The sequence below is a fragment of the Bacillus nakamurai genome (assembly GCF_001584325.1).
Lineage (GTDB): Bacteria > Bacillota > Bacilli > Bacillales > Bacillaceae > Bacillus > Bacillus nakamurai.
Genome location: NZ_LSAZ01000005.1, coordinates 1 through 57671 on the forward strand (window position 1 = coordinate 1; position 57671 = coordinate 57671).

A 57671-nucleotide genomic window follows, 5' to 3' on the forward strand; every position below is an offset into this window, starting at 1 on the left:
TTTCAAAGAACTTTGTCCGTCACTCTTGAAGCGACCACTTAATCATAACATTTATAGTTCACTAGGTCAATACTTTTTTTAAAAAGTATTTTTTTAGTGTGCTGTCTTTATTAAAAGACAACAAAAAGAATTATAACAGCATCCATGCCTTGTGTCAAAGTTTTTTTCAACTTCCTTATATGTAAAAAGTGCAGCCTGTAACAGCTGCACTTTTTTATTACACTTCTTCTGTTTCTTCTGATTCTTCCGGTGTTTCTTCATTCTTTTCAACAAGCGCTACAGTCGCCACGTGTTCTTCATCGGACATGCGGATAAGGCGGACACCTTGCGTTACACGTCCGGTGACCGAAATATCATTTATATCCATTCTGATCAGCACTCCGCTTGCGGTGATAATCATTAAGTCCTCTTCGCCTCTTGTAGCTTTAACCGTTACTAACGGGCCGTTGCTTTCAGTAATTTTGCATGTTTTAAGGCCCTTTCCGCCGCGGCTTTGGACTCTGTAGTCAGCAGCCGGCGTACGTTTGCCGTAGCCGTTTTCTGTCACGATGAGGACATCAGAGTCTTCTTCAAGGATCTCCATCCCAACAACTACGTCATCATCAGTCAGGGTAATGCCTTTTACGCCTGCAGCAGTCCGTCCCATTTGTCTTACATCTTCTTCATGGAATCGGATCAGCAAACCGTTCTTAGTACCGATAATGATTTGCTTTGAGCCGTCAGTCAGACGGACAGCCATCAATTCATCATCTTCACGGAGGCCGAGAGCAATCAGGCCGTTATTGCGTATATTGGCGAACTGAGACAGCGCCGTACGTTTCGATACGCCGTGTTTTGTCGTAAAGAACAGGTAAAGATCCTCATCAAACGTGCTGACCGGAATGATGGCATTAATCCATTCGCCTTTTTCAACCTCTAACAGATTGATAATCGGGATGCCTTTTGCCGTCCGTCCGAATTCAGGGACCTCATAGCCTTTTGAACGATATACTTTCCCTTTATTAGAGAAGAAAAGGATCGTGTCATGAGTTGAAGTGGAAATTAAGTGCTCCACAAAGTCGTCTTCGTTCGTGCCCATTCCCTGTACGCCTTTTCCGCCGCGTTTTTGGCTGCGGTATGTTGACGCTGGAAGGCGTTTAATATAGCCGTTATGAGTGAGCGTGATGACGACGTTTTCTCTTTCTATGAGATCCTCGTCTTCAATCGTTTCAAGACCGGACGTAACAATTTCCGTGCGTCTCTCATCATTGAAGCGTTCTTTAATTTCAGTGAGCTCTTCGCGGATGATTTCGAGCACTTTTTCTTCATTGGCCAAAATGTCCTTAAGCTCGGCAATTAATGAAACGAGCGATTGATATTCTTCCTCAATCTTTTCACGCTCCAGACCAGTTAATCGCTGCAGACGCATATCCAAGATGGCTTGCGCCTGTTTTTCAGTCAGTGAAAACTGTTCGATTAAACCGGTTCTTGCAATCTCAGCCGTCTGAGAATTACGGATAAGAGAAATCACTGCGTCTAAATGATCGAGAGCGACTCTTAAACCTTCTAATATGTGGGCTCTCGCTTCCGCTTTACGAAGTTCGTAAGCCGTTCTGCGCCGTATGACAACTTTCTGGTGATCAAGGTAATGCTCTAGGCATTGTTTCAGGCTTAATACTTTCGGCTGCCCGTCAACAAGCGCCAGCAGATTGATCCCGAAAGATGTTTGCAGCGACGTTTGCTTATACAGGTTATTTAAGATAACATGCGCATTCGCATCACGACGGATTTCGATGACGATTCTCATTCCGTTACGGTCGGATTCGTCACGAAGATCTGTGATTCCTTCGATTTTTTTATCTCGGACAAGATCTGCGATTTTTTCGATTAATCTTGCTTTGTTCACCTGATAAGGAATTTCCGTGACGATGATTCTTTCTTTGCCTGAAGAGGTCTGTTCAATTTCAGCCTTGGCCCGAATGGTGATAGATCCCCGTCCTGATTCATATGCCTTGCGGATTCCGCTCCGGCCCAATATCTGACCGGCTGTCGGGAAATCAGGCCCAGGGATGAATTCCATCAGCTCCTGGTTTGTAATGTCAGGGTTTTCGCTTACGGCAAGCACCCCGTCAATGACTTCGCCCAGCTGGTGAGGCGGAATGTTTGTCGCCATTCCGACCGCGATGCCGGCAGCCCCGTTTACGAGCAGATTCGGAAATCTCGAAGGCATGACGACAGGCTCTCTTTCTGCACCGTCATAGTTGTCTTGATAATCAATCGTGTCTTTCGTAATGTCCCGGAGGATTTCCATTGCGATTTTTGACATTCTCGCTTCTGTATAACGCATCGCAGCCGCTGAATCGCCGTCTACCGAACCGAAGTTGCCGTGTCCGTCGACAAGCATGTAGCGATAGTTAAAATCCTGCGCCATTCTGACCATTGACTCGTAAACCGCTGAGTCTCCGTGCGGGTGGTATTTACCGATAACTTCACCGACGATACGGGCGGATTTTTTATACGGCTTGTCACTGGTCATGCCTAAATCATTCATCGCGTATAAAATCCGTCTGTGGACCGGCTTCAGACCGTCACGCACATCCGGAAGCGCCCGGGAGACGATAACGCTCATTGCATAGTCCAGAAAGGATGTCCGCATTTCCTGACTGATATTGACTTCACGTACTTGTGGTGTGTTTTGTTCACTCATTAAAAAAACCTCCCTGAAGTATCACATGAAATAATGTGGGAGTAGATTGTCCATTATGATCTTCAATACGATTTCACTATTCTCCATTATATCAATAAACTTGTGTTTATACACATTAATTTACTAGAATGTACGGGTTTTGCGGGTTTTGCGGGTTTTCTCAGTCTGATCGGAGCCACTTTGAGAAAAAAGCCTTATTTCTTAACGAAAATAAGGCTTTCATAGTTAAATATCTAGGTTTTTCACGTATCTCGCATTTGCTTCTATGAAGTTTCTGCGCGGTTCTACTTTGTCGCCCATCAGCATTTCGAACGTTTCGTCGGCATCCATCGCATCTTCAAGATTGACTTGTAAAAGCGTTCTTGTCGACGGATCCATTGTCGTTTCCCAAAGCTGAGTGGCGTTCATTTCTCCAAGTCCTTTATAACGCTGCAAGCCGGGCTTAGGTGATTGAGGAAGCTCCTTCAAGAGTTCATCAAGCTGCTTATCGTTATAAGCGTATTCCACCCGTTTACCCTGCTGCACTTTGTAAAGCGGCGGCTGAGCAATGTAGACATAGCCGTTTTCAATAATCTCACGCATGTATCTGTAAAAGAACGTCAATAAAAGCGTTCTGATGTGCGCGCCGTCTACATCGGCATCGGTCATGATGACAACTTTATGATAACGCGCTTTTTCGAGATTAAAGTCTTCTCCAATCCCTGTTCCGAGCGCCGTAATCATTGACCTGACCTCATTATTGGAGAGGATCTTATCAAGTCTGGCCTTTTCAACGTTCAGGATCTTACCCCGAAGCGGCAAAATGGCTTGGAAGTGACGGTCACGTCCCTGTTTCGCTGATCCTCCCGCAGAGTCACCCTCTACGATATACAGCTCTGAGATACTCGGATCTTTTGAGGAACAGTCTGCGAGCTTACCCGGCAGATTAGAAATCTCAAGGGCGCTTTTCCGGCGCGTTAATTCGCGGGCTTTTTTCGCAGCCATCCGCGCTCTCGCAGCCATTAAACCTTTTTCAACGATTTTGCGGGCTGAGTCCGGATTTTCAAGAAGGAACGTTTCCAGCGCTGAAGAAAACAGCGTATCAGTGATCGTTCTCGCTTCCGAGTTGCCGAGCTTCGTTTTCGTTTGTCCTTCGAACTGCGGATCAGGGTGCTTGATTGAAATAATGGCGGTTAACCCTTCTCTCACATCATCCCCGCTTAAATTCGGATCGCTTTCTTTGAAAATCCCTTTTCTTCTTGCATAATCGTTAATCACCCGGGTTAAACCGGTTTTAAAGCCGGCTTCGTGTGTTCCGCCTTCGTATGTGTTGATATTGTTTGTGAAAGAATAAATGTTGCTTGTATAGCTGTCGTTGTATTGTAATGCGACTTCAACCGTAATTCCGTCTTTTTCGCCTTCAATGTAGATCGGCTCTTCATGAATGACTTCTTTTGAACGGTTCAAGTATTCAACGTAGCTCTTAATTCCGCCTTCGTAATGGTACTCGTTTTTACGCTCTTGTCCTTCACGTTTATCTTCAATCGTGATGTTTACGCCTTTTGTCAGAAAGGCTAATTCGCGAACACGGTTAGAAAGCAGATCATAATCATATTCTGTTGTTTCTTTAAAGATTTCCGGATCGGGAACGAAGTGCGTAATCGTTCCGGTCTTATCTGTATCGCCGATGACTTCAAGATCAGCCACCGGTACGCCGCGTTCATACGCTTGATAATGAATTTTTCCGTCGCGGTGAACCGTAACGTCCAAAGTGGTCGATAGGGCGTTTACGACAGAGGCCCCTACACCGTGAAGACCGCCGGATACTTTATATCCGCTTCCGTCGAATTTTCCGCCGGCGTGGAGAACGGTCATAATGACTTCAACCGCAGGACGGCCCATTTTCTCCTGAATACCGACCGGAATTCCGCGCCCGTTATCCTTTACGGTAATGCTGTTATCTTTTTCAATCTCGATGTTAATATCTGTACAATAACCGGCCAGGGCTTCGTCAATACTGTTATCGACAATTTCCCATACCAAATGGTGAAGGCCTTTGCTGTTTGTTGATCCGATGTACATCCCCGGTCTCTTTCGAACAGCTTCCAATCCTTCTAATACCTGTATCTGATTTTCATCATAACTATTTTGCTGCTGTTCCATAGCCATGCACATTCACCTACACTTTTCTTAAACGATATATTCATTTTAAAGATCCGCTAAGAATCTATTTCTAACATAAATTGCGCACGTTTCTTTAATGTGCCGGAAGATAAGGGAGAGTAATATATATTCTCAGTCGTGACTACGATAGACTTTGGCGTGCCGTTTACGGACGGCACCACTTTTTGTTTCTGTCTGCTCAGAAATTCTTCAACAATCGGCGATACATTTACCTTGCAGTCAAAAATCCCGACAATATCGCGTGTTGAAACGACAAAGTCGTCACCTAAATGAATATACAATCGCTCACCTCATTTCTTCACTTCACTAACGCACCGTTTTCCACACGGAACATTCCTGCTTGATGTAAGGTTTCGTGGTCAATGCCATCCACACTCGTCGTGGTGACAAATGTTTGCACACGGCCTTGGATTGTATGAAGCAAATGGGACTGGCGGTAATCATCCAGTTCGCTTAGTACATCATCCAAAAGTAAAATGGGATATTCTCCGATTTCTTCATGAATCAAATCGATTTCGGCAAGCTTGAGAGATAAAGCCGTCGTCCTCTGCTGTCCCTGCGAACCATAAGTCTGCACATCGCGTCCGTTAACATAAAAAAGGACATCATCCCGATGCGGTCCGAACAGCGTGACACCTCGTTCTATTTCTTTTTCTTTTAATTTTGAAAAAGACTCCTGGTAGCTATTACCTATTTTCGACAAATCTTTGGGATCTGATACCTCAAGCGCCGTGTGGTACTTCAGTGTCAGCTCTTCAAGCCCTCGTGAAATGCCGGAATGGATCGGCTGCGCCCATTTTTCAAGCTGCGCCGTGAATTGCAGGCGTTTGACGACAACCTTTGCGGCAGCCTCAATCAGCTGGTCAGTCAGAACATCAAGCATGGTTCTGTCAGTCTGTTTCCTGCTTTGAAGCTGCTTTAAAAAATGATTCCGCTGCGATAGGATTTTTTGATAAAGGGACAAATCATACAGATATACGGCAGATACCTGCCCGATCTCCATATCAAGAAATCTCCGCCTCACCTGGGGGCTGCCCTTCACAAGGTTTAAGTCCTCAGGGGCAAACATAATGGTGTTCAGCGCTCCGACATACTGACTGAGTTTTTGCTGCTCTATATGATTGACCTTGCCCTTTTTACCTTTTTTGGAAATGACAAGCTGCATTGGGATGTCCCCGTTTCGCTTCATCACTCTTCCTTCTATTTTAGCATAGTCTTCGTCCCACCGTATAAGTTCTTTGTCATTTGAGGTGCGATGCGATTTTGCCATCGACAAAACATAGATTGCCTCCATCAGATTTGTCTTTCCTTGGGCATTCTCTCCGATGATCACATTCACCTTGTTTTCAAATTGAAGCTCAGCGTGCTCATAATTACGGTAGGATGTTAATTCTAAATTTTGGATATACAACCCTGTCACCCGCTTTAATTGACGACTTGAAATGAACCAAATCCTTCAATCGCGACCACGTCTCCAACATAAAGCTTTCTGCCGCGGCGATTGTCCGGTTCATTGTTGACAGTCACCTCATGCTCGCTCAGAAACCACTTCGCCATACCGCCGGACTGAATCACATCCGCTAATTTTAAAAACTGGCCAAGCGTAATCATTTCTGTATCAATCGAAATCGGATTTGCCATAATATCGACCTCTTTCAAATATCACTAATATCTAATTGTACTAAAAAATCCTGAAATAAGGAAAGGGAAAACTTGAGGGAGCGTCTGATGAATAGAAAAGCTGCCGAACCCAGTCGGCAGCAGATTCTTTTGATTAATACGTTCTGACCGGAAGGATGAGCTGAACGATGGTTTCATCATTCGGCGTACGGATAAGAAACGGTCTCATCGCTCCCGTGAAGCTGATACGAATGTCCGCTCCTTCAAGTACTTTCAATGCGTCCATCATATATTTTGGACTAAATGAAATATTTAATTCCTCACCATCAATCTGATCGGCAAGCACCGCTTCGACCACTTTCCCGATTTCAGGAGAGTTTGATGAAATCTCAAGCGATTCCGCCGGTTTAGCAGAAAGCTTAACGACGTTGTTACGGCCTTCTCTTGCCAATAAAGAGGCGCGGTCTATCGCCTGCAAAAATTCCTTTGTGTTCACGACGATTTCAGTTTTGCTTTCCTGCGGAATCAGGCTGGTCGTGTCAGGGTAGTTTCCGTCAAGCAATCGCGAGAAGAACAATACGTTTTTCGCTTTAAACAGAACTTGCGTTTCTGTAATGACGATATCGACGAGTTCTTGATTATCATCGAGAATTTTGCTCAGTTCAGTTAAGCTTTTTCCCGGAATCACGACGTTATATGAGCTGTCTTCAGAAATATCAAGCTTTGCTTTTCTTAAAGCGAGACGGTGGCTGTCCGTCGCAGTGCATAATAATTCACCGTTTTCCACTTTCCAGTTTACACCTGTCAAGATAGGGCGTGTTTCTGAGGCGGACACAGCGAACACGGTTTGACGAATTAAGTTTTTCAAAAGATCCGTCGGAATTTGAATGGCATGATGCTCTTCAATCTGCGGAAGATGAGGATATTCATCTGCATCAAGGCCGTTTAGGTTAAATTCGGCTTTTCCGGAGCGGATAATCGTTAAATATTGATTTTGGACTTCAATTTCTACAGTTGCCATCGGCAGCTTTTTAACGATTTCGCTGAAGAAGCGCGCTTGCAGCACAATGCTTCCCGGCTGATCAATCGTGACGATTTCTTTATCATCATCTTCTTTTGGAATGAATGACTCGATTGAAATATCAGAGTCGCTTCCTGTAAAAGAAACTCCTTCATCCGAAGCTACGATTTTGATACCGGTCAGAATGGGGATTGTTGTTCTGGATGAAACGGCTTTTAGAACGTCTTGGACACTTTCAACTAAACGATCTTTTTGAATCGTGAATTTCATTTTTATCCTCCTAACGGATAATTAATATAAATATATTTTAAAAATAGCAGTAGTAATAGTAGGGCCTGTGGATTTGTGGATAAGTTGTGAAAAAGACAGGAAACACAGCCTATCCACATGTGGACAGACTGTGCATGGCTATAGAAAAGTTATTCACACTTTCCCGGGTTCATCCGAGGGCTCTATTATTTAAGCAGTTCTTTTATTTCTTTCACATGCTGCTGAAGCTGTTCGTCATCAATCAGCAGTTTTGAAATCTTTTCATGAGCGTGAATGACGGTTGTATGGTCTCTTCCGCCGAATTCTTCACCGATTTTAGGCAAAGAGGAGTCCGTCATTTCTCTGGAAAGATACATGGCGATTTGTCTTGGGAACGCGACGGATTTCGTCCGTTTTTTCGCTTTAAAATCCTCAAGCTTAATGTTGAATTGCTGGCCTACGATCCGCTGAATTTCTTTTATGGTAATGACCTTCGGCTTGGAAGACGGAATGATATCTTTTAACGCTTCTGCAGCCAGATCGGCATTAATGTCTTTATTAATCAAGGATGAATAGGCGACAACCCGTATTAATGCCCCTTCCAGTTCCCTGATGTTGCTGTCGATCTGATTCGCGATGTAAAGCATAACCTCGTTTGGAATATCAAGGCCTTCCGCTTTCGCTTTTTTCCTCAGAATGGCGATCCTTGTTTCCAGATCAGGCGGCGTGATATCTGTAATCAGCCCCCATTCAAAACGCGAGCGCAGCCGGTCTTCAAGAGTCGGAATCTCTTTTGGCGGCCTGTCGCTTGAGATAACGATTTGTTTGCTTTCTTCATGAAGCGTGTTGAAGGTATGGAAAAACTCTTCCTGTGTTTGTTCTTTTCCGGCTAAAAATTGAATATCATCTATCAAAAGTACATCAACGTTGCGATAGCGGTTGCGGAAATCAACGGCTTTATTGTCGCGGATCGAGTTGATGAATTCATTTGTGAATTTTTCGGAAGACAGGTACACCACTTTGGCTGAAGGATTATGATCTATGACATAATGGCCGATTGCGTGCATTAAGTGGGTTTTTCCTAAGCCGACTCCCCCGTATATAAATAAGGGGTTGTACGCTTTAGCGGGTGCTTCCGCTACAGCCAGTGACGCCGCATGGGCGAATCGGTTTCCCGATCCGATGACAAACGTGTCGAATGTATATTTCGGGTTGAGCATGCTTTGGGGAAAATCAGACGGTTCCTCTTTTGCCGCCTTTTTTACTTGAGGTTTCGGCATAAAGTCTTCCGCATCCTGATTTTGAGGGATGACAAACTTAATACTCAATTCTTCCCCGGTTAATTCATATATAGTATCTGCAATGAGATGTAAGTATCTGGACTCCAGCCAGTCTCTGGCAAATTCATTAGGAGCGGTGATCGTTAAGGTATCCCCGTGCAGTGAATGGGCTTTTGTTGATTTCATCCAAGTTTCGAAGCTCGGTTTGCTTAACTTCTTCTCTATTTGAGCTAAAGCTTGATTCCAAAGATCCAATATATTCTCCATTATCCGGCACAGCCCTCCTTTTCTTTAAAATCAGCGTCTTTTTTCTGTTATAGAACACAAAAAAGAGCGTATGGCTCTGACCATTCGTACACACGTAATGTTGAAAACATATAGTATAGTAGAAAAATAGCTTTTCGACAAATTCCACAACTTGTGGACAACATTCTACACAAGCTGTGTGAAAACAATCCACAACTTATCCACACTTTGTGGATAAAGAGAATAGGCCGGATCAGTAATTAAGAGTTAAAACACAAATATAATATCAAATTAAGCGAGGACTTGCAATGGTTCTCATGATCTTATCCACAAACCTGACAACTTGTTGAAAAATCGTTGTCCACAGGAGTGGGCAATGTGAAAATGTTGTCGATAACGATTGTGGATATTAAAAAATGACTGAAAAGATATCCACATTCCGCTTTTTTTACGGAAAGGGCGGCTTTTTTTGCGTTAAAAAAAGGAATATGAAAAATAAGGTTTCTAAACTGGTGAAGGTATGTTATCCTATTATGGTTGTAAGAAATAAAAGCACTGTGAAGTTGACAATGAATAGGCAACACAAATATAATAAGTAAGACTGTCTTTAACAGCTATTCCTCGAGGGAGGTGTCATAAATGAAAAGAACATTCCAACCGAATAACCGTAAACGCAGTAAAGTTCATGGCTTCAGAAGCCGTATGAGTTCAAAAAACGGTCGTCTAGTATTAGCACGCCGTCGCCGCAAAGGCAGAAAAGTATTATCAGCTTAGGCCACTGAATAATGTCAGTGGTCTTTTTTCACATTAAGAGAAAAGATATGTCATGCGTCGCCCGGTATTGGAGAAATTTCTTCAGTATTCCGGCGGCCCGTTTTTTTTAGATAGAAATAAAAGTTTCTGCGAGTAAATATCGGAGTGAATCAGAGTGAAGAAGCGAAATCGGTTAAAGAAAAATGAAGATTTTCAAAAAGTGTTTAAACGCGGGACGTCTATGGCAAACCGCCAGTTCGTGCTGTATACGCTTGATCAGCCGCAGCAGAAAGAGCTTCGGGTAGGACTTTCTGTCAGTAAAAAAATCGGCAATGCCGTGATGCGCAATCGGGTAAAGCGTTTAATCAGGCAGGCGATTCAGGAGGAAAGAGAGCTGCTGAAGCCGAAAGATTTTATTATTATTGCAAGAAAACCCGCAAGCGAACTCAGTTTTGAGGAAACGAAAAAAAGCCTGCAGCACTTATTTAGAAAAACCTCTTTATATAAGAAATCTTCGTCGAAATAGCTCATGTTTTGTTTTCTTCACGATTTTAAAAGCGCTTCCTTTTGATTGGCGAAAAATGACCGCCATTTTAAAACTGAAAGATGCTAAAATACATACAAGTGTTTATAAAGATTGGTATAGGAGGAAACGTTCTTGAAAAGGAGAATATGGTTACTACTGAGTATGGTCGGTATGCTCGTGCTGCTGGCTGGCTGCTCGAGTGTGAAAGAACCGATTACGGCAAACAGCCCGCATTTCTGGGACAAGTATATTGTGTACCCATTGTCGGAAGTCATTACGTATGTAGCGAAACTGACGGGAGACAACTACGGATTATCGATTATTATTGTCACTATTTTAATCCGCCTATTGATTTTGCCGCTGATGATCAAGCAGCTCCGAAGCTCTAAAGCGATGCAGGCGCTTCAGCCTGAGATGCAGAAGCTTAGGGAAAAATACAGCTCAAAAGATCAAAAAACGCAGCAAAAGCTTCAGCAGGAAACGATGGCCCTGTTTTCAAAGCACGGGGTTAACCCGCTGGCAGGCTGTTTTCCGATTCTGATCCAAATGCCGATTTTAATCGGGTTTTACCACGCTATTATGCGGACGCAAGCCATTTCACAGCACAGCTTTTTGTGGTTTGATTTAGGAGAGAAAGATCCTTATTATATTCTTCCTATCGTTGCCGGTGTGGCCACATTCGTTCAGCAGAAGCTGATGATGGCCGGAAATCCTGCCCAAAACCCTCAAATGGCGATGATGGTTTGGATTATGCCGATTATGATTATCGTATTTGCGATTAACTTCCCTAGTGCACTTTCTCTTTATTGGGTAGTCGGCAACCTGTTTATGATTGCTCAGACATTCCTTATTAAAGGGCCGGATATTAAAAAAGAGCCGGAAACGCAGAAAGCGGGAGGAAAGAAAAAGTGAGGAAGGTGACTGCTGCAGGACGACATGTCGAAGAAGCAGTGCAATCAGGCCTTCAAGAACTTCAATTAACAAGAGATCAAGTAGAAATAACAGTGGTGCAAGAAGGATATAACGGGTTTTTGGGTATTTTTGGCAAAAAGAAGGCGGTCGTAGAGCTGGTTGAGAAAAAATTCCCCGTCCAGGAAGCAAAAGCGTATCTGGAAGGAATTATCAAAACCATTGCCGGGCCGTCTGATGTTGCCGTTGCAGAAAGTAAAAAAACGGTTCACTTTTACATTAATGGCGAAAATGCGGCATTGCTGATAGGGAAAAGAGGCCAGACTTTAAATGCCCTTGAAACGCTGACGCAGCTTGTGTTAAACCGCGGCTCCGGTCAATATCGCCAAGCCGTGGTTGATGCAGAGAATTATCGCCAAAAAAGAAAAGAAATTTTGGATCAGCTGGCTAACCGACTGGCCAATCAGGTGTTAAAAACGAAAAAAGACGTTCATTTAGAACCGATGCCGTCAGGTGAAAGAAAAATCATCCATGACGCCCTTTCGAAACATCCAAAAATCAAAACTTTTTCTACCGGTGAAGGCCGGTATCGCCATCTCGTTATTTCCCATAAAGATAGCAAAAAACCGAAGTCCGGATAAAATCGGAACTTCGGTTTTTTTATTCGAAAAAATGGCTGTTTTCCTATATAGAATCACACTTTTGGCGTTTAAGTTTTTACTTTTTCGGTGTATGCTGTTGATAAAAAAGATTTTAGGAAATAAAATTAATTGTTATTCACATGTGGATAAGTTAAAGTAATAAGGGACGAATTTCTGCTTCTGTGGATAACGCATCTTCCACTTCAAACCAAACTATGTTATCTTTTAATTTTGGCATAAATAAATTTTTTTTATATAGATGGAAACAGAGATAAAGAGAGGTGAACAGCATGGATACAATTGCAGCGATTTCTACTCCGATGGGGGAAGGCGCGATTGCGATCGTTCGGCTGAGCGGGCCTGAAGCCGTACAAATCGCCGACAGAATGTACAAGGGACCGAAAGGGAAAACGCTCAGTTCAGCGGAATCCCATACCATTCATTACGGCCATATTGCAGACAGCCGGACAGGACGGATCATTGAGGAAGTGATGGTGTCTGTTTTAAGAGCGCCGAGAACATTCACGAGGGAAGACGTGATTGAAATCAATTGTCACGGAGGAATTGTGACCGTGAATCAAGTGCTCCAGCTTGCTTTAAGAGAAGGGGCGAGATTGGCCGAACCCGGTGAGTTTACGAAGCGCGCATTTTTAAACGGGCGGATTGACCTTTCGCAGGCGGAAGCTGTGATGGATTTAATCAGAGCGAAAACGGACCGTGCCATGAATGTCGCCATGAATCAAATGGAAGGGCGCCTTTCAGCGCTTGTCCGCCGTCTGCGTGACGAATTGTTAGAAACCCTCGCCCATGTTGAGGTAAATATAGATTATCCGGAATATGATGACGTGGAAGAAATGACGCATCAGCTATTAGTAGAGAAGGCAAGCGGCGTGAAGAAAGAAATCGATGCGCTGCTGCGGACATCTGAGCAGGGGAAAATTTTGCGTGAAGGGCTGTCTACCGTTATTATCGGCCGTCCGAATGTGGGGAAATCCTCTTTGCTTAACAGCCTTGTCCATGAAACGAAAGCGATTGTGACCGATATTCCGGGAACGACGCGTGATGTGATCGAGGAATACGTCAATGTCCGGGGCGTGCCGCTCCGGCTGGTTGATACGGCCGGTATTCGTGAGACAGAGGACATTGTGGAAAGAATCGGCGTTGAGCGTTCACGCCAGGTTCTGAAGGAAGCGGATTTAATTTTGCTCGTGCTTAATTACAGCGAAGAGCTTTCTGAAGAAGATGTCAAGTTGTTCGAAGCGGTTGAGGGAATGGACGTCATTGTCATTATGAATAAGACGGATCTTGAGGCTAAGATTGACGCTGAGCGCGTCACGGAGCTTGCAAACGGCCGTCCCGTCGTCACGACCTCATTGCTGAAAGAAGAAGGCATTAATGACTTAGAGGAAGCGATTCAGTCGTTATTTTATACAGGAGCGATCGAAAGCGGAGATCTTACCTATGTCAGCAACACCCGTCATATTTCAATTCTGCATCAGGCGAAACAAGCTATTGAAGATGCGCTTAACGGAATTGAACAGGATGTACCGATCGATATGGTGCAGATTGACTTGACACGATGCTGGGAACTGTTGGGCGAAATCATCGGTGATGCCGTCCACGAAAGCTTAATCGATCAGCTCTTTTCACAGTTTTGTTTAGGAAAATAAAAGGGAGGAAAAAACCATGGGGTATGAAGCAGGCCAATACGACGTGATTGTCATTGGCGCCGGGCATGCAGGTGTTGAGGCTGCCCTCGCATCAGCGCGCCAAGGAGCCAAAACGCTTGTTTTGACGATTAATCTTGATATGGTTGCGTTTATGCCATGTAATCCGTCTGTCGGCGGCCCCGCGAAAGGGATTGTCGTCCGCGAAATTGACGCGCTCGGCGGAGAAATGGCTAGAAATATAGATAAAACTCATATTCAAATGAGAATGCTGAATACAGGAAAAGGACCGGCTGTGCGTGCGCTGCGTGCGCAGGCGGATAAATTCCAATACCAGCATGAGATGAAACGTACGCTTGAAAAAACACCGAATGTAACGCTGCTGCAGGGAATTGCGGAGCGCTTAATTATTGAAGACGGAGAGTGCCGGGGCGTCATTACGCAAACCGGTGCTGAATACAAGGCGAAAACGGTAGTTCTGACAACCGGAACCTACCTGAGAGGAAGAATCATTTTAGGTGATTTATCTTACTCAAGCGGCCCGAATAACCAGCAGCCGTCTATTAAACTTTCTGAGCATTTGGAGGAGCTTGGTTTCGATCTTGTTCGTTTTAAAACGGGAACGCCTCCGCGTGTCTCAAGCGATTCGATTGATTACAGCAAAACGGAAATTCAGCCGGGGGATTCAGTTCCGCGCGCTTTCTCCTATGAAACGGTTGAATACATTACGGATCAGCTTCCTTGCTGGCTGACTTATACAAGTCCTGAGACTCATGAGATCATCGACAGCAACCTGCACCGTTCGCCAATGTATTCCGGTATGATTAAAGGGACGGGTCCGAGATATTGTCCTTCCATTGAAGATAAAGTCGTCCGATTTAATGATAAACCGCGCCATCAGATTTTCCTTGAGCCGGAAGGCAGAAATACGCAGGAAGTATATGTTCAAGGGCTATCTACAAGTCTCCCTGAGGATGTACAGCAGCGGATGCTTGCGACCATTCCGGGATTGGAAAATGTGCAAATGATGAGAGCCGGTTATGCGATTGAGTATGACGCGATTGTTCCGACACAGCTTTGGCCTACACTGGAGACGAAAAAAATCCCTAATCTGTTTACAGCCGGCCAAATCAACGGTACATCAGGTTACGAGGAAGCCGCTGGACAAGGAATTATGGCAGGAATTAACGCCGGCCGTAAAGCGCTTGGAAAAGAAGAAGTCATTCTCAGCCGTTCCGATGCTTATATCGGAGTATTAATTGATGATTTGGTTACAAAAGGCACCAATGAACCATACCGTCTATTGACTTCACGGGCGGAATACAGACTGCTGCTTCGCCATGACAACGCGGATCTCCGTCTGACGGAAATCGGCCATGAGATCGGCTTAATTTCTGACGAGCGCTTTGAAGCGTTTAAAAAGAAAAAAGCGGCGATTGAGGCTGAGAAAAAACGCCTCTGGTCAGTTATTATCAAGCCGACTGCTGAAAACCAGGAGTATATTCGATCTCTTGGCGGAAGCGAATTAAAAGACGGGGTGCGCGGCACTGATTTGATGAAACGTCCTGAAATGAACTATGAAACGGTAACAAAACTTGCGCCGGCTGATTCCCCGGTTCCGCAAGATGTGGCGGAGCAAGTGGAAATCCAAGTGAAATATGAAGGGTATATTGAAAAATCCCTTCAGCAAGTTGAAAAGCTAAAGAAAATGGAAAACAAAAAAATTCCTGATCGGATTGATTATGACGCGATTAAAGGAATTGCCACAGAGGCCCGTCAAAAGCTGAAAGAAGTGCGACCTTTATCAGTTGCTCAGGCTTCACGTATTTCCGGTGTCAATCCGGCAGACATCTCAATCCTGCTTGTGTACTTAGAGCAGGGCCGTATTGCCAAGGTAGCTGAATAGAAAGGATGACGGTATGAATATAGAGGAATTTACATCCGGTTTAGCGGAGAAAGGGATTTCCCTTTCTGACCGCCAGCTGGAGCAGTTCGAGTTGTATTATGAGATGCTCGTGGAATGGAACGAAAAAATGAATCTGACTTCCATCACTGAGAAAAAGGAAGTATATCTTAAGCATTTTTATGATTCGATTACGGCGGCATTTTATATTGATTTTGAAAACATTACAAGCCTTTGTGATGTGGGCGCGGGCGCCGGTTTCCCCAGTCTGCCCATCAAAATCTGCTTCCCGCATCTGCATGTTACCATCGTCGATTCACTAAATAAGCGGATTACCTTTTTGGAAAACTTGTCTGACGCTTTACAATTGGAGCATACGACGTTTGTCCATGACAGGGCGGAGACATTCGGACAACGGAAGGAAGTTCGGGAAAGCTTTGATCTCGTAACAGCCCGCGCAGTTGCGCGTCTTTCGGTGCTGAGTGAGCTTTGTCTTCCATTGGTCAAGAAAAACGGCGTATTTGCCGCGTTAAAAGCGGCAGCCGCTGATGAAGAGCTGAAAGCGGGGCAAAAGGCGATTAAAGTTTTGGGCGGAGAGCTTGAAGATATCTACTCCTTCACACTTCCCGTTGAAGAAAGTGAGCGGAACATCATCATCATCCGCAAAACAAAAAGCACTCCGAAAAAATATCCGAGAAAACCGGGAACTCCTAATAAATCGCCAATTGAAGGGTAATTTAGACAGCCTGATGTGACAATTCCATCATATTTTCTTCAAAATTGATGAAGATACAGCAGGAAAAACCATGAGAAAATAGAATTATAAAAATGGCAGTTTTTAAAGGTGGTGTAGGTACATGAAGCATTCATTCTCTCGTTTCTTCGGGCTTGGTGAGAAGGAAGAGGAACCGGAGATAGCTGAGCATGATACAAACAAAGAAGAGATACTCGAAATACCGGTACATGCTATCGTTCCCAACCGTTTTCAGCCACGCACCATTTTCTCAGATGAAAAAATCAAAGAGTTAGCAATGACCATTCATACACACGGCATTATTCAGCCGATTGTTGTCAGACATACAGAGGATGAAGGACAATATGAGCTCATTGCGGGTGAAAGGCGCTGGAGAGCGGTACAGACGCTCGAATGGGAGAAGATTCCCGCTATTATAAAGGATTTCTCTGATACTGAAACAGCATCTGTCGCTTTGATTGAAAACCTGCAAAGGGAAGAATTGTCTTCTATTGAGGAAGCGCATGCATATGCAAGGCTGTTAGAGCTCCACGATTTGACGCAGGAAGCCTTGGCGCAGCGTTTAGGAAAAGGCCAGTCAACGATTGCGAACAAACTCCGCTTGTTAAAGCTGCCTGAACCCGTCCAGGAAGCGATTATGGAGAAAAAAATTACGGAACGCCATGCGAGAGCCATGATTCCGCTCAAGCAGCCCGATCTCCAAATCACATTGCTCGCGGAAATCATCGAGAAAAGCTTAAACGTAAAGCAGACGGAAGACCGTGTGGTTAAAATGCTTGAACAGGATAAGCGGAAACCGAAACCGAGACGCAAGGCGTTCAGCAGGGATACAAGAATCGCGATGAATACGATCCGCCAGTCACTGTCAATGGTTGAAGACAGCGGCGTCAGGCTGAATACTGAGGAAGAAGAATTCGAAGAGTACATTCAATTGACGATTCGGATACCTAAATAAAAACTCTCCTGATAGCAGGGGAGTTTTTATTTTATAAGGAAAAAACTTTAGTTATATTAGTATAATAATAAGTTTCGTTTCTATACATTAATTTGGTAAGTGTAAAATTTTTCTTTCTGCAACGTAACATGTCTTTTTACAGTCAAAAAAGTACCGTTATGAGAGAACTTATAAGAGAAAGCGTTTTTTTACTTTACATTTTTTTCTCTTACCGATAAACAAATTATGAAAAAAATAAAACGCTTTACTCTTTTTTTGATAATATAGAGTCAAGACAGTACATGTTCATGTGAAGGTAGGTGACATCGTGGGAAAAATCATAGCAATTACGAACCAAAAAGGCGGAGTCGGAAAAACGACGACTTCTGTTAATCTTGGGGCTTGTTTGGCTTACATAGGTAAAAGGGTTCTTCTTGTTGATATCGATCCGCAGGGCAATGCAACGAGCGGATTAGGGATTGAAAAAGCCGATGTGGATCATTGTGTGTACGATATTCTAGTAGATGACGCAGATGTAACAAATATTATTAAACCGACTTCAGTAGAGAACTTAGATGTCATTCCGGCCACGATACAGCTTGCAGGAGCGGAAATAGAATTGGTTCCGACGATCTCAAGGGAGGTCCGGTTAAAAAGAGCATTAGAATCAGTTAAACAAAATTATGATTACATGATTATCGATTGTCCGCCGTCTCTCGGGTTATTAACGATCAACGCGCTTACTGCCTCAGATTCAGTCGTTATCCCGGTTCAATGCGAATATTACGCTCTTGAAGGATTAAGTCAATTATTAAATACAGTGCGGCTCGTGCAAAAGCATTTAAATACCGACTTAATGATTGAAGGAGTGCTTCTGACGATGCTTGATGCGAGAACGAATCTCGGCATTCAGGTCATAGAAGAGGTGAAGAAATATTTTAGAGATAAGGTGTACCAGACCATTATCCCTCGTAATGTCCGTTTAAGTGAGGCGCCGAGTCACGGCAAGCCGATTATATTATACGATCCGCGTTCGAGAGGTGCGGAAGTATATTTAGATTTAGCAAAGGAAGTGGCAGCGAATGGCTAAAGGTGGGCTCGGAAAAGGGATTAATGCGTTGTTTAATCAAGTTGATTTGTCTGAAGAGACGGTTGAGGAAATTAAAATCAGCGATTTACGGCCTAATCCTTATCAGCCAAGAAAGCATTTTGACGAGGAGTCATTAGCTGAATTAAAGGAATCTGTTTTACAGCATGGCATTCTCCAGCCTATCATAGTAAGAAAATCGTTAAAGGGTTATGATATTGTCGCCGGTGAACGCCGTTATCGTGCCGCTAAGCTTGCCGGTAAAGATACTGTGCCAGCTATTGTGCGTGAGTTATCTGAATCACTGATGCGGGAAATCGCCTTATTGGAAAACCTTCAGCGTGAAGATCTATCACCGCTTGAAGAAGCCTTGGCGTATGATTCGCTGCTGAAGCATTTAGATCTTACACAAGAACAATTAGCTAAACGGCTTGGGAAAAGCAGACCTCATATTGCAAACCATCTAAGATTGCTGACGCTTCCTGAGAGCATCCAGCAGCTGATTGCCGAAGGCACGTTATCTATGGGGCACGGCAGAACGTTACTCGGTTTGAAAAACAAAAGTAAGCTCGAACCGCTAGTTAAGAAAGTGGTTGACGAACAGCTAAACGTACGCCAGTTGGAGCAGCTGATTCAGCAATTAAACAGCAATGTTTCACGTGAAACAAAGAAAAAAGAACCTGTTCAGGATGTTGTCTTAAAAGAGCGAGAATCGTATTTGCAAAACTACTTCGGGACAACTGTAAATATTAAGAGACAAAAGAAAAAGGGGAAAATTGAGATTGAATTTTTCTCTAACGAAGATCTTGAACGCATTCTTGAGCTTTTGTCTGAAAGAGAATCTTAAAAAACCATCTTTTTTGTGAAAGATGGTTTTTTATATGCGCCTCGAAAGCTTATGGAACGGATTAAGCCGCTCCTGTCTTCCTTCTGCCTTATCTGTTAATTGTAAGCCCTCAGCTAAAACATTTGCCATGCTCATGACGAGGTGAAGCCTCGTATTTTGCAGGACGAAATACTCCATAAACCCGCTTACATTGACAATGCCATTAATGTGAATGTCCCCGATCTCAGGCAGGTCTTTCTGTACGCCCGCTCCGGGTTTAAGCGGCCCATCGCCGATCTGAAATGACCCTACACTTTTAACGCGGCCTAAACACGCATCGACCGCAATAACAAACGGGTTTCTATGTATGCGTTGAATTTCCTTGAGTTTGTCTTTCATATTTACTGCGTGAACCGGATCTGACAGAGTTCCGTACACATGCAATCTGCCTAACTCCATCTTCTCTAATTTTGATCCTACGAGCGGACCTAATGAATCTCCGGTAGATCGATCTGTGCCGATACACACGGTTACTAACGGTCTGCCGGCTGCTTTACGTAAGGATGAAGCGAGGATTGCTTGTATTTGGTTTGCGGCAGCAGAATCCGTATGTGAAACATATTGCTTTGCCCGTTCTTGAGAAAAAAGCCCGCCTTTTCGATTCATAGGGTTCACTTCCTTGTCATGTCATACGAATATTACATTGTTGTTTTTGGTTATGTATGGTTGTTTACAGTATATCCAGCGGCATCTTTTTTTATGCTTTATGGGAGTGATTAGCTGTGCGGTAAGTTTTAAAAGAAGGAAAGGAATAGAGGAAAAAAATGAACCTAGAGCGGTACTCCAAGTGCATGTGTGAGTAAAACCATATCGACATATCGGTGATTTTATATTTTTAATGCCGTTGTGGTCTATCATGTAAAAGAAGTCTGATTATTCAATATTTAATATCATATCATATTTATCTCGTTTGTATGAATGATTGCTGAAGTCCCTCAATATAGTAGCAGTATGCGGGAACAAGCAGAATTTTTACCTATGAGGTGATAAGGTTGTGGAGAGCCGGGATGAGATGGATGCTGCTCATATTAAGCAGCCTGATTGGGGCCGGATATGCAAGCGGACAGGAAATATGGCAGTTTTTCGGCGTAGAAAGCGGACTGGCTATTGTATTGTTTACGGTCATGTTCAGCATTTCGGCTTATATCGTGTTGAAGATCAGCTATCGGGTTCAATCTGCGCATTTTTTACCGGTGCTTGAGCATCTTATGGGGCCGCTGCTTGCCAAAGTCTATGATGTTCTTATTATGTTTTATTTATTTTCGACAACAACGGTGATGATTGCGGGAGGCGGAGTGACCTTGCAGATGTACAAGCTTCCGTTTTGGATTGGCATTTTGCTTTTTTGCGGGGTTACCGTCTGTTTATTCTTTTGGGATATCAAAGGAATATTATCGTTAAATAGTATTTTAATACCGATTCTTGTGGCGGGCCTGCTTTATGCATTGATTTTTTTTCAGACAACCCATCACTATACGTGGACCATTGATTTGGCCCGGCAATACAATTGGCCGGCTAGTATTACATTTACCTCTTTAAATATTCTTTCGGTTGTAGCGATCCTCTCTTCTGTCGGTAAGGATATGAAGGGACTTGGGGAAGCGAAAATCGCCAGTGTGGCGAGCGGGTTGATCTTTGGCGTCATTTCATTTGTTTATAATGAGACACTTGTACAGCTTTCGGGCAGTCTTTCACAATATGAGATTCCCCTGTTCGCCGTACTTGAGGGTGCTCCCTATCCGTTATTTCTCTTTATGGCTGCCGTGCTGTTTTTGGCGATATATACAACAACTGTGTCAGGGTTATTCGGATTGTCGAGCCGTATGCTTGCTTTTGTAAAACTGCCGAGGTGGGCGCTCGTATTTCTCCTTTTGGCCGCGATGGTGCCTTTTACGACAATTGGTTTTTCAGATTTGATCGCTTTTTTATATCCTATTTACGGGCTTTTGAATCTTTATTTGCTGGTGTGTTTGCTGCTTTATCCGATATTAGGTAAATGGAAAAAAATATAAGTGTCATTTTGAGTGCGGTCATTGCTCTTATCCTCTCTTTTTTTGTACAATAAATAAAGCAGTCTATGAAGAGAGGTGAAGGGTCTTGGCGGATAAAGACTTTGGCCTGAATGATATTGTTGAAATGAAGAAACCGCACCCGTGCGGTGAGAACAGATGGAAAATCATTCGGATGGGAATGGATATTCGGATTAAATGCATGGGATGTTCCCACAGCGTTATGATTCCGAGAAGAGATTTTGAAAGAAAGCTGAAGAAAGTACTCGTCAAGCATGAGGAGCCTACATCATAGAGGCTTGCGCTCATGCTTTTTCATATAGAAGAGAGGGAGAGACCTGATGAGCAAAGTGCATCAGTCAGCGTGTCCGCTGAATTGCTGGGACAGCTGCGGTTTTTTGGTGACAGTTGAGGACGGCAAGGTAACGAAAGTAGACGGCGATCCGAATCATCCAATTACAGAAGGGAAAATTTGCGGCCGGGGCAGAATGCTGGAGACGAAAATCAATGCGCCGGAACGGCTTCGTTTCCCCTTGAAAAAGCAGAATGGTGAGTTTGTCCGCATTTCCTGGGAGCAGGCATTGGATGACATTGCGGAAAAAATGGCGGTGATCAAGGAGACTGCGGGCACAACGGCGGTGCTTCATAGCCATGATTATGCCAATAACGGTCTGTTAAAGGCTCTTGACCAGCGTTTTTTCAATGGCTACGGCGGTGTAACGGAGATTACAGGGAGCATTTGCTGGGGTTCCGGCATAGAAGCGCAGCGATGGGATTTCGGGCGCTCGTACGGCCATGGCCCGCTTGATATTTATCATAGTAAGCATGTGATAGTATGGGGCAGAAACGTTTCCCGTACGAATATGCATCTCTATCATCACTTGCAGCAGGTGAAGAAAAAGGGCGCTACACTGACGGTCATTGACCCCATTTTTAACCCGACTGCGAAGCTTGCGGATCGGTATATCTCCGTTAAACCGGGAATGGATGGCTGGCTCGCCGCGGGTGTATTAAAAATATTATGGCAAACCGGCAGAACGGATACGGATTTTATTCAGCAGCATTCCGTCGGTTTTGAAGAAATAGAAAAGCTGTTACAAACGATTTCGTTAGATGAAATTACTGAGAAAACAGAAACGGCCATAGAAGAGCTTAAATACCTTGCTGATTTATATGCTGATGGTCCTGCTTCTACATTTATGGGTCTTGGAATGCAGCGATATAAAAATGGCGGCGGGACGATACGCTGGATTGACGCTTTGGCTGCTGCGAGCGGGAATGTCGGGATCAAAGGCGGCGGAGCAAATTTTGGAAATGTCCAAGTCGGTGAAAGTTTTGCCAAGCCGGAGATCACACGTCCTGAGCTGAGAAAAAGCACGAGAACATTTTCGATGATGACGCAGGCCGAAGAGGCGCTGAATGCAGCCGATCCTCCCATTGAGATGATCATTGTCACTTGCGGCAATCCGCTCACGCAAGTCCCCAATACGGGAAAAGTAAAGGAAGCGTTTGAGAAGACGCCGGTCACAGTGGCTATCGATTCTATCATGACCGATACGGCGAAGCTCTGTGATTATGTGCTGCCGACGGCTGCCGTTTTTGAAGAAGAGGATATTTACTGCTCAAGCATGTATCATCATTATGTACAATACGGTAAAAAGCTTGTGGAACCGCAGGGAGAAGCAAAATCTGACCGTTGGATTTGGACCGAGCTTGCAAAGCGTCTCGGATTCGGTGAGCTGTTTGACTATAGTGCGGAAGAGTTTTTACAAATGGGGCTTTCTTCTTTGGAGCATAAGGGAATCACCCTTGAAAAATTGAAGGAGAAGGGCCATTTGCCGCTTCCGGTTAAGCAGGTTCCGTGGGATGATTATCAATTTTTGACGCCGAGCGGAAAATTTGAGTTTGTGTCTTCTCTTGCAGAGGAGAAAGGTTACAGCGGCCTGCCTCAATTGGAGGTTCCTGAGGAGTCTGTTTATCATGACGGAGAGCTTGCTGAGAAATACCCGTACACGTTATTGTCCATTCATCCGCAGCGTTCTAATCATTCGCAGCATGTCCCGTTTATTGAAAAGCTACAGCAGGTTCAGGTGGATCTTTCACCAGATATTGCGGAGGAGCTTTCTCTCCAAGACGGAGATACGGCAGAAGTGTTCAATGACCGGGGGCGTCTGCGCGGAAAAGTAAAGGTAATGAAGCAGGCTCATCCGAAGACGGTGAACATAGATGAAGGCATGTGGTCGGCATTCGGCGGCTCCGTCAACATGCTTACAAATGATACAAATTCCGATAATGGAATGGGAAGTACGCTTTTTGACTGTCTGGTAGCGGTTAAAAAAGGATAATCTAAGGAAAGAGAAAGCCGGAAATGCTTTTTTCCCAGCTTGTCTTTTCACATGAACCTCCTTATAATTGCTCTAGGTTTACATTACGTTTATACGATGATGGTTTGATATAGAGGAGATGAAAGAATGGCTTTAACTGCTGGAATTGTCGGTTTGCCGAATGTCGGAAAATCGACGTTGTTTAATGCAATTACCCAGGCTGGTGCCGAATCAGCCAACTACCCGTTCTGTACGATTGATCCGAACGTCGGAATCGTGGAAGTGCCTGACGAACGTCTGCAAAAGCTGACTGAACTGGTCAAACCGAAAAAAACGGTTCCGACTGCGTTTGAGTTTACAGATATCGCCGGGATTGTAAAAGGCGCGTCAAAAGGTGAAGGACTCGGAAATAAATTTCTTTCTCATATTCGTCAGGTTGATGCGATCTGCCACGTTGTGCGTGCATTCGCTGACGACAATATTACACACGTTTCAGGAAAAGTTGATCCGATTGATGATATTGAAACGATTAACCTTGAGCTGATCCTTGCTGACATGGAGACGGTCGAAAAACGCATTGTCCGCGTGAGCAAGCTTGCAAAGCAAAAAGACAAAGAAGCGGTTATCGAGTTTGATATTTTGTCTAAATTAAAAGAGGCGTTTGAGCAAGAAAAGCCGGCCCGTTCCGTTGAATTTACGGAAGAACAGCAAAAGCTTGTGAAGCAGCTTCATTTGCTGACGTCAAAACCGGTGCTGTATGTGGCGAATGTGAGCGAAGATGAAGTGGCTGATCCGTCAGGAAATGAATACGTCGCGAAAATCCGTGAGTATGCTGCGGGTGAAAACGCCGAAGTCATCGTCGTCTGCGCGAAAATTGAATCTGAAATTGCTGAGCTTGAAGGGGAAGAAAAGCAAATGTTTCTTGAAGAGCTCGGAATTGAAGAATCAGGCCTTGATCAGCTGATTAAGGCGTCCTATTCTCTTCTCGGCCTTGCGACATACTTCACGGCAGGCGAACAGGAAGTCCGTGCATGGACGTTCAAAAAAGGCATGAAAGCCCCTGAATGTGCGGGAATTATTCACACTGACTTTGAACGCGGCTTTATCCGCGCTGAAACTGTCGCTTATGAAGATCTTCTCGCGGGCGGCGGCATGTCAGGCGCTAAAGAAGCCGGAAAAGTGCGCCTTGAAGGCAAGGAATATGTTGTAAAAGACGGAGATGTCATTCATTTCCGATTTAATGTATAGGACACAGTTGTAAAGGGACAAGAGCTTTGGTATAATATAAACTTGTGAGTAATAGAATTATTGCTCCTTGCCCATTTAGGGCCGCTTAGTCCAAAAGGAGGTGCAAACAGATGAGAAAGTACGAAGTTATGTACATTATCCGTCCGAACATTGACGATGAGTCAAAGAAGGCAGTTATCGAGCGTTTCAGCAACGTTTTGACTTCTAACGGAGCGGAGATCACTGGAACAAAAGATTGGGGTAAACGTCGTTTAGCTTACGAAATCAACGATTTCCGCGACGGTTTCTACCAAATCGTAAACGTTCAGTCTGATGCTGCAGCGGTTGCTGAATTCGACCGTTTGGCTAAGATCAGTGACGATATCATTCGCCACATCGTTGTTAAAGAAGAAGAATAAGCAATTTGAAATATATAATGTTAAAAGGTGGTCTTTCTTATGCTTAACCGAGTTGTATTAGTCGGAAGACTGACAAAAGACCCAGAGCTTCGTTATACGCCAAACGGTGCGGCTGTTGCCACGTTTACTCTTGCTGTGAATCGTACATTCACGAATCAGTCCGGAGAACGTGAAGCCGATTTCATTAATTGTGTCACTTGGAGAAGACAAGCCGAAAACGTTGCAAACTTCCTTAAAAAAGGAAGCCTTGCAGGCGTAGACGGCCGACTGCAGACAAGAAACTATGAAAACCAGCAGGGACAACGTGTCTTCGTGACCGAAGTCCAAGCTGAAAGTGTTCAATTTCTTGAGCCTAAAAACGGCGGCGGTTCTGGTTCAGGTGGATACAACGAAGGAAACAGCGGCGGAGGCCAGTACTTTGGCGGAGGCCAAAATGATAATCCGTTCGGCGGAAATCAGAATAACCAGAGACGAAATCAAGGGAACAGCTTTAATGATGATCCATTTGCCAACGACGGCAAGCCGATTGACATCTCGGACGATGATCTTCCGTTCTAATAGATTATCGCTATATTCATAACAGGAAAGGTGGGAAATGACAATGGCAGGAGGACGCAGAGGCGGTCGTGCGAAACGCCGTAAGGTTTGTTACTTCACTTCTAACGGCATTACGCACATCGATTACAAAGATGTAGATCTTCTTAGAAAGTTTGTTTCTGAGCGTGGTAAAATCTTACCTCGCCGTGTAACTGGAACAAACGCAAAATACCAACGTAAATTGACTATCGCGATCAAACGCGCACGTCAAATGGCTTTACTTCCATACGTAACTGGCGAGTAAGCCGATAGATAAAAGAGCAAGGGCCCTTGGGTTCCTGCTCTTTTTTTGATTGATAAAGCTGCATCTCCCCGATCCCTTGTCTCCGGGAATTGCGCCTTTCAATTGTCCCCTCTTATCCGTTTCTTTCCTTCCAATTGCTTCGAAATAGTGGTGTAATGAGTGTTTCACATGAAACATTGATAAAAATCCAAAATACCTCGCTGCGGTTTCCATAAAGATAATCTTTGTTGTCTTGCTCTCCCATTCAAAAATGCGTACATACGTACTGTATTTGTTTATACTGAAGGAGGAGGTGATTCAGATGGAATCAGAAAGACTTGTCCTGACGGAGGAAAAGTGGGACGCGATCGTTCACAATGATTCTTCCTATGATGGAACGTTTTATTATGCGGTGAAAACGACGGGGATTTTCTGTCGGCCTTCTTGTAAATCCAGAGTTCCGAATAAAGAAAATGTGGTGGTATTTCAAACAGCGGATGAGGCACTCGCGGAACACTTTCGTCCGTGCAAAAGATGTCGGCCGAACGGACTCCGTTTGCCTGATGAAGAGTGGGTCACGCAAATCACTGAGTATATCGACAGCCATTATCATGAATCACTTACTTTGGAGACGTTAGCTGATATGTGTCACGGAAGCCCGTACCATTTACAGCGGACATTTAAAAAAGTCAGGGGCATGACTCCGGCTGAATATATACAGAAAATAAGAATAACAGCGGCAGAGCACCTTTTGAAGCTGACTGATAAGACAGTCTTGGAGATCGGGTTGGCTGTCGGCATTCCGAACACTGCCCATTTTGCGACTCTTTTTAAGAAGAAAACGGGAAGCTCGCCAACGGAGTACAGAAAATCACAAACAAAGGAAAAGGAGGTTCAATCATGAATAAAGAAATGGTTGTATATTGGACGTTATTCACATGGAATGATTGGAGTTTATATATGGCTGCCACCTCCAAGGGCCTTTGCTTTATCGGCTCGAATCATGGGGATCTGAATGAATTAAAGCAGTGGACCGACAAAACAATGCCGCATGGCAGATTGGTGCGTGATGATGAAAAACTGGAGCCTTACACAGCTGAACTGCGCGATTATATCAAAAACGGCAGATCAACATTTTCACTGCCGCTTGATCTTCGCGGGACGGAGTTTCAGCTTGCTGTATGGAGGGCGCTTCAGGACATACCGTACGGGGAGACATTCTCCTACTCTGACGTAGCGGAAAAGATTCATAGACCGCAAGCTGTCAGAGCCGTGGGTGCCGCAATCGGTGCGAATCCTGTGTTAATTACAGTTCCATGCCACCGTGTCATCGGGAAAAATGGGAAACTAACCGGGTTCAGAGGCGGCTTAGAAATGAAAAAGCAATTGCTGGCATTAGAAGGCAGGCAGGTTTAACGGTGAAGCACTTATTATATAAACAGCCGAAAACATTGTTAAACAAGGGTTCAGGATTTTAATCAGGATACAGCCACACGCTAAATCCCTATACAGGCTGTACATTTGGCTGTTCTTACTGTTATGTGAGGCGCATGCCTGTTTCGTCGTTCCGAAAAGAAGAATGGGGAACATGGGCCGACATTAAGCAGGGGGCTGCGGAACTTCTGGAGAAAGAACTCACAAGGACGAAGAAAAAAGGAAGAGTCACGATTTTTATGTCCTCCAGTACTGATCCATACCAGCCGATTGAACATCGAGAGAGGATTACGCGATCACTATTAGAGGTCATGTCGGTCAATCAGCCGGATTTCTTATTGGTGCAAACCAGAAGTCCGCTTGTTCAGAGGGATATTGATCTGTTAGGCAGGTTAAAGGATAGAGTCAGAGTCAGCATAACCGTTGAAACGGACAGAGAGGACATACGAAGGGGTTTTGCTCCAGAGGCGCCTTCAATTCAAGGAAGGCTTCATACGCTGAAAATTCTTTCTGAAGCGGGGATTCCGGTTCAAGCGGCGGTTGCGCCCATTTTGCCAAGCACAGAAGCATTTCCGCAAAAACTCGCGCCGTACGTCTCCCGTGTTTGCATTGATGATTATTTTATGGGAGACGGAAGCGGCGGCAAGCGGACAAGGCAGCTGGGAATTGAATCGATCTATGAGGAATTGGATATGCGGGATTGGTACTCTCCCTGTGCTTACCGTAAAGTATATAACAGAATGGCAGACGTTTTTTCACAGGATCGGCTGTATGTGAGCCGTGACGGATTTTTGCCGTGAACATCGGGAGGGGAAAAATGAAACTGATTTCTTGGAATGTCAACGGCTTGCGGGCCGTGATGAAAAAAATGGATATGAATGCATATGTACAGGAGGAAGCAGCAGATATTCTGTGTCTGCAAGAAACAAAAGTACAGGACGGACAGGTATCATTGCAGCCTGAGGGATATCATGCATACTGGAATTATGCAGAGAAAAAAGGGTACTCGGGCACCGCTGTTTTTTCAAAACAAGAACCGCTTTGTGTATCGTACGGATTGGGAAAAGAAGAGCATGATCAAGAGGGCAGAGTGATTACGCTTGAGTTTGATAATATGTACGTTGTCAACTGCTACACGCCAAATGCTAAACGAGGATTGGAACGTATTGATTATCGGCTTCAATGGGAAGCGGATTTTAAGGCTTATTTGCAGGAGCTTGATCGGAAAAAGCCTGTCATTTTATGCGGTGATTTGAACGTGGCGCACCGGGAGATTGACTTGAAGAATCCGAAAGCCAACCGGAAGAACGCCGGTTTCTCCGATCAGGAGCGGGAAGCCTTTACCGCATTGCTAGAAGGCGGATTTACCGATTCATTCCGCTATTTGTATCCCGATCTGGAAGGGGCGTATTCCTGGTGGTCTTACCGGCTGAATGCACGGGATAACAATATCGGCTGGCGCCTTGACTATTTTATCGTTTCGGACAGGCTGAAGGAACGGATCAGAGAAGCGAATATTTGTAACGGGGTTATGGGTTCTGACCATTGCCCTGTTGAAATTACAATTGATTTATGATGAGATAGCAGTAAGAGTTTTTACACTCTTGCTGCTTTTTTTATCATCGAAAATGGAGGAGCACATGGCAAATATAAAAGAGATTGCGAAATTGGCGAATGTGTCGGTAGCCACCGTGTCACGCGTGTTAAATCATCATCCGTATGTGTCTGAAGAGAAAAGGCGGCTTGTGCATCAAGTGATGAAGGAATTGGATTATACGCCCAATCGCACTGCCATTGATCTCATTCGCGGAAAGACCAATACGCTCGGCGTGATTCTGCCTTACAGCGACCATCCTTGCTTTGATAAAATTGTAAACGGTATCACCAAAGAAGCTTTTGCTCATGACTATGTGACAACCCTTCTCCCCACCAATTACGACCCCGATATTGAAATAAAATATTTCGAGCTGTTGAAAATGAAAAAAATTGACGGACTGATTGTTACATCCCGCGCAAATGAATGGGAAACAGTGGTTCCGTATCTTGAATACGGGCCCGTTGTCGCCTGTGAATATACGCGGCATCAGGATATCCCATGCGCTTATAATGACAGGCAATCAGCATTCAGAGAAAGTTTTCAGTATTTAAAAAGCCGCGGGCATCAGAACGTCGCTTTTACCTGTGTTCGGGAACCGGCAAAAAGCCCAAGCACGGCGGATAAAGTAAACGCATATGAGGCTGTTTTCGGTCCTCTTGATGATGACCGTATTCTGGTCGGCTGTCATAATATGGACGACGGAGAGCGTGCCGGCGCGCATTTTTACAGCTTCAACCAGGCCCCGACGGCCATATATGCCCACAGTGATGACGTTGCCGCCGGCTTATATCAATTTGCACAAAGACAAAAATGGGATGTGGAGATCATCGGTGAGGGGAATCTAAGCGTCAGCCGGGCTTTGAACATCCCTTCCTTGGAGCTTCATTTAGAACGGGTCGGCAAAGAGGCTTTTTCTTTGTTTTTACACAGGAATATGGCCAAAAAACAAATTATGCATCAATTTCACAGGGAAAAACACTTGAGCTGAAATGGGTTTCATGCGTTATAACTAGATTGATAAGGAAAGGGAGGATGAAGATGCGAATTGAGCATGCGGCCATATGGGTCAAGGATTTAGAGCGGATGAAAGAGTTCTATGAGAAATACTTTCAAGGAAAAGCGAATGACCTTTATCATAATGAGAAAAAAGATTTTAAATCATATTTTATTTCGTTTGACTCCGGATGCAGGCTGGAAATTATGAAAAAAGGTGACGTGAATGAGACCCCTTCGCAGGACATGACGGGGTGGGCGCATCTCGCATTTTCAACTGGCAGCAAGGAGCGGGTAAACGAACTGACGGAAACCTTTAAAAAAGACGGTTTTAAGGTTATGAGCGGCCCGCGAGTGACGGGTGACGGTTATTATGAGAGTGTGATAGAGGATTGGGAAGGCAATTTGATAGAAATTACAGTGTAACAGTGCGGAGAGAGCCCGCACTGTTTTTCTTATCAGATTTGCTGTGCGTTTGTTTTCGGACCGAAGAGGATTAACAGAACGGAACATAAAAGCCAGCAGCCGCCTATGAAAACAAAGACGCTGATATAGCCAAGCTTTACAGCAATAAAACCGACCAGCAAGGAGCCGAATATATTTGAAAAACGGCCGAGTCCGTACGCCAATCCGCTGCCTGACGAGCGGTATTCGGTAGGATACGGTTCGGATGTGTATGCGTATAAGTTTGATGTGAAAATCCGTTCCGTGATGTTGACGATAAATCCGAAGACAATAATCATGACGGGAATAAACGTCATTCCGTATAAAAGACCCGCGATCGCGGTCAGAAAGGCGCTTGCTGCTAAAATCCATTTTCGCTGAAATCTTTCGGATATCATTGATCCGAGCAATGCGCCAAGCGGAGCGCCGACAGAGTGAAGCACATTGTACCAGAGCGTTTTTTCCATGGTAATGCCATTGCTTTTTAATAAACTGGGCACCCATGAAGCAAAGCCGTAAAAGCCAAAGGTTTCAAGAATCCAGACTGCGGACAGGATAATGGTGATTTTTAAGTTTCTTCCTTGAAACAGGCCTAAGTAGCCCGCATGCTTGACGGTGTGCGGAGCTGCTGCTTCCTTTGGTGCGGGAAGCGGGCCTTTTTCTTGCTCCACACGTGCTTCAATCCGGTTCATAATGGCGTCCGCTGTATCGTAAGAGCCGCGGTTCTCGTGCCAGCGCGGTGATTCCTCAAGCCGGCGGATAAAGAAGAAATAAATAAGGCCGACGGCTCCCCATACAAAGACAAGCCGCCATCCCCATGAGCCTAATGGGATTACAAAAGCGGACACGACATTTGTGACGGGAACGCCTATTAACCCGATCATTGCACAAAAGGAGATGTATTTCCCGCGCACAGAGGAAGGGAAAAATTCCGCCAGATAGCTGTTTGTCACAATCATCGCTGCTGCGACGCCGAGTCCGGTCAGAAAACGGAACATCATTAAGGAAGGGATATCCCAGGCTAATGCATTTAAAAAGGATGAGATTGAAAAGATAAGGACAAAACAGTTGAGAGCTTTTTTTCGGCCTATTCGATCGGACAATCTTCCGCCGAGTGAGGCGCCCAGAAACATGCCTAAAAATGATGCAGCCGTGATATCGGCAATGGTGGACAGCTTCACGCCCCAATGCTCAATCAGCGCCGGAGCGACATTGCTGAGCGTAAAAAGATCGGCAAGGTCGAAGAAATAAATGATGCCGAGAGCGGTTAACACTTGGTAGTGCACACGCGAAATGGGGAGACGGTCTAATCGGTTCGCGACGTTTGAGAATGGCTGATTTTTCATAAAAAACCCCCTGATTTGGCTGTTGTAATCAGAAAATACTGTAAATTTAATCCTGCAAATACATTATAATGGTCTTTCAGTCTCGAAAAAAGAGTTTAAATAACCAGAGCCAGAGGAAACGGAATAGCGCTTTTTTCTTAAAAACTTATAAAATTTTCCTATATAGGATACTGTTTATATAGTAAAATACACAAAGAAAGGAAGCTGATACATAAAAATGAATACATTTATACGGCCTTTAGAAGGCAAAAATAGTGTTTGGAGATATCTTCTTTCTTTATTATTAATTGTCGGTTTATTCTTTTTTGGAAGTATAGTGACGGTCTTTTTTATGTTTTTCTCTACCATTGTAAATCCGTCACTGACAATGGATTGGGATGAGGCAGTGCTAAGTGATCCGCTGGTTGCTTTTTATTTGCAGCATATCGTGTATTTTATCGTGATTCCAGGCATGTGGCTGGCCGTTCGTTTTATTTTGAAACGCCGTTTCCTCTCTTTAATCACGCCGAATCAGGCATTGAATTGGAAGAAAATTATCTTTGGATTCAGCACCTATTTTATTTTAATGATCATAGCGGAGCTGATTGATTTTACGATAAATAGTGAGAGTTTCGCATTGCAGGAATTCCATACGCCTCGCTTTTTATGGCTGTTAGGGGCAGCTCTCTTTTTGGTTCCGTTTCAGACATCTGCGGAAGAATTTCTGTTTCGGGGCTTTTTGCTTCAGTTTGCCGGTAAACTGACGAATCATACATTCGTTCTGACGGTTATCGTAGGAGGGGTATTCGGCGCTCTGCATTTTGCAAATCCGGAAATGGATAAAGGGGCTTTCTGGATGGCGGTTGGCTATCTAGCAATCGGGATGATATGGACCTTCATCAGTATTAAAACGGGAAGTATGGAGCTGTCGCTTGGCGGGCATGCAGCGAATAATATGTTTTTAGCCATATTTCTCACCGAGGATCACAGCGTGTACAGCGGGATTCCTTCTCTCTTTTTATATAGCGGTACTCATGAGGTGTATGATGGTTTATCCACGCTGGCCGTGAACGTTATATTTGCTTGCATTGCGTTATATTTTCATAAGAAGGAAAAAAAGCAGCAAGGAATTTAATCCCTGCTGCTTATGTGTAATGTCTTCATGGCTTCATCAATGTCTGTCGTCGGCTGGCGGCACGCGAAGTTCTCACAAATGTAAACCGTCGTTTTGCCATCGATGATTTGATATTCCGCTGCCAAATCGGCAATGCCCTTGAGATCTTCCGGTTTCTCTGCGGCGAGAACCGTGTATGCAGGTGTGAAATGCTGCTGAAGAGCCTCTATGAAACGCTTCCTGTCCGGGTCATTTTTGCTGCCGAAAATAACGATTTCTTTATGAGTCATCGTATGTGCCAGCACGCTTTGCATAAAGAAAGCGTTACTGCTTGGATAGGCTTCAATTTCTCGTTTGAATACAGAAAACATGGTTTCCGCTTTTTCGATCAGCGATAACTCACCCGTCAGGCGGCCGAGACGCAGAAGCTGTACGGCAGCCATACTGTTTCCTGAAGGCACGGCGCCGTCATAGACTTCTTTTTCTCTGACAAGGAGGGTTTCGGCATCATCGCCTGTGAAGTAAAACCCGCCGTGCTGGTTATCCCAAAATAAATGAAGCATGCCCTTACATAATTCTTTTGCTTTTTGTAAATAAGAGGTGTCAAAACCGCACTCATACAGCTCGATATAAGCCCAAGTGAGAAAGGCATAGTCATCGATAAACCCTTTGTTTTTCACTTCTCCGTCACGATAACGGACCATGACGCGCCCGTTCGGCATGAGATGCTGTTCAAGAAAACGGACGGCTGTTTCGGCCATGCCGAGATAGTCTGGCTCGTGAAATACCTTTGCGGCTTTCGCAAGTCCGGCAATCATGAGCGCGTTCCATGAAGTCAGCACTTTGTCATCCACGTGCGGATAGGGTCTGTTTTCGCGGGCATTGAGCAGCTTCTGCCTTGCGTCTTCAAGCCGTTTGCTAAGTTCATGTTTTGACAGGCCCGTCTCTTTCAGAATGTCTTCCAGCCGTGTGAAAATGAGGTTAGGAATATTTTCCCCTTCGAAATTGCCTTTTTCCGTGATGTTATATACGTTGCAATAAAGCGAGCCGAGTTCGTCCCCCAAAAGGTCTAATACTTCATTCCTCGACCATATGTAATATTTCCCCTCTTTGCCCTCCGTATCGGCATCTAAAGCCGAGAAAAAGCTGCCGTCTTCATGCATCATTTCCCGTTGAATAAATGTAATGATCTGCTTGGCAACCTGTCTGTAACGCTCATTTCGCGTGACTTGATAGGCCTCTGTATAAGCTGTCAGAAGCAGGGCGTTGTCATACAGCATTTTCTCGAAATGGGGCACGAGCCATTCATTATCGGTCGAGTAACGCGCAAAGCCAAAGCCGATATGGTCGAAAATGCCGCCATTTGCCATGCTGTCGAGTGTTTTTGTCACGCTGGCCAATGCCTGCTCTTTGTCTGTATAGCTGTAATAGCGGAGCAGAAACATGAGCATATGAGGCATCGGAAACTTCGGCGCCTGGCCGAATCCGCCATACACCGTATCAAATCCGCCGGCGAGCTGGCGGAAAGTGTCATGAACGGCCTGTTCGCCGAGCATGCCCTCGTTTTGATGGGCTTTCACCTCAAGATGAGCGGCCGCATTTTCTGCTATATCCTCTACATGCTGCCGATCATTCGCAAACGTCTCGGACAGATGTTCAAGCACATCAATAAACCCCGGACGGTTAAATTTGCTCGTCTTCGGAAAATACGTCCCCGCGTAAAACGGCTTCTGATCAGGCGTAACAAACACATTCAGCGGCCACCCGCCCTGCCCCGTCATCAGCTGGCAGATTCTCATATACACCGAATCCACATCCGGCCGCTCCTCGCGATCAACCTTAATGGCTATGAATTTATCATTTAAGATGCCGGCGATTTCTTCATCCTCAAAGGATTCGTGCGCCATGACGTGACACCAGTGGCATGTCGAATAGCCGATGCTGATAAGAACCGGCTTGTTTTCGCGTTTTGCTTTTTCAAAGGCTTCTTCTCCCCATGGGAACCAATTCACGGGGTTGTAGGCATGTTGGAGTAAGTACGGTGACTTCTCAGTGATTAATCTATTGGGTACTTTTTTATTTGGCATGGGATCACCTTCTTTCTTTACACAACAATTTTAATTTGTGTTGCTTACAATTTTCAATTTCAGCTCTCCAAACTTCTGCGATATCAGGTAAAATCTTATCAATATTGCTACAAAGATCGTTAAGGAATTCAAAGGCTTTTGTGTATATTTTTATTCTGTCATATCTTTTGCTGTTATTGCGTTCAATATTCTTTAAAATTTTTGCTGCTTGTTTTGTGAGTTTGTTATTTTGGCTAAGATGATCTAAAAGAATGTGGTCTTTGATAAGTCCTCTTGATAGGTTAAAACAATTGCAGTAGTCTAATATTTTATATATCGAAATAAAAAAAAGATCAGTATTAATTTTTCTAGGCAATAATATACTCAGGTCTTCAGCATATTTTAAATAATCTTGTAAAAATCTATAACAAAATTCAATTCGTTCTCCTAATCTAACACCATCAATCTCCCTGATTCTTTCCATTTGAAATAAAACCTTAACATCATAGAAATGGGAAATAAGATCATGGTTTGCATACCTCAAATTAAGACTAAATAAATTTAAAATTTCATCAAAAATTCTATCGGGATTAAAATAAGTATCTTTAGCCTTTTCTTCGAATTCTTCCTCACTGCAATTCTCTTCATTCATTAAGATTACTTTTAATGCCTCTGCAGTAATGTAATCATTTATAAGAAACATGATTGGAGAATAAAGGTTTTGAAAACATTCTTTATTATGTTTTTGTTTCTCTCTTTTTTGTGTAAGTTGATGTGCAATTATTTGCCCAGATGTAGCTGCTAAAAGAGGTATTGAGACTGAGATTACAGTAGACCAATCTATTTGCAATTCTTACACTCTTTTCATGTTTATTCGTGATTATGTAATGCGGTGCGATTCATAAAGAACAATTGCAAAACTTTTCACGGTTGGGTTTTAAATGTCTTGTTTAAGGATCTTAATATATTATTAGTTTAGCAGACGTAGCACCAAGTACAACTCGTAAAAAAAATGAGGTGAAAGTGTTTCGATAAATCTCCATCACAAATGCACAATTAGTTTCGTGACACATAATATAAATTATAAAAAGCTACTTTAACCTTAGGTAATGAATTGGGCTGGTTCAGATTGACGAACTTTATTATTAAAAAGCTAAAAGAAATCCATAATATTAATAAAAAATTAGAAATTGTTCAGAAATGTTCCTGTATAAATCCTTTTTTTCTAATTACTCGAGAGGGTGAACATTTTTTTGCATCTGACTTATCAAATGGTCATTCTTTTAAGACATGTTATTTTACAGTTATTTCGGTGAATGAACCGCGAAATTGTGTTGTTTTGGAATTACTTGTTCCTTGTTGTTTGAATTCAATATGTACTAATAGAGCTTTATATCGTTCGAATTCACGTATTTTAATTGATATTTCGTGCTTCTGTGGGATGGGTATACTTAAAATTCCTGTTTATGATTATTTGGTTTTAAAAACAAATATAAAAGATAAATTTAGAATTTGTTTTTCGACAACTGAAAAAAAATCAAGCATCTTATGGAACAATGAATCTAATTTTGCTAATACTGCTACAGTTACTCTCCATCATAAAGATAATAAGAATTCTACTATTAAAATTAATCTCCAGACTAAAGAGTACTTATACTCATTAAGTGTAAAAAAGGGAGAAAGCTGTGCCATTACGGTTAAAGATCTCGAATGTCTTAGTGTCGATTCATCAAAAAAAATATTACATGGTCTAATAGAGGTTCAGTTGAATCACATTAAAAAGGCTAATAGATGTTTTTAATTTAGGTTGATTATCCAATCGAATTTGTTACTTAAAACATATCTTTATAAAGATAAAATGAAATGAGGAGGATAATAATGGCGAATTTAGGTGGTTGTAGTAATGAGCAAACAGGCTTTGTAAACGATGCTGTATGTTTCACGATTGATTTAGGGGATACAGGAGGTGTAGCTACACCAATTTGGGAAGATGGTACTTCTTATGTTATAAATGGAACAATAATGGTAGAAAACAATGGGATTGTAGGGGTAGGACCTACAGCATCGCTTACAGTTAACGGAACTGCGGTAGCTGGATTTACAGTAGCACCAGGGGAAAGTAGATCAATCACCTTAAATGATATCAACTCAATAGGTATTGTAGGAGCCGGAGGTACGGGTACTGCAAATGTAACCGTTTCTTTCTCACTTAATTATCAATATTAATGAGTTTACATCTTTGAAATCACAAACTTTTGCTGAAAGTAGTGACAGAAATGTGCGCTCAACTTAACGCATGTGGAGGCAGAGGGGGAGCCACCGGAGCAACAGGAGCCACCGGAGTAACAGGAGCAACTGGAATAACAGGAGCCACCGGAGTAACAGGGTCAACTGGAATAACGGGAGTAACAGGGTCAACCGGAATAACAGGGTCAACCGGAGTAACAGGGTCAACCGGAGTAACGGGGGCAACCGGAGTAACGGGAGCAACTGGAATAACAGGAGCAACTGGAATAACAGGAGCTACCGGAATAACAGGAGCAACTGGAATAACGGGAGTAACAGGGTCAACCGGAATAACAGGGTCAACCGGAGTAACAGGGTCAACCGGAGTAACGGGGGCAACCGGAGTAACGGGAGCCACTGGAATAACAGGAGCAACTGGAATAACAGGAGCTACCGGAATAACAGGAGCAACTGGAATAACGGGAGTAACAGGGTCAACCGGAATAACAGGGTCAACCGGAGTAACAGGGTCAACCGGAGCCACCGGAGTAACAGGAGCCACTGGAGTAACAGGAGCCACCGGAGTAACCGGAATAACGGGAGCAACAGGCGAAAGTATAACTGGGAATTCTATGTATGCATCTAATACAGTTGGCAGTACAATTGTAGTTTTGCTGGGTGGTTCAACGGTTCCTTTACCGAACAATCAAAGCTTAGATGGATTTGCAGTAAATGGAGGTAATAATATGTTTACTGTACCAGTGGCTGGACGTTATTATCTCTCATATCAAATCAATACCACTCTTTCATTGCTTGCTGGTTCTAGATTAATGCTTAATGGTGACCCAATACCGGGTTCAATCATTTCTCCGGCGATATCGACTTCGAGTTACAATGATGATGTGTTTGCGACTTTGAATGCGGGGGACAGAATATCTCTTCAATTATTCGGAGTAGCAGCTACAGTTATACTTTTAGGCGGGGGATCAACAGGAGCAGCTTTATCTATTATTCGTTTAAACTAAAAACAATCAAAGGAATTCAACTGAGTTCCTTTTTTTATTTGTCCTTTAGTTACATCATAGTTCAGATTATATATGCAAGTTTTTTGGTTATTCTAACAGACGTGGCACCAGTGGTAACCTTGATGTAATGAAGAAAATATTTAAAAAAAGAAAACCCCTATCTGGTTACACAAGTTTTTAGGGGTTTTAATAATTAATCAAAAAAAATTGATTTATTTCGTTGCATTTATTGAAAAATCCTGAGTATGATAAATACATCAAAAAAAATTGATTAAAGAAGGCGATATGATGAATGAGACGAAAACAGAATTACTTCAGAGATATGAACAAAAATTTAAAGCTCTTTCTGATCAGAAACGATTAGAGATCATGTATGAACTTTGTCAAAGGGGAAAAACCTGTGTTTGCGATCTGACTGAAATCTTTGAGATGACACAATCTAAACTTTCTTATCATCTTAAAATTTTATTAGATGCCAACTTAATTACCAAAGAAACAAAGGGAACATGGAGCTATTATGATTTAAATGACAATGAGGTAAATAATTTATTATCTGAAGAACTTTGTTGTGTATTTAGAAAAAAAGGTGAAGGAGATTGTTGTTAAACTTTTAAGCATTAAATCAAATTTCTTTGATTAATATATAAGAGGAGGAATTATTATGAAATTTGTTCATGTAGGGATTAATGTTGTCAGTTTGGAGAAATCGATTGATTTTTATCAAAAGGTCTTTGGAGTAAAGCCTGTAAAAGTAAAAACGGACTATGCAAAATTTTTATTAGAAACTCCTGGATTAAACTTCACTTTAAATGCTTGTGATGACGTAAAGGGAAATCAAGTGAATCACTTTGGATTCCAAGTAGATGGTTTGGATGAAGTCTTGAGCCACAAGGAAAGGCTTGAAAAAGAGGGGTTTTTTGCGCGTGAAGAAATGGATACGACTTGTTGTTATGCAGTCCAAGATAAATTTTGGATTACTGATCCTGACGGGAATGAATGGGAATTTTTCTTTACCAAATCAGATAGTGATTTTCAAAAACAAAATTCCTCCTCTTGTTGTGTAACACCAAGTGAAAATACAACGAACTCAAGCTGTTAATATGAAAGGTGAGGATTAAGTGATGAAACGTTTATCTTTGTTAGATCGCTATTTAACCCTCTGGATTTTTCTTGCGATGGCATTAGGGATAGGATTAGGTTTTATATTTCCGGGTTTTGTTGGTGGATTAAACAAGTTACAAGTCGGAACTACATCCGTTCCTTTAGCTATTGGTTTAATACTAATGATGTATCCTCCTTTAGCAAAAGTTCGTTATGAAGAAATTGGGCGGGTATTTAAAGATATTAAAGTGTTAATTTTGTCATTAGTACAAAACTGGATCATCGGGCCGGTTCTGATGTTTGTTTTGGCTATCATCTTTTTGCCAGATAAACCGGAGTATATGATTGGACTTATTATGATTGGATTAGCTCGCTGTATTGCGATGGTTATTGTTTGGAATGACTTATCAAAAGGTGATACGGAATATGCGGCAGGATTAGTTGCTTTTAATTCAATTTTCCAAATGCTTTTCTTTTCAATTTATGCTTATGTATTTGTGACGGTTATTCCACAATGGTTAGGAATTGAAGGAGCTATCGTTAACATAACGATGTCGGAAGTCGCAAAATCTGTATTCATTTACCTTGGAGTTCCTTTTATTGCAGGAATGCTGACACGTTATATTTTTGTAAAAGTGAAGGGAAAAGAATGGTATGAAAAAGTGTTCATTCCTAAAATTAGCCCGATTACGTTAATTGCTTTGCTATTTACAATTATCGTCATGTTTTCTTTGAAAGGTGATGTAATCGTCAGCTTGCCGTTAGATGTTATTCGAGTTGCGATTCCATTATTGATTTACTTTGTTTTGATGTTCTTTGTTTCCTTCTTTTTAGGAAAGAAAATTGGAGCAAACTACGCTGTCACTACTACATTAGCTTTTACAGCAGGAAGCAACAACTTTGAATTAGCGATTGCTGTAGCTGTTGGTGTATTTGGAATTCATTCAGGTGCAGCATTTGCCGCCGTAATTGGTCCGCTTGTAGAAGTACCTGTTATGATTGCACTTGTTAATGTTGCTTTGTGGTTTCAACGAAAATACTTTCAAAATCACTCCATGTAAAGGGAGAATCATATATGAAGAATAAAAAAATTATTTACTTCCTTTGTACAGGAAACTCTTGCCGAAGCCAGATGGCTGAAGGATGGGCTAAACAGTATTTGAGTGATGTGTGGGAAGTTTACAGCGCTGGAATAGAAGCACATGGATTAAATCCTAATGCTGTTAAAGCTATGAAGGAAATAGGTATTGATGTATCTAATCAAACATCGGATATCATTAATCCTAACATTCTAAACAATGCTGATTTTGTCGTCACATTATGCGGTGATGCGGCAGATAAATGCCCCATGACTCCACCACATGTTAAAAGAGACCATTGGGGTTTTGATGATCCTGCAAAAGCAGAAGGAACCGAAAAGCAAAAATGGAGTACCTTCCAACGAGTCCGTGATGAAATTGGAGAACGTATAAAACGATTTGCTGAAACAGGTGAATAGAATTTTAATAGCCGTGGGGGAATCTCCATGGCTATTATTTTTATCAACATAAAGAAGATGTAAATTTTTGATGGTTATTCTAACAGACATGTCACCAGTGGCATGTCGAATAGCCGATGCTGACGAGAACAGGCTTATTTTCGCGCTTTGCTTTTTCGAAGGCTTCTTCTCCCCAGGGATGCCAGTTTACCGGGTTGTGAGCGTGTTGGAGTAAGTATGGTGACTTCTCAGTGATTAAACTATTGGGTACTTTTTTATTTGGCATGGGATCACCTTCTTTCATTTTGTTTTCATTCTTCCTTAATGTACCACAATTATTTAATAAAATACTTTCATCTAACTGTGATCGGATACTTTTGTTTGTATGAGTTAATCTCAATGGTATGTACATTCTTTTTTGAAAATATTATATGAGTAAAATCTTTGTAAATCTGTCTCATTTTATTGAGTCTATTTTTAACTGGATTGCAGTGTGTTTAATTAAGAAGCTTTGAGTCAAAAAGGGGAAAAACAAGTCATTGGGAGAAATGCTGAAAAGTTGTGTTTATTAGGTATATGGATACTTATTGACAAAGTAATGAGGATTTCATAAATAATTTACTAACTTAAATGAAGTGTTTCTTTATTTTGTTAATTGTTGGTTACTTTTGTGACCTGCTGCCAGTGACTAGTCCAATAGCCGATTGCTGACCGGAACAGGCTTATTTTCGCGCTTTGCTTTTTAGAAGGCTGACTCAACAGGTACTGTTTGAATGTACAAAGCCATAAATGGTTAACTTATCTTTAAGATCCGCAATTCCTCGGTTCCAATCTTTTTATACAGCATGACCTAAAATCGAATATCAGAGTGTGATAAAACTTTTCTAAATAAAAGCATGTTTTTAACTGAAAATATCTATTATGGTATATTTAAATAAGACAAAATATTTGAAACGAGGAATGATATGAATACAATCGAAAAGCAAAAACATAAGAAATTTAAAGTGAAAAAGATCGTACAAGTCATCATGGTCATTATTGGCGGGATTATAGCGGCATATGGATTAGAAACAGTATTGATTCCAAACAGTGTATCTGATGGAGGGGTGACCGGTCTCAGCATTGTCGGTTCACAACTGTTTCATTTACCGCTGGGGATTTTGATTGCAGTGATAAATATACCGTTTGTCTGGTTAGGATATAAGCAAATTGGGAAAAGCTTTGCGTTATTATCAATTATCGGAATCGCCTCACTCGCTGCCGGTACAAGTTTTTTTCACCACACTCCAGCTATCATAGAGGGCGATACCTTGTTAATAACTGTTGTTGGCGGGATTATCCTTGGATTGGGAATGGGGTTGGCATTGCGCAATGGCGGCGCACTAGATGGAATTGATATGCTTGCCGTGCTGCTATCCCGAAAATTACCGTTTGGAACGAGCGATCTCATTCTATTTCTAAACATTTTTGTGTTTATTTTTGTTTCTACTGTATTCGGCTTGCAAGGAGCTTTACTTTCAGTCATTGCTTACTACATTGCATCCAAAGTCATTCATGTTGTTGAAGAAGGTTTAAGCGGTTCTAAAACTTTTCAAATCATTACCACTCAACCTGAATTAATGGTTGAGACAATACGTGATGAATTAGGCCGAAGCGCCACCTATAAAGAAGCTTACGGCGGTTTTTCCCACGAGAAATTTAAAGAAATCACATGTGTCATCAACCGTTTAGAAGAAACCAAACTAAAGGAAATTATTAATGATATTGATAAACATGCTTTTGTTACCGTATATGACGTAGCTGAAGTGAAGGGCAGTAATTTTAGAAAACTTAATAATCATTAGAAAAAAATATAACTTATAACTAAATGAGAGTTACCGTTTTAAACGGTAACTCTTTATCTTTTAAAGAGTGCGGTGTAAGAAATCTAAGATATCTGCTTGCAGTTCTTTATGATACTCCTCCCGATTAAACCCAATCGGATCTGTGAAGGAGGAAATGCCTCGTTTTGCATATGATCGGGAAAGGGGCTGAGGAATGAGAAATGTCCCCCGTTTTTCACAACTTTATGGCGGATTTTATTTTGATCGGAGATTCTTTTTACTACAAACTCAGCATGAAAAAATGGGGTGATGGTATCCTTTTCTCCTGTCAGCATGAAGATAGGAATATCTACTTTCTGCAATGATCCTTTTTCTCTGAACCATCCGGCCGCCGGAGCTAAAAGGATGATTGATTGAACACGGTCGTCATGTACAATATGTAACTCGTGAGGCTTTTGATCTGATGATTCATGCGGAAAAGATGCGGGAACTCCCCCTGCCGCCGCCAGTGCGGTATATCCTCCCATTGAATGGCCGATCAGGCAAATGGCATTTGATTTAATAGATGACGAATAACTGCTCTCCTTTAATATCCAGTCTATCACTGTGTGTATGTGCTGAGGGCGGTTCCTTAGATTTTCTTCGGTCCCAGACAACGTATTATCTTCTCGATTATTAAACGGATGTTGAGGTATGACGGCTATGAATCCATTACGTGCAAGAAACTGAGCGATGGTTCGATAAGCAAACGGTGTGCTTCCGTCACCGTGAGAAATGATCACTAGCGGAAATTTTCCATTCGCAAGAGGAGCATCTTTCGCTATTTTTAACTGATAAGGCCCTATTTGTTCTGCTTTTTCTTCAGTGTGTGCAGGATACATCATCATCAGCGGAATGGCTGTTCTATCATTTTTTATATTCATAAACTGAAAACCCGCAGAGAACTGTTCATTTTTTCTATCTTCCAATTACTTAATCCCCCTTCCCCTCATTGAAAACTTTATCACTTATGCTGTTGAATTATACCATCCGTTTGGCCACGCACGCTGATAAGATTTTTTCCAGTTTACAGGTTGTAAGCATGATTTCTCTGCCATTCTACAAGCTGATAGAAGCTATGATATAATTTACATAAAACCCAATAAAAGATGGGATTTTAGGGGGATCATGATGATTGGAATACTTGCTGGCATGGGGCCGAGATCAACCGGTCCATTTATTGATAAAGTTGTAGACAAGTGTCAAACCATTTATGGCGCGGCAAATGACATTGATTATCCGCACATGATGATTTATTCATGTCCAACGCCTTTCTATATTGATCAGCCGATTGATCACTCTGAGATGGAAAAAGCAATTATACACGGTATCCGCAAACTTGAACAAACAGGCGTTGATTTTATTGCGATGCCTTGTAATACCGCCCACATCTATTTTAACCAGTTACAGCAGTCCGCTTCCGTACCTCTATTAAACATGATTGATGAAACAATAAAAAAGATCCCTGAGAACTCAAAAAAAATTGCTTTATTGGCTACTGAGCCGACCATGCAGTCTGGAATGTTTCAACATGCTTTTTTGAAACATGGGTTTGAGTATGTCCACAAGGATCATTGGCAGTCTGATGTGAATCAAATCCTATCCAACATTAAAAAAGGCCACATCCATGAATCCCGTCAATTATGGGAAAGCTTTTCTTCGGAATTAGCTGAAACAATTGATGCAGCTGTCATTGCTTGTACAGATTTAAATATAGTGACTGATACAGGCCAAAAAAATATAAGCTTCATTGATTCTTCCGCTTGTCTCGCTGAGGCTGTTGTATATAAGTATTTATCATTGACGGATCATTGTTAATAGGCATTTCCTAAGAAAATTCAACTTGAAAAGGAGAGGGGATTTCATGACAAATCCCGCATTACAGCTGTATGACTATCATATCTGGGCAAATAAACAAATCTTCAGTCGGCTCAAGGAGCTTCCGAAGGATGTGTACCATCAAGAAGTTGAAAGTGTGTTTCCATCGATAGCCGGTGTACTGGCTCATGTGTATCTGTCGGATGTAGGGTGGATTGACGTGTTTTTAGGCAAGGATACGCTGAGGTCAGCAGAAGAGCGAAAAGAGGAAATCGTCTCCAAGGATATAGAAGAGATGGAAGTGATGTTTTTTGAATTATCTGACTGTTATAAATCGTTCCTTCAGCCAGACGAAAATATCAATCAGCCTCTCGTGATCGAACATCCTTCTGGTGATGTGATGAAAACGAGTGTGTCCGACATGGTGCTCCATGTTGTGAATCACGGGACATATCACCGCGGCAATATAACAGCGATGCTCAGACAGATGGGCTATGCTTCTGTTTCGACAGATTACGGCGTTTATTTATATGTAAAAACAAAGGAAGAGTAAGAAAGACAGTCATCACGACTGTCTTTTTTCTTTTATCCGAAGCGGTTTATACACTTTTACATAAACACACAGCGCATTCAGCAGCAGCAATGCGCTTGTGATGAGAAATACATATTTGATTCCTGCATGGTTTTGTCTCCTTGAAATTTCTCGGCTATTTCAGACACAAAGCTGATTCAGAAGACAGCTTCCGGCTTATGATTGAAGATTTTATTGTATCCGTTTCAAAAAAGTAAAAAAGGGAGAGATCATATATGAAAATAGCTTCAGGCATTGAAACCATTGAGTTGGTAATGGATATGATGGGGCAGAAAAGTGTTATCCATCCGGCACTGATATGGGATAACAACGAAGTCCTTTTAGTGGATACGGGAATTCCCGGCCAACTTGAAGAGATTCGCGAAGCAATGGAAAAGGCCGGGGTGTCTTTTGACAAGCTGACCAAAGTGATTTTGACGCATCAGGACATCGACCACGTCGGCAGTCTTTCCGGCATCATAAAAGCGGCTGATCATCACATTGAAGTGCTCGCACATGAAGACGACAAGCCTTATATCGAAGGGGACAAGCCGCTGATCAAGATGAACCCTGAACGAATGGCGAACATGTTTGAGTCTCTTCCTGAGGAACAGCGTCAGAAAATAAAAGCACTGTTCGATACACCGATTGACGCAAAAGTGGACAATATAATCAGCGATGGTGACGTGCTGCCTTACTGCGGAGGAATTACGGTTATCTTTACTCCGGGACACACTCCCGGCCATATCAGTTTGTATCATCACCAAAGCAAGACGCTGATTGCAGGGGATGCTCTTGTGGCTGAAAACAGCGTCCTTGCGGGACCTAGTCCGCGTGCAACGATTGATATGGAGATGGCTTTACAGTCCATTAAAAAATTCACAGAATTTGATATTGAAACCGTCGTCTGTTATCACGGCGGCGTTGTGAAAGACAATGTCAATCAGCAGCTTTCAGCGTTGACTGAGTCATTATAAGAGCAAAAAAAGCTAAATCATATGAGTGATTTGGCTTTTTTTCATGTTTTTAAGACATCTCTTGCAGACGCTTTAAACTGTTTTTCCAATTTGCTTCAATGGCTTCTAAGGCAGCGGCAGCATCTTGTTTTTCGATCGCGCTGATAATGTCTGCGTGTTCATTATACGATCTGGTCAATGCATCATCTTCGCTGAAATAACGGATTTCCATTCTTTGTATTTTGACTTTCAGGCTCACAAGCAGTTTGTGAAGCTCAGGGTTGTCCGCCAGCAGGATGATGTGATGATGAAATGCGTTGTCTGCTTCGAGAATGGCCATTTTATCGCCATCTTTCATCGTTTGAAGCAGATTTTCATTAAGCTGCTTCAGTTCCTGAATCACGTCGGGGGTCATATGCGGGAGGGACTTTTGCAAAGCAAGTTTTTCGAGTGTCCAGACAATGGAATAGAAGTTTTCCGCTTCTTTTAATTCAATTGGAGCCACCAGTGTCCATCTGTTTGCTTTTGTTATGACCAATCCGTCATCTTCCAATCTCAATAACGCTTCCCGTATCGGAGTGCGGCTGATTCCCAATGTTTCCGATAGCTCCTTGTCCTTTAATTTTGTTTCCGGCATGAGCTTTCCCGTGATGATCCAGTTTCTGAGCGTATGATACACTTCGTCCCGCATGATGGTTCTTTTTAATACAGGTTCCTTTTTCTGATTATTCAATTGAACACCTCATGAATCGTAATATACTTCATATATTACTTGCATTTTACCACAATCCAAAGGCAGTTAAGAAATGAAGAGGTGATGTCTAAGAATGAATCGAACCTAAGTGTTTCACCTCAATATTCTGAAACTCGGCGGAGCCGCCTTCAGAAAAGAGAGTGATTCCTTGATCCTCGGATTTCGGAAAGACTTCATTTGTGAAAACGGTTTTTCCATCGTCCATAAAGACTTCAATGCTTGTTTTGTCCGCGAGAATCTTCAAATGAACGTGTTGCTTGCTGCCATCAAAGGGAGCTTTGCTTTCGGTGTATGCCTCGCTTTTGTCGGGCTGATTTATAAACGACCTGTTGACATAAGCATAGCCGTCTTCTGCTGAAATACCGACGTCAATATGCCGCTTTTGGTCTGATGATTCTCTGAGTCTTACGCCCGCGTTTTTGATATCTGACCAAACCATATCCATCTCCAGCTGATACGTGGCGCCCTTGATGGGCAATGTTTCAGAGCCATTGACCTTCATGTCTTTTATTTTGTCAGTAGAAGAGGTTAATTGACTCAATGTTTCAACAGGCTCTGAGATGAGGCTGTATGAGCCGCCGTCCTGATGCTGAAGACGGATTTCACGTACGATCGAGTCTGTGCCGTTAAAGCCGCTCTGTAATGTCGGTGTTTCATTGGGATAATCCCAATTGTTCATCCATGCCAGCGCATACCGCTTTGTCAATGGATCTGTACTTTTGCCGTCTTCGAATGTGACGCCGCCGTACCAATCAAAGCCGTAATCCAGCCATTGCGGTTCGGATTGATCGGCAGAAAATTCTTTTCCGTCAAAGTTTCCGGTCCAATAGGCGTACGTATTCGGTTTGCCCTGCGGCTTGCCGTTTGCGCTCGCACCAAGAATCCACTTGTACGTCCCGTCATCAGCCCGCATCATATAAAGGTCGGGACATTCAACAATACCGATCTCACGGGTAACAAAGCCGCCTGAATACTGCCAATCCTTTAAATTGGGAGATTCGTAGAAGCCGATCTTTTCTCCTTCAGCCATGGCCATCACCCATTTTCCGTCCTGTTCATCCCAAATGACTTTCGGGTCCCGGAAATCCTTTGTGCCCGGATTTTTCATAATTGGCTGGTCACTATAGGATGTAAATGTTTTCCCTTTATCCGTGCTGTACCATAAATATTGCTCCTGATTTTTGGTTTTGGCGGAGGGCTGCGTCACAATGGCCACAAGCGCGTTTTTGCCGAAGCCTGCCGTGTTGTCTTTATCAATGACAACGGAACCGGACCAGATGTCGCCGTTCGGATTTGTATACTTTGGAATGGCTGTGCCTTCGTCTGTCCAGTGCACCAAGTCCTCTGATACGGCGTGCCGCCATTCTGTGCCGTTGCCGTCCGGATAATCATGATTATAAAGATAGTAGTAATGATATTTTCCCTCAAAAAAAATCGGTTTTTGGGGATCGTTTTTCCATTTGTCCGGGGTTGTAAAATGAAACGCCGCCCGGTCGTCCGTCTCTTGCGTTGGTTTTGTTTTTGAAGAGTGGTTGCCTTTATCCGGCAGTAAGCCGACAAACAAGAATGCTCCCAAAAACACCAGTGCTGTAATGGACCATTTTCGTGCCATTAATCATTCACCGCCGATTTCGTTGAGAAATAAAAGAAAATGCCAATGGAGTATCGGCATTTTCTTTTTTCTTTTATTAGTTGACCGTCAGTTGTCCTTGTTCAAGAATGCTGTTTTTCACAACGGATGTTTTCTTTCCTTTAATGTTCAGTAAGAAGCTTGGGGCAAACGTTGCCTGCTTGTCTGCAAAAAAGCCTCTGTTTGTCATGTAGCTTGTGATGACGACATTATTTTCTTTTGCTTGAGGTACTGCAAAGTGAGAGTAAGTAAAGGTCACGTCATTAGGATCCAGATCCATTTTCAGCACAAGGCCTGTTTTGTTCAGCGGTTTGTATGGACCAGTTAAGGAATTCGATACATAACCGAGCATATAAATGTCGTTAGATGTAATGCCGTCGATCGTCATTTTTGATCCTCGTGAATCAGTGAACAAATACCATTTTCCGTTCATTTTGAAGACATTCGCGCGTTCGATTTCATCTGTTACCGTATTAGAAGTAATCAGCGGCTTCATCACTTTTTTCAGTGTGTAGTCGTCGTTTAATTCAACGATGCCGAGTGCGCCGTTCGCTAATTCCGCATCACGTTTTTTAGCGCTTTGCTGAAGCTTCTGACTTTCCTTGCGGAAGAAGCTTGTACTGCCGCCATAGTATGCTTTGTTAAATAAAGATTCCTCGCCTTGGTATCCGTCTTCTGTTCCCGTGTTTGATTCGAATACAAGATATTTGCGGCCTTTATCTTCAACGTAATGAGGGTCTCTCAGCGTATGGTTGTCGCCTGATGTGTAATTGCCTTCATCGATAAACTGTTGGACGTTCTGATATAATTTTCCGTCGCCGTCAAAAATCGTTTTATAATCTTCTACTCCGTTGATGGTGAGAGAGGTATCCGATTTTGATACATTTACCTGTGCTGTCGTCAATGTTTGTTTTCCGTAATGTTTACCTGAGAAGTTGGTGTAGAACAAACGGATTTTTCCGTCGGATGTAAATGTTGCTGAGCCTGACCATTCTTGCGTCTGATCTTTTAGGATGGAGTCATTGGCATCGAACTTATCGCTGTCTTTAAAGACACGGCCCGCGTTTTTCCAGCCGTCAATCGAATTGTCGCCGACTTTTTGATAAAACATGTAGATCGATGTATCATCTGCGTCTTTCGGATTTCCGGCCAGAGCAAACACGATGTGGTAGCCGTTGTAATCAGCGACTGTTCCGTCAGCGTTTTGCAGCGGCCAGCTGTCCCAGACATCCAGACCTTTTGCGGAAGAAATATTTTTAATCGTTGATTGATCAAATTGAGGCACTTGATATTTTTCGCTTTTTTGCTGTTCAGGGATTTGCAGCATATCATGGCGCGTAATATGGGAGATGCCGTACGTTTCTTTGTGTGCTTTTTGGTCATTTTCTTTCGCGAACGCTTGGGAAGCGCCTCCTGCCAGCAAGGCAGTCGTAAAGGTCAGTATTGTTGCTTGTTTCACAATCTTTTTCATGTTCATCCTTCATGTCTCCTTTTTATGTACTGTTTTGTTTGTTGTGTCCTCCTGCTTTGATAGAGACAGGTCAGCTACGAAAAAAAGACCTAAAATATGTAAGGGGTGACGCCAAAGAATACACTTTGCCCTTAACACATTTTAGGTCTTGCCTGCTTAATCAGTAACAATCCTGCATTATTTGCTTTTCGAACTCATTCTATTCGACTCTGATTCGGATGACAACTGGTCTATTTACCCCTTTTGAATTGATAGAAAATGAAAAAAGCCCTTGTAATATATGGGTCTATGAGACTAATCGGTTTTGATTGCTCAACAAAAACCTCTCTTAAACAAGAGAGGTCATTTTTGCTTTTTTATGGATAATAAAGCGATTGTTCCTAAAATCAGCAGCGTCCCAAGCCATTCTGATAATCCAAAGGGCACATGCAGCCATATGACCGCTAAAAAGGCTGCGGACAGGGGCTCTGCACAGGCGAGCAGGCTGGTTTCAGAGGCGCTCAAATATTTCAGGCTTTCCAGATAGCAATAGAAAGCAATGAGTGTTCCGAAAATGATGATAAACACAATGGCTGCATAAGCGGACAGCGACCATTGTCCTTCGAAATCCCATGGCTGGCGGACAAAGCTGAGCGCGATTCCGCCGATCAGCATGCCCCAACCCACAACGATAGCCGATCCCCATTTCTTCAGAAGCTGGTGAGGCTGCAATGTATAAAACGCCAGTGCAAATGCCGAGCTGATTCCCCAAAAGATCGCCCAGCCGGACATGGACAGGCTGCGGACATTTCCGTGTGTCACAAGGATAAATGTGCCTAAAACTGCCAGGAAGACAGCGAGCAGCTCTTTTCCTGAAGGAAGCCTTTTCGAACGAAGCGCTAAAAAACAAGTAATAATGGCAGGCCCTAAATATTGAAGGACGGTAGCTGTGGCTGCATTGCCATGCTGAATAGCCGCAAAATAGGTGTATTGAACGCCTAACATACCGAAAATACCGAATAAGAGAAGGGAAAATCCGTCTCGTTTGTTTTTCCAGACAGCCCAGATACGCTGCTTTTCTTTTCGGTAAGCAATTCCCAGCAATAGTAAGCCTGACATCAATAAGCGCACTGAGGTTAACCACTCTGTGTTAAAATGCCGGTGCTGAAATAGATACTGGGCGACCGTTCCCGATACGCCCCATAATATAGCGCCGGTAAGAACCAGCACAATTCCCGTTGTTCGTGAGTAAGAAATCGCTGCGTTTTTTTCCAATATAAAGTCCCCCGTATATCATGCTGCGAATGCTGTATTTACAGATTCTGAAAATTCGTCCTTCCGTGTGATATATTATATATCACATTTCATATGCAGTCAAAATGATTTTGAGCTTCAGCTCCTTATTGACTCTGACGCTGCGTTATAGTCTACGCATGATTCATCTTCAGAAAGGAGTGTAGCATATGGAAGCTTATCCGATGCCTATGTTTGCCAAGCTGACAGTTCAAGACGTGAAAAAATCGATTCAATGGTGTAAGAACGTTCTTCAGTTTGCTGCTGATGACGTGGATGTGTATGTGAAGAATGCCGGAGCTGACATCATAGAAGGGCCTGTTATCCGGCCGTGGAATGCCCGGGAACTGGTTTTGAAAGATCCGGACGGATACGTGCTGACGCTTTCAATGAGAGCGGATCATGAGAAAACGTTTCATGATGTGATTGACGAAGTGACCGGCTAATCATGCGAAGGGTACACAAAAAAAACACCCCGTCGGGTTTGCCGGGGTGTTTGTCATTTATTCTGCAATCGCATCTGTTAAGACAGGAACAACTTGTTTCTTTCTGGAAACAACGCCTTTTAACAGGGCTGTGTTGTTTTCTAATGTGACGTTGAACGCTTTTTCCACTTTTGACGCTTGATCACCGATGGCAAGCGCTAGTGAATCGTTCTCCAGGATATCTGTAATCACGAGAAGGAACAGGTCAAGGTTCTTTTCAGCGATTACTTTAGAAAGGGCTGCTTCTAATTCCGGCTGGCGCTTTCTCACTTCTTCAATATCCACTGTATTGACTTGCGCGATTTCGACTTTTTTGCTGCCGAGTGTGAACTCTTTCGCATCAAGAGAAATCAATTCCTCCACTGTTTTTTTGCTTAAATCAGCGCCTGCTTTCAGCATGTTTAAGCCGTACTCCTCTGCATCAACGCCGGCAATGGCAGCAAGCTCTTTTGCTGCTGCGACATCTTGGTCAGTGCAGGTCGGGGATTTGAACAATAGAGAATCAGAAATGATCGCTGACAGCATAAGTCCTGCGATTTCTTTTTCAATCGTTACGTTATGCTCTTTGAACATTTTGTTAAGGATTGTAGCCGTACAGCCGACCGGTTCAGCTCTGTAGTAAAGCGGCTCGCTCGTTTCGAAGTTCGCAATTCGGTGATGATCGATCACTTCAAGCACTTGAACGTCTTCGATGTCCTTGATGCTTTGCTGGCGTTCATTATGGTCAACGAGAATAACGCCGTTTACTTCGTTTGCCGCTGTTTCGACAAGGCGGGGGCTTTCTTGCTTGAAGTAATCAAGCGCGTATTTCGTTTCTTCATTTACTTGGCCGAGTCTGACCGGTTCAGCGTTTACGCCGAGCTTGTTTTTGAGGTTTGCATAGGCAATGGCAGAGCAAATGGTATCAGTGTCTGGGTTTTGATGTCCGAAAATAAGAATTTTTTCCATAATAACTCCCTGTCCTTTTTAAAGTAGTGTTAACATTCTTTTTATAGTTTAACACGTCTTGCGGAAGGTGTAATCTTCAAAACCTTAAAATTTGATGTGAAAAAGGAGCATTTTTGTTGTGGGGGACAGGGTGATACGAGTAAAATACTGGGTATCAGGTGCTAATCAGCATATAGTATCAAAAAAGGTACTATGGAGGATGAGAGATGAACATGTATCCGAATAAAGAGGGATGTCCGGTTGAATTGACGCTTTCCGTGATCGGCGGGAAATGGAAGGGTATTTTATTTTATCATATGATCGGCGGGAAAAAGCGATTTAATGAATTTCGCCGCATCTGCCCAAGCATTACGCAGCGTATGCTTACGCTTCAGCTTCGGGAGCTTGAAGCTGACGGCATCGTGCATCGTGAGGTGTATCAGCAGGTGCCTCCAAAGGTGGAGTATTCCCTTACCGAGTTTGGCAGGTCCCTTGAGCCGATCGTGCTGCAAATGAAAAAATGGGGAGACGCCAACAGAAAAAGTCTCGAATCATATCGGGAAAAAACGGCCCCTCAGAATCAATCCGCCCAAAAATAAGAAGCAGCAAAGGAAGATGTGTTTCCCTGCTGCTTTATTTTATTTCATAGCGATGGCTTTTCTTGCGTTTCTCACGTCGTTTTTCAGCAATTCAGTGAAGTTGTAAGCAGGGTAGTGGCTGTGTTCTTCCATATAATTAAAGACCATTTCGTGCCACTTGATGGCCGCGTTTAAATGTTTGACGAAGACATTTCTCAATTGCGGTGTGGCTGTCTCTGTAATGGCCCATGCATAACTGCGTACTGACGTTTTGGCCATACTCAGCAGGCCGCCGCTGTAAAAAGAGGAATCAGCGCGTTCTTCGGTTTCATCTTCACGAAAGCCGGGTGCCTCCGGGAAAAACGGAAGAAGCTCTCTCAAATTTTGTTCAAGCGATTGGATGGAAAATCGGTAAAGATGTTTTAACCTGGCATCGCTTACTTCGCGTTCCGTTCTTTTTAACTTCACAAGTCCGTTTGCCTGAAAAGCGACCAACTCATGCATCTCTAACGTTTCATGCCACGCTAATGTTCTCCGCTCAGTCATGTAAGAATCTCCTTTATCAATCATTATCAATATCAGCATATGCCCTGGCACCGATGTTGTTCCTTATGTTTTGAAGTTTCCAGAAAGGTAAATTCAACGTAAAGGAAAAAACGAAATAGAGGTGAACTGATATGTGGGACATGATAAAGAACTTTTTCCTTTTCAGCAGCGGCGTATTACAGGCAACCACTCTTTTACTCGTGATAATTGTATTGTTATTTGTACGGAAAACGAAAAAGAAAAATAGAGATACCTCTGGTTTCATGGATGATCAGGATAACTGATACGACGGGCATTCTTTCACTGGAATGTCCGTTTGTCTGTTCAGATGTTTCACATGGAACATTGCGCCTGCCTGTGCTGATTTTACTTGCGATTTCGACTTATGTTAAAATATAAACGTGTATTTTGGAGAGTTTATGGAAAAATCAGGTCTTATAAGAAACGTTGCGGCGTCAAAAGAGCAGTCGTCTAAGCTGCTCTTTTCTATTCGTATGTTCTGAATGATACGAGGTTGAGGTGAGTAAGTGAAAAATACAAGGGCTCTAATGGAAGGCGCTATTTTAATCAGTATTTTTGCAATCATTTCGCTTTTGATTGTGTATCTCCCTTTGATAGGGGCGATTCTTTTCTTTGCTTTACCGCTGCCAATCATTCTCTACACCATCCGGCACGGACTGAAGCTGGGGCTGTGGATGAGTCTTGTCAGCCTTCCCGTTGTGTTTATCGTCAGTTCGTTCACTGGGCTTGCCGGGGCGTTTATGGCAGCCTGTGCAGGAATCGCAATGGGATATTTTTTTAAGAAGAAACAACCCGGATACGCGGTGGCGGGCGGCGCTATTGCTTATGTGCTCTGTATCGTTGCTTATTTTGTGATCAGCATACTGATTTTTAATATGAATGTGATTGATGAAACAATGTCTAAGCTTCGGCAGTCACTGTCTATGACAGAATCCATGGCAAAACAGATGGGTTACGGAGACCAGGTGGGAGAGCAATTGAAGCTGATGGAAAATCAGTTGGGCACTGTTCAATATCTTTTTCCGACAGCCATCGTGATGGCGGGCGTTGTCTTTTCTTTCCTCAGTTATTTGATCGCACGGCCGCTCTTAAGGCGATTCTCCCCTGATCTTCCGAATATCAAGCCTTTTAGAGAGCTGAAATTCCCGCAAAGTGTTGTGATTCTGTATTTCATTGTGATGATCTTAGGATTTCTGCCTTTAGAAAAAGGCCATATGCTGTATTCCGTTTCATTAAATGGGAGCTTTATTCTCAGCTTGCTGATTTGTATTCAAGGGTTAGCGTTTATTTTCTTCTATTGCCATGAGATGAAGATGCCAAAGGCGGTTCCGGTGATCGCGATTGTTCTCGGTTTACTCTTTCCGGTCATCATGTCTGTGTATCTCCTCTTAGGCATTATTGACATAGGCTTTAACATAAGAAATAAGGTGACGCGAAATTGAGTGTGACTTACAGGTGGGGAGTTGATAGAAATGCCTAGTTTTTATGAAAAACCGTTGTTTCGGTATCCCATCTATGCATTGATTGCATTGTCAATCATTATAATCCTCATCAGCTTTTATTTTAACTGGATCATAGGAGCCGTTGGCGTTTTACTGCTTGCTGTTATTTTGTTTTTCATTAAACGTGCCGATTCTCTGATCAGAAATGAGATTGACGACTATATATCCACGTTATCCTATAGGCTGAAAAAAGTAGGCGAAGAGGCATTAATGGAGATGCCTATCGGGATTATGCTGTTTAATGATCAATATTACATTGAATGGGCCAATCCTTTCCTGTCTTCCTGCTTTAATGAAAGCACGCTTGTCGGGCGCTCGCTGTACGACACGTGTGAGGCGGTTGTGCCGCTGATTAAGCAAGAGGTCGATTCGGAAACGATCACGCTGAATGAGCGAAAGTTTAAAGTGGTGATCAAAAGAGATGATCGCCTGCTGTATTTCTTTGATGTGACAGAACAAATTCAGATCGAGAAGCAGTATGAAAATGAAAGAACCGTTTTGGCATATATCTTTTTGGATAACTACGATGATGTCACTCAGGGGCTGGATGACCAAACGAGAAGCACGATGAACAGCCAGGTCACCTCCTTATTGAACGCGTGGGCGCAGGAATATGGGATTTTCCTGAAACGGACGTCCTCTGACCGGTTTATCGCCGTGTTAAATGAACACATTTTAACCGAGCTTGAAAACGCGAAATTTTCAATTTTAGATGAAATCCGTGAAAAAACATCCGTTCATACTGTGTCCTTGACGCTGAGTATCGGAATCGGCGCATCGGTTTCTTCTTTGAAGGAGCTTGGCGATCTGGCGCAGTCCAGCTTAGACTTGGCGCTCGGACGCGGAGGCGACCAAGTTGCGATTAAGATGCCGAACGGCAAGGTGAAGTTTTACGGCGGGAAAACGAATCCGATGGAGAAACGCACAAGGGTGCGCGCCCGAGTGATTTCTCACGCGCTCAAGGAAATCGTCTCGGAAAGCAGCAATGTCATTATTATGGGGCATAAGTTTCCTGATATGGATTCTATCGGGGCTTCGATCGGAATTTTGAAGGTGGCGCAGGCTAACGGCAAGGGCGGGTATATCGTCATTGACCCGAACCAAATCGGGTCCAGCGTCCAGCGCCTTATTGAAGAAATTAAGAAATACGAAGAGCTGTGGTCGAGGTTTATCACGCCGGAAGAGGCGATGGAAATTTCAAATGATGACACGCTGCTTGTCGTCGTCGATACACATAAACCATCCCTTGTGATGGAAGAGCGTCTCGTGAACAAAATCGAGCATATCGTCGTGATTGACCATCACCGAAGAGGCGAGGAGTTTATTAAAGACCCGCTGCTCGTTTATATGGAGCCATACGCTTCATCCACCGCCGAGCTTGTTACGGAGCTGCTTGAATATCAGCCGAAGCGCCTGAAAATCAATATGATTGAAGCAACGGCCCTGTTAGCTGGTATAATAGTGGATACGAAGAGCTTTTCCCTTCGCACGGGCTCGCGCACCTTTGACGCTGCTTCTTATTTAAGAGCGAAAGGCGCTGACACGGTTCTGGTGCAGAAAGTCCTCAAAGAATCGGTCGGTTCTTATATTAAACGGGCGAAGCTGATCCAGCATACGTCTCTTTATAAAGAAAACATTGCGATTGCTTCTCTTCCTGAGAATGAAGAGGAATACTTCGACCAAGTGCTGATCGCGCAGGCGGCTGATTCCCTCTTATCCATGAGTGAGGTGGAAGCCTCATTTGCCGTGGCGAGGCGGGATGAGCAAACGGTATGCATCAGTGCGAGATCGCTTGGTGAGGTCAATGTGCAGATTATTATGGAGGCGCTGGAAGGCGGAGGGCATTTAACCAATGCGGCGACCCAGTTATCAGGCGTTTCTGTTTCAGAAGCACTTGATCGGCTGAAGGATGCCATTGACGAATATTTTGAAGGAGGCGTTCAGAGATGAAGGTTATTTTCTTACAAGATGTAAAAGGCAAAGGAAAAAAAGGCGAAGTCAAAAACGTAGCAGACGGTTATGCACATAACTTTCTCATTAAAAAAGGCCTCGCAGTCGAAGCAAATGCATCAAGCATCAGCGCATTGAACGGACAGAAAGAAAAAGAGAAAAAAGAAGCGATTGCGGAGCTGGAACAGGCAAAGGATTTAAAAGAAACGCTTGAAAAGCTCACGGTTGAGCTGAGTGCCAAATCCGGAGAAGGCGGCCGCCTGTTCGGTTCTGTTACAAGCAAACAGATTGCCGAGGCGCTTCAAAAAACGCACAAGATTAAAGTGGATAAGCGGAAACTTGAGCTTCAAGACGGTATCCGCGCACTGGGTTATACAAACGTACCTGTAAAGCTGCATCCTG

At 43.2% G+C, this 57671-nt stretch carries 60 protein-coding genes and 2 pseudogenes (1 of these 62 running past the window's edge); 42 read left to right on the plus strand and 20 right to left on the minus strand.

Annotation, left to right across the window (positions count from 1 at the left end):
- Window positions 1-217: 217 nt before the first annotated feature.
- From gyrA to dnaA, 7 genes are all read right to left on the minus strand, one after another.
- A complete protein-coding gene (gyrA, locus tag AXI59_RS02990; RefSeq protein ID WP_061527349.1) occupies window positions 218-2686 on the minus strand; it encodes a DNA gyrase subunit A in 2469 nt (822 codons plus the stop codon).
- Between the two features lie 225 nt (window positions 2687-2911).
- The gene (gyrB, locus tag AXI59_RS02995; protein WP_061522764.1) at window positions 2912-4828 is read right to left on the minus strand and encodes a DNA topoisomerase (ATP-hydrolyzing) subunit B; all 1917 of its coding nucleotides are present in this window, start codon (window positions 4826-4828) and stop codon (window positions 2912-2914) included.
- Window positions 4829-4884: 56 nt separating this feature from the next.
- Window positions 4885-5130 carry an extracellular matrix regulator RemB gene (remB, locus tag AXI59_RS03000; RefSeq protein WP_061522732.1) on the minus strand — a complete coding sequence of 82 codons (246 nt, stop codon included), beginning with the start codon at window positions 5128-5130 and terminating at the stop codon, window positions 4885-4887.
- Window positions 5131-5147: 17 nt separating this feature from the next.
- The gene (recF, locus tag AXI59_RS03005) at window positions 5148-6260 is read right to left on the minus strand and encodes a DNA replication/repair protein RecF (RefSeq protein ID WP_061522733.1); all 1113 of its coding nucleotides are present in this window, start codon (window positions 6258-6260) and stop codon (window positions 5148-5150) included.
- A gap of 14 nt (window positions 6261-6274) precedes the next feature.
- The gene (gene rlbA, locus AXI59_RS03010) at window positions 6275-6490 is read right to left on the minus strand and encodes a ribosome maturation protein RlbA (protein WP_004392910.1); all 216 of its coding nucleotides are present in this window, start codon (window positions 6488-6490) and stop codon (window positions 6275-6277) included.
- A 133-nt stretch (window positions 6491-6623) separates the two neighbouring features.
- The gene (dnaN, locus tag AXI59_RS03015; protein ID WP_061527350.1) at window positions 6624-7760 is read right to left on the minus strand and encodes a DNA polymerase III subunit beta; all 1137 of its coding nucleotides are present in this window, start codon (window positions 7758-7760) and stop codon (window positions 6624-6626) included.
- A 185-nt stretch (window positions 7761-7945) separates the two neighbouring features.
- Window positions 7946-9286, minus strand: coding sequence for a chromosomal replication initiator protein DnaA (gene dnaA, locus AXI59_RS03020; RefSeq protein ID WP_061527351.1), 1341 nt, complete (start codon window positions 9284-9286; stop codon window positions 7946-7948).
- Window positions 9287-9904: 618 nt separating this feature from the next.
- On the opposite strand from dnaA, the gene rpmH reads away from it, so the two are divergent.
- The 10 genes from rpmH to AXI59_RS03065 all read left to right on the plus strand — a co-directional run bounded on the left by rpmH (window position 9905) and on the right by AXI59_RS03065 (window position 19286).
- Window positions 9905-10039 carry a 50S ribosomal protein L34 gene (gene rpmH, locus AXI59_RS19115; RefSeq protein ID WP_003178075.1) on the plus strand — a complete coding sequence of 45 codons (135 nt, stop codon included), beginning with the start codon at window positions 9905-9907 and terminating at the stop codon, window positions 10037-10039.
- Window positions 10040-10193: 154 nt separating this feature from the next.
- Complete coding sequence (gene rnpA / locus AXI59_RS03025) at window positions 10194-10544, plus strand: ribonuclease P protein component (RefSeq protein WP_061522736.1); 351 nt, start codon at window positions 10194-10196, stop codon at window positions 10542-10544.
- Between the two features lie 162 nt (window positions 10545-10706).
- A complete protein-coding gene (gene spoIIIJ / locus AXI59_RS03030) occupies window positions 10707-11456 on the plus strand; it encodes a YidC family membrane integrase SpoIIIJ (RefSeq protein WP_061522737.1) in 750 nt (249 codons plus the stop codon).
- Window positions 11453-12094 (plus strand): RNA-binding cell elongation regulator Jag/EloR, encoded by a 642-nt coding sequence (gene jag / locus AXI59_RS03035; RefSeq protein ID WP_061522738.1) that lies wholly within the window; start codon window positions 11453-11455, stop codon window positions 12092-12094. The genes spoIIIJ and jag overlap by 4 nt, the downstream gene beginning before the upstream one ends.
- Before the next feature lie 290 nt (window positions 12095-12384).
- On the plus strand, window positions 12385-13764 hold the full coding sequence (gene mnmE / locus AXI59_RS03040) for a tRNA uridine-5-carboxymethylaminomethyl(34) synthesis GTPase MnmE (RefSeq protein WP_061522739.1): 1380 nt from the start codon (window positions 12385-12387) through the stop codon (window positions 13762-13764).
- 16 nt (window positions 13765-13780) lie between these two features.
- Entirely contained in the window at window positions 13781-15667 is a 1887-nt protein-coding gene (mnmG, locus tag AXI59_RS03045; RefSeq protein WP_061527352.1) for a tRNA uridine-5-carboxymethylaminomethyl(34) synthesis enzyme MnmG, read from the plus strand.
- Window positions 15668-15680: 13 nt separating this feature from the next.
- Complete coding sequence (gene rsmG, locus AXI59_RS03050; RefSeq protein WP_061527353.1) at window positions 15681-16400, plus strand: 16S rRNA (guanine(527)-N(7))-methyltransferase RsmG; 720 nt, start codon at window positions 15681-15683, stop codon at window positions 16398-16400.
- Window positions 16401-16521: 121 nt separating this feature from the next.
- Window positions 16522-17373 (plus strand): nucleoid occlusion protein, encoded by an 852-nt coding sequence (gene noc / locus AXI59_RS03055; RefSeq protein ID WP_061527354.1) that lies wholly within the window; start codon window positions 16522-16524, stop codon window positions 17371-17373.
- 307 nt (window positions 17374-17680) lie between these two features.
- The gene (gene soj / locus AXI59_RS03060) at window positions 17681-18442 is read left to right on the plus strand and encodes a sporulation initiation inhibitor protein Soj (RefSeq protein WP_061527355.1); all 762 of its coding nucleotides are present in this window, start codon (window positions 17681-17683) and stop codon (window positions 18440-18442) included.
- Window positions 18435-19286 (plus strand): ParB/RepB/Spo0J family partition protein, encoded by an 852-nt coding sequence (locus AXI59_RS03065; RefSeq protein WP_061522744.1) that lies wholly within the window; start codon window positions 18435-18437, stop codon window positions 19284-19286. The genes soj and AXI59_RS03065 overlap by 8 nt, the downstream gene beginning before the upstream one ends.
- Before the next feature lie 30 nt (window positions 19287-19316).
- Here the strand turns inward: AXI59_RS03065 and yyaC are convergent, their stop codons facing one another.
- Entirely contained in the window at window positions 19317-19931 is a 615-nt protein-coding gene (gene yyaC, locus AXI59_RS03070; protein WP_061522745.1) for a spore protease YyaC, read from the minus strand.
- A gap of 401 nt (window positions 19932-20332) precedes the next feature.
- On the opposite strand from yyaC, the gene AXI59_RS03075 reads away from it, so the two are divergent.
- From AXI59_RS03075 to AXI59_RS03135, 13 genes and pseudogenes are all read left to right on the plus strand, one after another.
- A complete protein-coding gene (locus AXI59_RS03075) occupies window positions 20333-21337 on the plus strand; it encodes a YkvI family membrane protein (RefSeq protein WP_061522746.1) in 1005 nt (334 codons plus the stop codon).
- 85 nt (window positions 21338-21422) lie between these two features.
- Window positions 21423-21629 carry a DUF951 domain-containing protein gene (locus AXI59_RS03080; protein ID WP_007615075.1) on the plus strand — a complete coding sequence of 69 codons (207 nt, stop codon included), beginning with the start codon at window positions 21423-21425 and terminating at the stop codon, window positions 21627-21629.
- Window positions 21630-21675: 46 nt separating this feature from the next.
- The gene (locus AXI59_RS03085) at window positions 21676-23679 is read left to right on the plus strand and encodes a molybdopterin-dependent oxidoreductase (protein WP_061527356.1); all 2004 of its coding nucleotides are present in this window, start codon (window positions 21676-21678) and stop codon (window positions 23677-23679) included.
- A 126-nt stretch (window positions 23680-23805) separates the two neighbouring features.
- A complete protein-coding gene (gene ychF / locus AXI59_RS03090) occupies window positions 23806-24906 on the plus strand; it encodes a redox-regulated ATPase YchF (protein ID WP_061522748.1) in 1101 nt (366 codons plus the stop codon).
- 110 nt (window positions 24907-25016) lie between these two features.
- Entirely contained in the window at window positions 25017-25304 is a 288-nt protein-coding gene (gene rpsF, locus AXI59_RS03095; RefSeq protein WP_061522749.1) for a 30S ribosomal protein S6, read from the plus strand.
- 39 nt (window positions 25305-25343) lie between these two features.
- Complete coding sequence (gene ssbA, locus AXI59_RS03100) at window positions 25344-25862, plus strand: single-stranded DNA-binding protein SsbA (protein WP_003219228.1); 519 nt, start codon at window positions 25344-25346, stop codon at window positions 25860-25862.
- A 43-nt stretch (window positions 25863-25905) separates the two neighbouring features.
- The gene (gene rpsR / locus AXI59_RS03105; protein ID WP_004392983.1) at window positions 25906-26145 is read left to right on the plus strand and encodes a 30S ribosomal protein S18; all 240 of its coding nucleotides are present in this window, start codon (window positions 25906-25908) and stop codon (window positions 26143-26145) included.
- A gap of 301 nt (window positions 26146-26446) precedes the next feature.
- Window positions 26447-27028, plus strand: coding sequence for a bifunctional transcriptional activator/DNA repair enzyme AdaA (locus AXI59_RS03110; protein WP_082791713.1), 582 nt, complete (start codon window positions 26447-26449; stop codon window positions 27026-27028).
- Complete coding sequence (locus AXI59_RS03115; protein ID WP_061527357.1) at window positions 27025-27540, plus strand: methylated-DNA--[protein]-cysteine S-methyltransferase; 516 nt, start codon at window positions 27025-27027, stop codon at window positions 27538-27540. Before AXI59_RS03110 ends, AXI59_RS03115 begins: the two co-directional genes overlap by 4 nt.
- Before the next feature lie 2 nt (window positions 27541-27542).
- Window positions 27543-28358: pseudogene (locus AXI59_RS03120) on the plus strand (SPL family radical SAM protein).
- A gap of 17 nt (window positions 28359-28375) precedes the next feature.
- Window positions 28376-29134, plus strand: coding sequence for an exodeoxyribonuclease III (gene xth / locus AXI59_RS03125; RefSeq protein ID WP_061527358.1), 759 nt, complete (start codon window positions 28376-28378; stop codon window positions 29132-29134).
- 64 nt (window positions 29135-29198) lie between these two features.
- On the plus strand, window positions 29199-30143 hold the full coding sequence (locus tag AXI59_RS03130; protein ID WP_061527402.1) for a LacI family DNA-binding transcriptional regulator: 945 nt from the start codon (window positions 29199-29201) through the stop codon (window positions 30141-30143).
- 50 nt (window positions 30144-30193) lie between these two features.
- Window positions 30194-30574, plus strand: a complete 381-nt coding sequence (locus AXI59_RS03135) for a VOC family protein (RefSeq protein WP_061522752.1) — start codon at window positions 30194-30196, stop codon at window positions 30572-30574.
- Window positions 30575-30606: 32 nt separating this feature from the next.
- Here the strand turns inward: AXI59_RS03135 and AXI59_RS03140 are convergent, their stop codons facing one another.
- Complete coding sequence (locus tag AXI59_RS03140) at window positions 30607-31938, minus strand: MFS transporter (RefSeq protein WP_061522753.1); 1332 nt, start codon at window positions 31936-31938, stop codon at window positions 30607-30609.
- A gap of 217 nt (window positions 31939-32155) precedes the next feature.
- Between AXI59_RS03140 and AXI59_RS03145 the strand changes: the two genes are divergently transcribed.
- Window positions 32156-33052: a CPBP family intramembrane glutamic endopeptidase gene (locus tag AXI59_RS03145; protein ID WP_061527359.1), complete on the plus strand. Its 897-nt coding sequence runs from the start codon at window positions 32156-32158 to the stop codon at window positions 33050-33052.
- Here the strand turns inward: AXI59_RS03145 and AXI59_RS03150 are convergent.
- Window positions 33049-35118, minus strand: a complete 2070-nt coding sequence (locus AXI59_RS03150) for a thioredoxin domain-containing protein (protein WP_061527360.1) — start codon at window positions 35116-35118, stop codon at window positions 33049-33051. The two genes, AXI59_RS03145 and AXI59_RS03150, sit on opposite strands and share 4 nt — an antisense overlap.
- 4 nt (window positions 35119-35122) lie before the next feature.
- The gene (locus AXI59_RS03155; protein ID WP_061527361.1) at window positions 35123-35947 is read right to left on the minus strand and encodes a hypothetical protein; all 825 of its coding nucleotides are present in this window, start codon (window positions 35945-35947) and stop codon (window positions 35123-35125) included.
- Window positions 35948-36226: 279 nt separating this feature from the next.
- On the opposite strand from AXI59_RS03155, the gene AXI59_RS19665 reads away from it, so the two are divergent.
- Window positions 36227-36898 carry a CotZ-related putative spore coat protein gene (locus tag AXI59_RS19665; RefSeq protein WP_156476216.1) on the plus strand — a complete coding sequence of 224 codons (672 nt, stop codon included), beginning with the start codon at window positions 36227-36229 and terminating at the stop codon, window positions 36896-36898.
- 77 nt (window positions 36899-36975) lie between these two features.
- The gene (locus AXI59_RS03160; protein ID WP_061527362.1) at window positions 36976-37323 is read left to right on the plus strand and encodes a DUF3992 domain-containing protein; all 348 of its coding nucleotides are present in this window, start codon (window positions 36976-36978) and stop codon (window positions 37321-37323) included.
- Between the two features lie 58 nt (window positions 37324-37381).
- Here AXI59_RS03160 and AXI59_RS20695 read toward each other — a convergent pair whose 3' ends face one another.
- Window positions 37382-37885 (minus strand): hypothetical protein, encoded by a 504-nt coding sequence (locus AXI59_RS20695; protein ID WP_338022778.1) that lies wholly within the window; start codon window positions 37883-37885, stop codon window positions 37382-37384.
- Between the two features lie 70 nt (window positions 37886-37955).
- Between AXI59_RS20695 and AXI59_RS20700 the strand changes: the two genes are divergently transcribed.
- The 5 genes from AXI59_RS20700 to arsC all read left to right on the plus strand — a co-directional run bounded on the left by AXI59_RS20700 (window position 37956) and on the right by arsC (window position 40947).
- Complete coding sequence (locus tag AXI59_RS20700) at window positions 37956-38348, plus strand: BclA C-terminal domain-containing protein (protein ID WP_338022779.1); 393 nt, start codon at window positions 37956-37958, stop codon at window positions 38346-38348.
- 288 nt (window positions 38349-38636) lie between these two features.
- Window positions 38637-38954, plus strand: coding sequence for an arsenical resistance operon transcriptional regulator ArsR (gene arsR / locus AXI59_RS03170; protein WP_061527364.1), 318 nt, complete (start codon window positions 38637-38639; stop codon window positions 38952-38954).
- A 55-nt stretch (window positions 38955-39009) separates the two neighbouring features.
- A complete protein-coding gene (locus AXI59_RS03175) occupies window positions 39010-39447 on the plus strand; it encodes an ArsI/CadI family heavy metal resistance metalloenzyme (protein WP_061527365.1) in 438 nt (145 codons plus the stop codon).
- A gap of 22 nt (window positions 39448-39469) precedes the next feature.
- Window positions 39470-40510, plus strand: coding sequence for an arsenite efflux transporter Acr3 (gene acr3 / locus AXI59_RS03180; RefSeq protein WP_061527366.1), 1041 nt, complete (start codon window positions 39470-39472; stop codon window positions 40508-40510).
- A 14-nt stretch (window positions 40511-40524) separates the two neighbouring features.
- Entirely contained in the window at window positions 40525-40947 is a 423-nt protein-coding gene (arsC, locus tag AXI59_RS03185; protein WP_061527367.1) for an arsenate reductase (thioredoxin), read from the plus strand.
- A gap of 94 nt (window positions 40948-41041) precedes the next feature.
- On the opposite strand, the pseudogene AXI59_RS03190 reads toward arsC, so the two are convergent.
- Window positions 41042-41212: pseudogene (locus AXI59_RS03190) on the minus strand (DUF255 domain-containing protein); the annotation flags it as partial.
- Window positions 41213-41891: 679 nt separating this feature from the next.
- On the opposite strand from AXI59_RS03190, the gene AXI59_RS03195 reads away from it, so the two are divergent.
- The gene (locus AXI59_RS03195; protein WP_061527369.1) at window positions 41892-42770 is read left to right on the plus strand and encodes a YitT family protein; all 879 of its coding nucleotides are present in this window, start codon (window positions 41892-41894) and stop codon (window positions 42768-42770) included.
- Window positions 42771-42853: 83 nt separating this feature from the next.
- Here AXI59_RS03195 and AXI59_RS03200 read toward each other — a convergent pair whose 3' ends face one another.
- Window positions 42854-43717 (minus strand): alpha/beta hydrolase family protein, encoded by an 864-nt coding sequence (locus AXI59_RS03200; protein ID WP_240491481.1) that lies wholly within the window; start codon window positions 43715-43717, stop codon window positions 42854-42856.
- 202 nt (window positions 43718-43919) lie between these two features.
- On the opposite strand from AXI59_RS03200, the gene AXI59_RS03205 reads away from it, so the two are divergent.
- The 4 genes from AXI59_RS03205 to AXI59_RS03215 all read left to right on the plus strand — a co-directional run bounded on the left by AXI59_RS03205 (window position 43920) and on the right by AXI59_RS03215 (window position 46154).
- Window positions 43920-44606 (plus strand): aspartate/glutamate racemase family protein, encoded by a 687-nt coding sequence (locus tag AXI59_RS03205; protein ID WP_061527370.1) that lies wholly within the window; start codon window positions 43920-43922, stop codon window positions 44604-44606.
- Between the two features lie 46 nt (window positions 44607-44652).
- Window positions 44653-45159, plus strand: coding sequence for a DinB family protein (locus AXI59_RS03210; protein ID WP_061527371.1), 507 nt, complete (start codon window positions 44653-44655; stop codon window positions 45157-45159).
- A gap of 140 nt (window positions 45160-45299) precedes the next feature.
- A complete protein-coding gene (locus tag AXI59_RS20705) occupies window positions 45300-45395 on the plus strand; it encodes a hypothetical protein (RefSeq protein WP_326832642.1) in 96 nt (31 codons plus the stop codon).
- Window positions 45396-45413: 18 nt separating this feature from the next.
- Entirely contained in the window at window positions 45414-46154 is a 741-nt protein-coding gene (locus AXI59_RS03215; protein WP_061527372.1) for an MBL fold metallo-hydrolase, read from the plus strand.
- A gap of 49 nt (window positions 46155-46203) precedes the next feature.
- On the opposite strand, the gene AXI59_RS03220 is transcribed toward AXI59_RS03215, so the two are convergent.
- The 4 genes from AXI59_RS03220 to AXI59_RS03235 all read right to left on the minus strand — a co-directional run bounded on the left by AXI59_RS03220 (window position 46204) and on the right by AXI59_RS03235 (window position 51245).
- Window positions 46204-46866 (minus strand): GntR family transcriptional regulator, encoded by a 663-nt coding sequence (locus AXI59_RS03220; RefSeq protein WP_061527373.1) that lies wholly within the window; start codon window positions 46864-46866, stop codon window positions 46204-46206.
- A gap of 88 nt (window positions 46867-46954) precedes the next feature.
- A complete protein-coding gene (locus tag AXI59_RS03225; RefSeq protein ID WP_061527374.1) occupies window positions 46955-48499 on the minus strand; it encodes a glycoside hydrolase family 32 protein in 1545 nt (514 codons plus the stop codon).
- Window positions 48500-48575: 76 nt separating this feature from the next.
- Window positions 48576-49994 (minus strand): glycoside hydrolase family 68 protein, encoded by a 1419-nt coding sequence (locus tag AXI59_RS03230; RefSeq protein ID WP_061527375.1) that lies wholly within the window; start codon window positions 49992-49994, stop codon window positions 48576-48578.
- Window positions 49995-50330: 336 nt separating this feature from the next.
- Window positions 50331-51245, minus strand: a complete 915-nt coding sequence (locus AXI59_RS03235) for a DMT family transporter (protein ID WP_061523436.1) — start codon at window positions 51243-51245, stop codon at window positions 50331-50333.
- 185 nt (window positions 51246-51430) lie between these two features.
- Between AXI59_RS03235 and AXI59_RS03240 the strand changes: the two genes are divergently transcribed.
- Entirely contained in the window at window positions 51431-51706 is a 276-nt protein-coding gene (locus tag AXI59_RS03240; protein WP_061523435.1) for a VOC family protein, read from the plus strand.
- A gap of 57 nt (window positions 51707-51763) precedes the next feature.
- Here the strand turns inward: AXI59_RS03240 and AXI59_RS03245 are convergent, their stop codons facing one another.
- Window positions 51764-52693, minus strand: coding sequence for a manganese-dependent inorganic pyrophosphatase (locus AXI59_RS03245; RefSeq protein WP_061523434.1), 930 nt, complete (start codon window positions 52691-52693; stop codon window positions 51764-51766).
- Between the two features lie 206 nt (window positions 52694-52899).
- On the opposite strand from AXI59_RS03245, the gene AXI59_RS03250 reads away from it, so the two are divergent.
- The gene (locus tag AXI59_RS03250; RefSeq protein ID WP_061523433.1) at window positions 52900-53271 is read left to right on the plus strand and encodes a winged helix-turn-helix transcriptional regulator; all 372 of its coding nucleotides are present in this window, start codon (window positions 52900-52902) and stop codon (window positions 53269-53271) included.
- A gap of 39 nt (window positions 53272-53310) precedes the next feature.
- Here the strand turns inward: AXI59_RS03250 and AXI59_RS03255 are convergent, their stop codons facing one another.
- Window positions 53311-53796, minus strand: coding sequence for a spore coat protein (locus tag AXI59_RS03255; protein ID WP_061527376.1), 486 nt, complete (start codon window positions 53794-53796; stop codon window positions 53311-53313).
- A 131-nt stretch (window positions 53797-53927) separates the two neighbouring features.
- On the opposite strand from AXI59_RS03255, the gene AXI59_RS19670 reads away from it, so the two are divergent.
- The 4 genes from AXI59_RS19670 to rplI form a co-directional block, all read left to right on the plus strand.
- Entirely contained in the window at window positions 53928-54080 is a 153-nt protein-coding gene (locus tag AXI59_RS19670) for a hypothetical protein (RefSeq protein WP_156476217.1), read from the plus strand.
- Between the two features lie 243 nt (window positions 54081-54323).
- On the plus strand, window positions 54324-55259 hold the full coding sequence (locus AXI59_RS03260; RefSeq protein WP_061527377.1) for a YybS family protein: 936 nt from the start codon (window positions 54324-54326) through the stop codon (window positions 55257-55259).
- Window positions 55260-55289: 30 nt separating this feature from the next.
- On the plus strand, window positions 55290-57269 hold the full coding sequence (gdpP, locus tag AXI59_RS03265; RefSeq protein ID WP_061527378.1) for a cyclic-di-AMP phosphodiesterase GdpP: 1980 nt from the start codon (window positions 55290-55292) through the stop codon (window positions 57267-57269).
- Window positions 57266-57671: the 5' portion of a 50S ribosomal protein L9 gene (gene rplI / locus AXI59_RS03270; RefSeq protein WP_061523429.1), read on the plus strand. 44 nt of this gene lie beyond the right edge of the window; the window shows 406 of its 450 coding nt (coding positions 1-406); it begins with the start codon at window positions 57266-57268; its stop codon lies beyond the right edge, outside the window. The genes gdpP and rplI overlap by 4 nt, the downstream gene beginning before the upstream one ends.

Bases quoted from the DNA above. Each gene is read 5' to 3' on its own strand.
- arsR (WP_061527364.1), top strand. From the start codon at position 38,637: ATGAATGAGACGAAAACAGAATTACTTCAGAGATATGAACAAAAATTT.
- rpsF (WP_061522749.1), top strand. From the start codon at position 25,017: ATGAGAAAGTACGAAGTTATGTACATTATCCGTCCGAACATTGACGAT.
- AXI59_RS19670 (WP_156476217.1), top strand. From the start codon at position 53,928: ATGTGGGACATGATAAAGAACTTTTTCCTTTTCAGCAGCGGCGTATTA.
- AXI59_RS03205 (WP_061527370.1), top strand. From the start codon at position 43,920: ATGATTGGAATACTTGCTGGCATGGGGCCGAGATCAACCGGTCCATTT.
- AXI59_RS03240 (WP_061523435.1), top strand. From the start codon at position 51,431: ATGGAAGCTTATCCGATGCCTATGTTTGCCAAGCTGACAGTTCAAGAC.
- AXI59_RS03135 (WP_061522752.1), top strand. From the start codon at position 30,194: ATGCGAATTGAGCATGCGGCCATATGGGTCAAGGATTTAGAGCGGATG.
- AXI59_RS03210 (WP_061527371.1), top strand. From the start codon at position 44,653: ATGACAAATCCCGCATTACAGCTGTATGACTATCATATCTGGGCAAAT.
- AXI59_RS03215 (WP_061527372.1), top strand. From the start codon at position 45,414: ATGAAAATAGCTTCAGGCATTGAAACCATTGAGTTGGTAATGGATATG.
- ychF (WP_061522748.1), top strand. From the start codon at position 23,806: ATGGCTTTAACTGCTGGAATTGTCGGTTTGCCGAATGTCGGAAAATCG.
- rsmG (WP_061527353.1), top strand. From the start codon at position 15,681: ATGAATATAGAGGAATTTACATCCGGTTTAGCGGAGAAAGGGATTTCC.
- acr3 (WP_061527366.1), top strand. From the start codon at position 39,470: ATGAAACGTTTATCTTTGTTAGATCGCTATTTAACCCTCTGGATTTTT.
- noc (WP_061527354.1), top strand. From the start codon at position 16,522: ATGAAGCATTCATTCTCTCGTTTCTTCGGGCTTGGTGAGAAGGAAGAG.
- gyrA (WP_061527349.1), bottom strand. From the start codon at position 2,686: ATGAGTGAACAAAACACACCACAAGTACGTGAAGTCAATATCAGTCAG.
- dnaN (WP_061527350.1), bottom strand. From the start codon at position 7,760: ATGAAATTCACGATTCAAAAAGATCGTTTAGTTGAAAGTGTCCAAGAC.
- AXI59_RS03250 (WP_061523433.1), top strand. From the start codon at position 52,900: ATGAACATGTATCCGAATAAAGAGGGATGTCCGGTTGAATTGACGCTT.
- spoIIIJ (WP_061522737.1), top strand. From the start codon at position 10,707: ATGGTCGGTATGCTCGTGCTGCTGGCTGGCTGCTCGAGTGTGAAAGAA.
- gyrB (WP_061522764.1), bottom strand. From the start codon at position 4,828: ATGGAACAGCAGCAAAATAGTTATGATGAAAATCAGATACAGGTATTA.
- yyaC (WP_061522745.1), bottom strand. From the start codon at position 19,931: ATGAATCGAAAAGGCGGGCTTTTTTCTCAAGAACGGGCAAAGCAATAT.
- AXI59_RS03065 (WP_061522744.1), top strand. From the start codon at position 18,435: ATGGCTAAAGGTGGGCTCGGAAAAGGGATTAATGCGTTGTTTAATCAA.
- rpsR (WP_004392983.1), top strand. From the start codon at position 25,906: ATGGCAGGAGGACGCAGAGGCGGTCGTGCGAAACGCCGTAAGGTTTGT.
- AXI59_RS03085 (WP_061527356.1), top strand. From the start codon at position 21,676: ATGAGCAAAGTGCATCAGTCAGCGTGTCCGCTGAATTGCTGGGACAGC.
- AXI59_RS20700 (WP_338022779.1), top strand. From the start codon at position 37,956: ATGTATGCATCTAATACAGTTGGCAGTACAATTGTAGTTTTGCTGGGT.
- AXI59_RS03255 (WP_061527376.1), bottom strand. From the start codon at position 53,796: ATGACTGAGCGGAGAACATTAGCGTGGCATGAAACGTTAGAGATGCAT.
- ssbA (WP_003219228.1), top strand. From the start codon at position 25,344: ATGCTTAACCGAGTTGTATTAGTCGGAAGACTGACAAAAGACCCAGAG.
- AXI59_RS03225 (WP_061527374.1), bottom strand. From the start codon at position 48,499: ATGGCACGAAAATGGTCCATTACAGCACTGGTGTTTTTGGGAGCATTC.
- AXI59_RS03075 (WP_061522746.1), top strand. From the start codon at position 20,333: ATGAGATGGATGCTGCTCATATTAAGCAGCCTGATTGGGGCCGGATAT.
- gdpP (WP_061527378.1), top strand. From the start codon at position 55,290: ATGCCTAGTTTTTATGAAAAACCGTTGTTTCGGTATCCCATCTATGCA.
- rpmH (WP_003178075.1), top strand. From the start codon at position 9,905: ATGAAAAGAACATTCCAACCGAATAACCGTAAACGCAGTAAAGTTCAT.
- AXI59_RS03110 (WP_082791713.1), top strand. From the start codon at position 26,447: ATGGAATCAGAAAGACTTGTCCTGACGGAGGAAAAGTGGGACGCGATC.
- AXI59_RS03245 (WP_061523434.1), bottom strand. From the start codon at position 52,693: ATGGAAAAAATTCTTATTTTCGGACATCAAAACCCAGACACTGATACC.
- dnaA (WP_061527351.1), bottom strand. From the start codon at position 9,286: ATGGAGAATATATTGGATCTTTGGAATCAAGCTTTAGCTCAAATAGAG.
- mnmG (WP_061527352.1), top strand. From the start codon at position 13,781: ATGGGGTATGAAGCAGGCCAATACGACGTGATTGTCATTGGCGCCGGG.
- rlbA (WP_004392910.1), bottom strand. From the start codon at position 6,490: ATGGCAAATCCGATTTCGATTGATACAGAAATGATTACGCTTGGCCAG.
- AXI59_RS03160 (WP_061527362.1), top strand. From the start codon at position 36,976: ATGGCGAATTTAGGTGGTTGTAGTAATGAGCAAACAGGCTTTGTAAAC.
- AXI59_RS03195 (WP_061527369.1), top strand. From the start codon at position 41,892: ATGAATACAATCGAAAAGCAAAAACATAAGAAATTTAAAGTGAAAAAG.
- AXI59_RS03175 (WP_061527365.1), top strand. From the start codon at position 39,010: ATGAAATTTGTTCATGTAGGGATTAATGTTGTCAGTTTGGAGAAATCG.
- xth (WP_061527358.1), top strand. From the start codon at position 28,376: ATGAAACTGATTTCTTGGAATGTCAACGGCTTGCGGGCCGTGATGAAA.
- AXI59_RS03230 (WP_061527375.1), bottom strand. From the start codon at position 49,994: ATGAACATGAAAAAGATTGTGAAACAAGCAACAATACTGACCTTTACG.
- AXI59_RS03150 (WP_061527360.1), bottom strand. From the start codon at position 35,118: ATGCCAAATAAAAAAGTACCCAATAGATTAATCACTGAGAAGTCACCG.
- AXI59_RS03130 (WP_061527402.1), top strand. From the start codon at position 29,199: ATGGCAAATATAAAAGAGATTGCGAAATTGGCGAATGTGTCGGTAGCC.
- arsC (WP_061527367.1), top strand. From the start codon at position 40,525: ATGAAGAATAAAAAAATTATTTACTTCCTTTGTACAGGAAACTCTTGC.
- AXI59_RS03145 (WP_061527359.1), top strand. From the start codon at position 32,156: ATGAATACATTTATACGGCCTTTAGAAGGCAAAAATAGTGTTTGGAGA.
- mnmE (WP_061522739.1), top strand. From the start codon at position 12,385: ATGGATACAATTGCAGCGATTTCTACTCCGATGGGGGAAGGCGCGATT.
- AXI59_RS03140 (WP_061522753.1), bottom strand. From the start codon at position 31,938: ATGAAAAATCAGCCATTCTCAAACGTCGCGAACCGATTAGACCGTCTC.
- AXI59_RS03115 (WP_061527357.1), top strand. From the start codon at position 27,025: ATGAATAAAGAAATGGTTGTATATTGGACGTTATTCACATGGAATGAT.